This is a genomic window from Bacillus sp. CFBP9009, from assembly GCF_036541465.1.
Classification (GTDB): Bacteria; Bacillota; Bacilli; order Bacillales; family DSM-1321; genus Peribacillus.
Genome location: NZ_JAZHFU010000015.1, coordinates 1 through 57,671 on the forward strand (window position 1 = coordinate 1; position 57,671 = coordinate 57,671).

Here is a 57,671-nt window from a genome sequence, read left to right on the forward strand (position 1 = left end):
CCTCTGATTTACTGCTCCCCAAATCTAGTTCTGTTGGGTTATCACTTTTTGTCGCTAAATTTCCGACACGATAAATGGCATTATTGTCTTGCAAGGCTGGTGAATGGACTCTAATATGTAACCCTTCCAATGGGTTTTTTTCATCGAGTTCTTCGATTCCTATGACCGGACGATCTTCAATGTCTTTTGCAATGACATTTGGTATATATAGTTCAGACTCTAGCTTTCCAAAAATAGCTTTAATTGCATCATTTCCTACGTCTATTGCTGCGATTCTAGAACTCATCTAAAAACATCCCCTTTTTCATAAAAAAATTTAAGTGGAGCACTCTATTAAGCATAGAAAAGGTTTCTATATTAGTCAATGCTTCATAAGTTGTAGCTTTATTTGTCGAATTGTATTCATTTGTGTACACATTAGGAACAAATATGTACACACGTTATATATAGCCATGTGTACTCATTTGTAAACATGTTTATTTTTTTGTATACAAACCAACTATTTTTGTTTACATGTGTACAATATTGCAAACAAACAAAAAAACTAACTCTTAATAACCTTCTTCATATAAAAGAAAGCGTAAAAAAGGAGAATTTGGTCATGGTAATAAATTGGACAAACCACTAATGAAACGTATGAAGATATTAAAATCACCGAAAAAAATACAGAACTTCCTCAATATCCGTAGCCATATTGGCGCAGCACTTTATCCTTCCTTCGTTTTCTAAGCTAGAAACAGATATAACAACTGATGTCTTAATTGTTGGTGGCGGAATTACGGGTATCACTTCAGCTTATCTATTAGCCAAGCAAGGTGTGAAAGCCACATTCATTGAGGCAGATGAGACCCTTAATGGAACAACAGGCCACACAACCGCAAAAATCACGGTCCAGCACGGCTTGATTTACGACCAATTTATTACTGATCACAGTGAGGAATAGGCCAGACTATACTATATGAGGCCAACACTGAAGGAACGGAGCTATCAAAGGATTGATAGAAGAACATTCTATTGAATGTACAAGATGCTTATGTATACGCAAATACTAATGTTTGGTCCTCCTCTGATTTACTGCTCCCCAAATCTAGTTCTGTTGGGTTATCACTTTTTGTCGCTAAATTTCCGACACGATAAATGGCATTATTGTCTTGCAAGGCTGATGAATGGACTCTAATATGTATCCCTTCCAAGGTTTTTTTACATCGAGTTCTTCGATTCCTATGACTGGCCGATCTTTATGTCTTTTGCAATGACATTTGGTATATATAGTTTTAGGCTCTAGCTTTCCAAAAATAGTTTTAATTGCATCATTTCCTACGTCTACTGCTGCGATTCTAGAACTCATCTAAAAACATCCCCTTTTTCATAGAAAAAATTAGGTGGAGCACTCTCGATAGAAGAGATTTCTATAATTAGTCGATGCTTCATAAGCTGTAGCTTTATTTTCATTTGTCGAATTGTATTCATTTTTGTATACATTAGGAACAAACATGTATACACCTTATATATAGCCATGTGTACGCATTTGTAAACATATATACATATTTGTGTACAACCTATCTATTTTTGTTTACATGTATACATAATTGTAAACAAACCAAATAATGTATTTTTTTAATCTTTATTCTTACAAAAATAAGCGTATAAATAGCGGATTTGGGTATGGTAATAAATGGACAATTCAACAAATGAACTGTATGGAGGTATTCAAATGACTGAAAAAAATACAGACCTTCCCCGATTTCCGGAACCTTATTGGCGCAGTGAGTTAACTTTCCCTTCTTTTTCTAAACTAGATACAGACATAACCACTGATGTCTTAATAGTGGGCGGCGGAATTACCGGAATCACATCTGCGTATCTACTAGCTAAACAAGGTGTTAAAGTCACACTGATTGAAGCAGGCGAAATCCTTACTGGAACGACAGGACACACTACAGCAAAAATCACGGCCCAGCATGGCCTGATATACGACCAGTTGATCACTGACCATGGTGAAGAGAATGCCAAACTTTATTATGAAGCCAATACAGATGGAATGAAGCTTATCAAAGACTTGGTAGAAGAACATTCCATAGAATGTAATTTGACTGCACAGGATGCCTATGTGTACGCAAATACTGAGGAATATAAAAGCAAAATTCAAAATGAATTGAAAGCCTATCAAAAACTCGGCATTCGGGGGGATTATGCGGAGAATATCCCTTTCTCCATTCCTTGTAAAGCTGCTGTGATAATGAAAGACCAAGCACAGTTTCACCCGTTAAAATACTTAACTGCCCTCATTTCGACAATTCTCGAAAGCGGAGGCACCATTTATGAACGGACAACGGCAATGAAGATTGAAGACGGCGATCCACCGACCGTTCTGACGGATACGGGACATACAATCAAAAGCAATCAGGTCATTGTTGCTTCCCACTTCCCCTTTAATGATGAAATGGGCTTATACTTTGCCCGTGTTCATGTAAAAAGATCCTATGTACTTGGAATCAGGACTGAACAGGAATATCCCGGTGGGATGTATTACAGTGCCGACAGCCCTACCCGCTCCCTTCGCTATACGGAGTTGGACAATGGAGAAAAACTTATACTTGTTGGCGGAGATGGCCATAAAACAGGACAGGGAATCTCGACGATCGAGCATTATGAAGCACTGAAGGACTTCAGTTCCCAGTATTTCGATGTGAAAGACATTCCCTACCGCTGGTCGGCACAGGATATTGTGACACCGGATAATATCCCCTTCGTCGGTCCGGTGACACCCAATCATCAAAACGTTCTGATAGCTACCGGCTATGCGAAATGGGGAATGACGAATGGATCGATTGCCGCCAAGATCTTAACTGACCGGATTTTGCAAATAGATAACCGGTATGCGGAATTGTATGATCCTGCCCGTTTAAAAGGCGTGAAGAATATGGTACAAGATAATGCTGATGTGGCGAAGCATCTGATCAAGGGAAAATTGGCCGTCATTCAAAAAACGCCGGAAGACTTAGGAATTGATGAAGGAGCAATCGTGAAGGTGAATGGAGACAAAGCTGGGTGTTACCGTGATCATGATGGCCAGCTTCATATCGTTGATTCCACATGTACACACATGGGATGTGAAGTTGCCTGGAATAGCGGCGACCGTACTTGGGATTGCCCATGCCATGGCTCACGCTACTCTATCGCTGGTGAAGTGTTAAATGGCCCTGCTGTCGAACCATTGAAAAAAATTCGCTAAGTGCCAATTTGTGATTTAATCTAATAGTCGACTGGGCCCGCCGTTTTCCTTATACTGAAGTTACTGCATGATTGAATGGTTGCAAATAACTCTAAAAAGGATTGAATTGAACATGAACGGTAAAAACCGGAAAGATATTACCCCAGGTGCCTCTGTGGACATTATACTTAAAGCAGATCAACGCACCGGAAAACTGACAAGCGGCACTGTAAAAGATATTTTAACCAACTCCAGCACTCACCCTCATGGAATTAAAGTAAGGTTGACTGATGGGCAGGTTGGCAGGGTTCAAGTCATTCATAAGTAATGCGCACTCGGTCTTGGCCGAGTGTTTTTTTATGATCATTCGACCGAATTAATGACGATGGGGATATTTCAATCATGTTTCCCGTTCATAATTCGTACAATAGGGGTGAGATTATCTCTTTAAAAAGGCTGGTGTCAAAATGAATCAAAAATACAATGCCCCCGAAAGGGATTATTACCGCAATGATGAACATACATTGAAAGTTTCCGGCTCAGAGACGCTATCTGCTGCTCCGGATCAAGCCACGATCACCCTTGGAGTCATAACAGAGGATAAGGATCCGCAAAAGGCACAGCAAGCCAATTCCCAAGCAATCGCAAATGTCATCGCATCACTTAAATCCACAGGCATTCCCGAAGAGCAATTGAAAACGAGTGATTACAGAATCGATCCACAATATGATTATATTGACGGAAAGGAATTGTTCAAGAACTACAAAGTCCAGCACATCATACAAGCCCAAACGTCCGACATCGAGAAAATAGGCAGCATAATCGACACGGCCGTCAGAAGCGGCGCCAATTCAATCACCAGCATCCGCTTCTCTTTATCCAATCCAGATGCATACTATAACCAGGCACTTTCTCTCGCTTTAAAAAATGCATACGAAAAAGCACTCTCCATGGCTCGAACACTGGGAATCTCATTGAACCCAGTCCCTAATCAGGTTGAAGAGCTATCTGAAACGGCAACCCCAATGCTTTACCAAACAAGTACATTTTCAAAAATGGCGACTACCCCGATTCAGCCTGGTGAATTGAACATTACTGCCTCAGTAAGGGTGGAGTACACGTACTAGCACTCACTAAATTCCATCCTAAAAACCCCCCTTGGCAAACCAAAGGGGGGTTTTTCACTTTAAAAGACTACCGTTTTATTTTCATGAACAAGAACGCGGTCCTCCAAATGCCATTTAACGGCACGTGCCAGCACCCTGCGTTCAGCTGAACGACCGATTTTCTTCATATCCCCGGCAGAATCACGATGGTCCACACGTTCAATATCCTGCTCGATGATTGGACCTTCATCCAAATCATTCGTCACATAATGGGAAGTCGCCCCTATCAGCTTAACACCTCTGTCATAAGCTCGTTCATAAGGCCGGGCTCCAATGAAGGCAGGTAAAAATGAATGATGGATATTGATGATTCTGTTTGGATGGGCCGCTACGAAGTCCGGCGTCAATATCTGCATATACCTAGCCAATACAATAAGGTCCACCTTGAATTCTTCCAGAAGTCCAAGCTGTTTAGTCTCCACTTCCTTACGTATATCCTTATTGGCAGGAATGTAATAAAACGGGATGCCCATCGATTCGACAATTTCCCTCGTATCTTCATGATTGCTGATGACTAGCGCAATATCAGCCAATAAATCGCCGCTCTGCCACTCCCATAGCAATTCCAGAAGGCAATGAGGTTCCTTGGAAACGAAGATGGCCGTCCTCTTCAGATCACTGACATGGTTAAATGTCCATTGCATCGAGAATGCTGTCGAAACTTCCTGGAATGCCAGTTGCATATCCGCTGCCTTATCCTTCAATCCTGGACAATCGAACTCGATCCTGGTGAAAAAGGTACCGCCCTCAGGATTCATCGAATACTGACTCAATTCAACAATATTTGCATCATATTCTTTAAGAAAAGCCGTAACTGTCGAAACAATTCCCGGCTGGTCCGGACATTTTATAATCAAACGGCCTCTATCTTGATTTCTTTCGCGAAATTCCTGTAACTGCTCTTGCACAAAGTTGCTCACCATTTTCCCAACTGCCCTTCTTCTATTTTGCTATATTATACTTCAATTCATGGCCAAAATTAAAGTCAGTCAATCAATTCGGGATTTTGTTGGTAGCCACCAAGGTCCTTGTCTGAAATCCTTCACTACTCTCAACGATGCAAAATTACATATAGTTGAATATGAGAAACAAGATGAATTATTAAAGAAAGTAGTATTACGATAGAACAATAAACGGAAAAATTAGATTTACTGTTCTAAGTTGCATATGTAAATATAATAAAAAATACCTACTTACATCCAAATAGGCTGATTAAAAGAACCCCTACACAATAAGATAGTAACAGACAATCCATAAACAAATAGCTTTAATTAAACGCGAAACCATTCTCCCTTCCACTTTTCATCATCTTATAATTCTATTCACAAGGTCTTGCGCCGTAATTCCTTTACTTTCTCTAAATAACAAATATTTCGATAACTAATTTTCTACTTTATAAAGATTAAGAAAGTTCCAAAAATGAAATCAGTCATTTATATATTGAAACTCTAAAAGGCTTTACGCGTGTTACTTTTGGAATAAGTATAATTTTTATGTGAAAACTTCATTAATCATGAAAATTATACTATTAATATAAAAAGGAGAAAAAAAGATGAATAGTGTATTTAAAAAAACAATAGCAGGTCTTCTTACTGGTAGCATGCTACTTACCTTTATTACAACAACATCTTATTCTGAAACAACGCCAAATTCGGAAGCACAGTCGCAAAATCATTATGTACAAATTAGTCCTGATGACATATTGATACCCTTAGTTTCAAACCCTTCGCTGAGCTCACCTGGAATAATAGAACCAAGAGTAATAAATCCAAATTATTCGAGAATGAATCCACCTATTGTAGAGGCGTATTCAAATAATAATGGTACTAATACAGGGTATATGAATATTAGCTGGGAACCCATATTAGGAGCTACTGGTTATCAATTGATTTTTTTCAACGGTCATAAACACCAATATATAACAGTAGGAAAAGACGTAACATCTTGGTCTTCTCAAGATAAAGCTATATTTCCAAAAGAAGATCATATTGAAGTAGGTAATATAAATTTTAGAAATGACAAAACCGGACAAGATTTCCCAATTGATCCAAGTGTATTATACAAGAAAGCGTATGAATTGTACGGAGGGGTAAATTACTCTAGTATGTCTCATTACTATGTTCGTATAACTGCACTTCACGATGACGGAGCACATCCTATCTCTTATGCAACCCCTGCTATGATTCCTTTAGATACACCTAGTGGCATTAAGGGCATTAATGAAATAACAGATAACTCTCAAGGGTCAATTAGCTTAACATGGAATCCAGTTAAAAATGCTACAGGTTATAAAGTATGGATATTTAACGGAAAAGAATTTGAAAGTTTTGATGTAGGGTCAGAAACAACATGGTCTACAATGAACAAAAAGTTATGGCCTACAAACGAAGAAATTGTAGACGGGAGATATGAATTACATATAGATGAAACCGGTACAGAGTTACCTTTAGATCCTTCTTCACTATATAAAAATTCTGGAAACCTTTATAGTGATAACATAAACTATTGGTTTAGAGTAACTGCTTATAATGACAAAAATAATGTTTCTTACTTTTCAAGTCCATATGTCTCTACATTTATGGAAGAATTACCTGGAGATATGTTAGAGAATGTAGGAGAGGAAGATGATACTCTTTCTGAGTTTTTAGGAGAGGATTATCCTGAATATAGTGACATTACCCAAGTGCAACCTAGAATAGGACCAATTATCCGTTTTGTTATCGTTGGTGGTGCTAAGGTTGGAAAACATGTTTATAAGTCTATTAAATATGCACCTAAATATCCAGCTGGCTTTAAAGCAGTGCAAAATGGAACGAAGAATGTTACTGTTAAAGATAAAAAATTGCTAAGTGAGCTAAGACAAATTGAATCTGGGGATTGGAAAAAAGTATATAAAGACGGCTATATAAAAGGAAAGAAAGCATCCATTCATTATTTCCAAAGTAAATCAGGTTTAGTGTTTGACGTTAAAACAAAACAAGGATGGAGTGTGAAAAAATAAAATGGTTACCTTAAAATTAAAAACTAAAGAGAAAGAACATATGGAGAAAGCTATACTTTTGTTAATCTTGGGAATAACAACTGGGTTAAAGAAACAAATAATTACTATAGATGAAGGTGAAAAACTAATTTTCAGTCCTTATGTTATAGATTTATTAAGTGATTATAATTTAGATCCCAATATTGTTGATTTAATACATCTGGGAACAGAATTAGAAGATATACTTTCTATAATACCTGAAACACTTAATAATAAGTTTGAAGAAATACATGTCAATACTTTATCTGTACTTGAGCAGAAAAAGCGATTTCAATTAACAGAACATTTGTTGGATGTGTAAATATTATTTAATACCAAACTCGAGATTGTTATGTAAGTTAAAACAACTAGTGGGTCCTTCAACTTATATGCATTCTAAGGAGAAATAATATGAAAACCTTTAGTCCAATAGGAGCTTTAATAGCAATAGTTATAATAACTTTAATAGGCTTTCTTCATTTTAAAATTGCAAGAAAATTCAAAAGATAAGACAAGGTTTTAAATGTGACAAATTGGGATAAGCCGCTAAAATTAGCTGCTCATTCTTTTTTTTTGCAAATAATCTCCCATTACAAGTATCGCTATGCCTAGTAAAATAGTAATTACAATTATAGTAGCATTTATACTCTCTATTATATTCAAAGATTTAAATAGTATAGGAACTAATAAAACCATAAGTCCGAGTAATTTAAGCAAGAAATACTTTTTCATTTTTTACTTTCCCCTTTGTTTTTGTCATCGTTCCAAGCCATAAGTTCAAACCATAAATAACATTTGCTATTGTATTAGTCGCTGAACTTGAGACTCCGCCCCCTAGTTAATGGATTTACTTTATTGCAAATCAATTGATTTTTAATCTTCCTTCTCTTGAGTTTGATACATGGGCTTTAAATGAAGCATCAGCTTTTTAATTCAGCCCGAATTGTAATAATTTAATCGTATATAAAAGGAACTTGTTATACATTCCTACTTTGGAACAATGTGTTTCATTTTTGAGTAAATAAAGAGAAAGTGATGATATGAAATGAGGGTATTTTATTCCATGAGTCACTAGTTCTACTTTAGTAACACTTGCAAAATCAAATGGAGTTTCCTTTGAATAAAGCTATCCTCTATTCATATTTCATAGGTTTTAATCGCGGAAAAGTCGGCCTGATCACGGTCGACTTTTTTTTATTGAAATAGAAGTGACCTAGGTATGAGAATGAAAAGATACCATTAGTTCTCATCCTCTATTAATAGGCACTATCATTCTTCCAATAAATAACTGGTGAATTTAAAGGAAATGAAGGCAAAGGCCGAGAACCTTTATGAAATGCATAGTGAAGGGGGATTCTTGAATGAAATGTCGGCATGATCTGGACAACCTTTTTTATTTCAGTTTTATTTTCCTTAGTTAATAAGGTTATTCACTGCCTCATAAGGGTATAGACCATTCTATTAGTTTTTTTCAAAGGGGGAAATGAAATTATCATGAAATCATCAGTTACATTCATTGTATCCATTCTGGCTGTTCTTGGTCTTCTGTCCGGCTGTGCTGAAAAGGACCAGCTGGAGGACGGGAGTAAGCTGATCAATGAGGACCAGTTTGTTTTCGCTGCCTCAGGTGAATTCAAGCCATTCAGTTATGTCAATGATGACATGACCGTAACCGGGTTCGATATTGAAGTTGGCGATGCAATTGCAAAAGAACTCGACCTAGAACCAGTGCCTAAACGGATAAAGTTCAAAGGTATCGTGGAAGGTGTTAAAACCGGTCGGGCAGATGCCGCGGTTGCCAGTCATACAATCAATGAACAACGAAGTAAACATGTTGCCTTCTCGACCCCTTATTACTACTCAGGTCCTCAAATTTTCGTCCGTTCGGATAGTGATATTAAAACGGTTGAAGATTTAAAGGGTAAGGAAGTTGCGGCTTCTAAAGGCTCCACGTACGCAACCACAGCAGAAAAATATACAACCAATGTAAAAACCTATGACAGTGATATCACCGCCCTGAAAGCATTGAGCGGAGGACGTCATGATGCCGTCATCACCGACTTCGTAACCGGCAAGGAAGCGACCAAGGAAGGTTTCGACATCGAAGGAAGGCAATTGATCGAACGAAGCGAGCAGGCCATCGTATTGCCTAACGACAACCCTCAGCTGCTTGCACGCATCAACGAAGCACTTGAAAACCTCCGGGAAGATGGAACTCTTGCGGAAATCAGCAAAAAATACTTTGGTGAGGACATCACAACTAAGCCTGAATAAAGATTGATAGAAAGGGAGTCATTACATTGCCAAGTTTTTCACATTTTTTTGATACATTATTTAGCTCCTCGGACGTATTCATCCGAGCCATGCTCCTCACATTGGAACTGACGGTAGTCTCCATATTGGTAGGTATCGTCATCGGGTTGCTATTTGCACTTTTAAAAATATCCAATATAAAAATTCTTGCATGGATTTCAGATACATATGTATTCCTGGTACGTGGAACACCTTTAATCGTACAGATATTCATACTCTATTTCGGTATCAGCAATCTCTTCTTACTGCCGGACTTCTGGGCGGCGTCACTTGCCCTGGCTTTCCATAATGGAGCTTATATCTCAGAGATTTTACGTGGTACGATTCAATCCATCGACAAAGGTCAAATGGAGGCCGGACGCTCCCTTGGCATGAGCAATTCGCTCACCTTAAGGAGAATCATCTTGCCTCAAGCCTTCCGCCGCGCATTGCCGCCGCTTGGCAACCAATTCATCATCGGGCTGAAGGATTCATCACTGGCAGCCTTCATATCCATGAATGAGCTGTTTAATGTGGCGACTACGTTAGGCTCGAATAATTTTGATGAAATGACTTATTTATTGATTGTAGCAGTCTACTACTTGATTCTAGTGGCTTTCCTGACCATTATCGTCAATTTATTCGAAAAGAAACTGTCCATTAGTGATCGATAGGGGGAATTGAAATGGAACAAAAAGAAATGATTCGGATAAGGAATTTAAATAAATCGTATGGAAATCTGCATGTACTTAAAGATATTGATATGAAGGTACTCGATAGCGATGTTGTTTGTCTGATCGGACCGAGTGGTTCCGGAAAAAGCACCCTGCTCCGCTGTTTGAATTATTTAGAGAAGAAAGACAGCGGCCAAATCCTCATTGAAGGAACGGAAATCAATCCGGGTACCCATGATATTAATAAAATTCGAGAGAAAGTCGGAATGGTATTTCAGCATTTTTACCTTTTTCCTCATATGACCGTACTGGAAAATGTCATCGAAGCACCGATACATGTCAAAAAGGTCCCTAAGGCCCAAGCGATTGAAGAAGCAAAGTCATTGCTTGCCAAAGTCGGTTTATCAGATAAAGCGGATGTCTATCCAAGCAAGCTTTCAGGTGGGCAGAAACAGCGTGTTGCCATAGCCCGCGCCCTTGCCATGAAGCCTGATATCCTGCTCTTTGATGAGCCCACCTCGGCTCTGGATCCCGAACTTGTCGGGGAAGTTCTTGCCACGATGAAGGAACTTGCCTTGGAAGGGATGACAATGGTAGTCGTTACACATGAAATGAGCTTTGCACGTGAAGTCGGGGATTGGATTGTCTTCATGCATAATGGGAGGGTTGTCGAAAGCGGACCGCCAAAAGAATTCTTCACCAATCCAAAAGAAGAGCGTACAAAAGAATTTTTGCAAACGACAGTCTTTTGATTTTAATTCTAAAATCTGTCTGCTAGCGAGATTATAAGCAATACAGGCGTGAATTCCTGTATTGCTTTTTTTGAATGCAAAACGATTTATTGGTTTCTTTAATATCCAGTTAGGTAGTTCCCTAAATTACATGATTAAAGTTTCAGGGATATTTCCGCTCTGATTGTACAAACTAAATACTTGATGAATTGTTTCAGATAAACCCTGATTCCGGCTTGAACATGGAAAAATATCTGTATTTATGGTATATATACAGGTAAAATTAAAAGAAGTATATAAATGAAAGAGGTCGAATTCAGTTGGAAAATAACTCTTCGAATTTTATTAAAAATATTATAAAAGATGACCTAGAGTCCGGAAAACATGATCATGTCATCACCCGCTTCCCTCCTGAGCCGAACGGATATTTACATATCGGGCATGCCAAATCAATCATTTTGAATTTTGGGGTGGCTGATGATTTCAATGGGAAAACTAACCTTCGTTTCGATGATACGAATCCATTGAAAGAGGATATTGAGTTTGTAAACTCCATAAAGGAAGATGTAAAGTGGCTCGGTTACGACTGGGATAACCTTTTCTTCGCTTCCGACTATTTTGATGAAATGTATAAAAGAGCTGTGCTGCTCATCAATAAAGGACTGGCATATGTGGACGACCTTAATGCCGACCAAATCCGTGAATATCGCGGAACGCTGACAGAGCCGGGGAAAGACAGCCCCTACCGCAATAGAACCGTTGAGGAAAATCTTGAACTATTTGAAAAGATGCGCAGCGGCGAATTCGAAAACGGCGCAAAAGTCTTGCGTGCAAAAATCGATATGAGCTCACCTAACATTAATTTGCGTGATCCCGTTATATACCGTATCTCCCATACTGAACACCATAATACCGGCAACAAATGGTGCATCTACCCAATGTATGCCTTTGCCCACCCAATTGAAGATGCCATCGAAGGAGTCACACACTCCATTTGTACGCTTGAGTTCGAAGATCAACGACCTCTTTATGACTGGATCGTTGAAAATTGTGAAATGGAAAGCAAACCAAAACAATATGAATTTGGCCGTCTTAACCTGACCAATACAGTAATGAGCAAGCGAAAACTGAAGCAGCTTGTCGATGAGGGCTTCGTGGACGGCTGGGACGACCCGCGGATGCCTACTGTTTCAGGCTTGCGGAGACGCGGGTATACACCCGAAGCGATTCGTGCATTCTGCCAAGAGATAGGTGTCGCCAAAACAAGCGGTGTCGTGGACTCTCAGATGCTTGATCATTTCGTACGGGAAGACTTAAAGCTGAAGGCTCCACGGACTATGGCTATCCTGAACCCGCTTAAAGTGGTCATCACCAACTATCCGGAAGGCGAGATAGAGTGGCTGGATGCCGAGGTCAATCCGGAAGTTCCGGAAATGGGCACACGCCAAATCCCGTTTTCACGTGAAATATATATCGAACAGGACGATTTCATGGAAAACCCGCCGAAAAAGTATTTCCGACTTTTCCCGGGCAATGAAGTCCGTTTGAAACATGCTTATTTCATTAAATGTGAAGAAGTGATAAAAGACGATGCCGGTAACGTCATTGAACTTCGCTGCACATACGATATTGAAACAAAAAGCGGATCTGGCTTCACTGGCCGTAAAGTGAAAGGTACATTGCACTGGGTCGAAGCTTCACAAGCCGTTTCAGCGGAATTCCGCAACTATCAGCCTTTAATCTTGGATAAGGAAGATGATGAAGAGGAAGAAAAATCATTCCTGGACCGGGTAAACCCTGATTCTATAGAAATTTTACAAGGATTTGTCGAGCCTAACATGAAAGATGTTAAGCCTCAGGATAAATTCCAATTCTTCAGGCATGGCTATTATAATGTTGATTCAAAACTCACTGCGGCCGATCACTTGGTCTTCAACCAAATCGTCGGGTTGAAAAGTTCATTCAAGTTATAGAATCACGAAAAAGAACCAGATTCCTAATGGGATCTGGTTCTTTTTCATTTTCTGCACCCTTATATCATTTTTTCTCGTAAAGTTTGATCCCTTGCTTGGAAAGGGCCTGTTTAAGAGTACTATGTGTCGAAACCTGACTAAAATCAAGACCTAACTGAATCGATGTCTGGGCCACTTCAGGACGAATCCCGGAAATGGTCGATTGAATGCCTAACAGGTTCAGGGTACTTATCAATTGATAGATCTGTTGGGCAACCATCGTATCCAAAAGGGAGACCCCCGATAAATCGATGAATAAGTGTGTGATATTTTTGCTAATGCATTTGCTTGGAGTCCCATTCAAAATTTCCTTTGCCCGATAGGTATCGATTTCACCGATTAACGGCAATACCGCAATGGCATCAACAATGGGAATGACAGGTGCGCCCAGTTCATTAATCAGCTCCTGTTGTGCAAGGAGTCGTTCTTTTGTCAAAAGGTAATACTGCTCAGTGAACTCACGGTTCAATTGATCGAAGGCACGATTAATAAGCCGGCTCCAACGGATGATTGTATCCTTCGTTATCTTCGTATCCATAAGCATATAATCAGTGATGAAGGCCCAATATGTTTCGCGAACCTTATTAAGCGCTTCCAACACTTCGTAAATAGGGGTGTCCGATTCAACCCTGCTCTTCGCAACAAGTGTGGCCCACTGCTCCATCGTTTCAATAAAAGCAGTTTTATCTTCAAGTAAAGCACTGGTCACTGTCTTGATCGTCAATGTATTCTGTTCCTTAAGCAGCTTTTCGATTTCCTCATTAGAATCTATTGAATAGATGGATCCAGACTGCTTTTCCCTTAAAGCCAGCCAGTTTTCCGTAATCTTGGATGAGTTATCAAGGATATATCGATATAAATGTTCATCTATTTTATCCATTAGTGTTCCCCTATCTCCCTAGTTATTTCATTTTAAAAAGTAATAATAAGTCTCCATATCCCTCTTTCTCCATTTCATTTCTAGGAATGAATCGAAGGGCAGCAGAGTTTATGCAATATCTCATGCCTTTAGGACTTGGACCATCAGGAAAAACATGTCCAAGGTGGGAATCGGCTTCCCTGCTGCGCACCTCGGTCCGGGTCATTCGGTGGCTGAGATCGATTTTTTCATTGACACTTGCCGACATGATGGGCTTCGTGAAGCTAGGCCATCCACAGTCGCTATCATACTTATCCCGCGAACTGAATAGGGGCTCCCCAGAAACGACATCCACATAGATGCCTTCTTCAAAATGATCCCAATAGGCATTATCGAAAGGCGGCTCCGTGCCATTTTCCTGGGTGACATGAAACTGACTCTCCGTTAAGGTCTTTCTAAGGTGTGCATTATTCTTAGGCCAATTTTCTTTAATGAAAGCATCCCGTCCTGAACCTTTACGATACAATGCATAGCGAAATTGATTTTTCCGATAGAACTCTTGATGATATTCCTCAGCGGCGTAAAATTTCCCCGAAGGTAGAATACCCGTAACAATAGGTTTCTTAAACCTCCCGCTCACCATTAAATATTCCTTCGATTGTTCTGCCTCCTGTTTCTGACGTTCATTAAGATAGAAAATGGCTGCCTTGTATTGCTTTCCCCTATCCGAGAACTGCCCCTCGTCATCCGTAGGATCGATTTGGCGCCAGAATATCTCCAATAAGGTTTTATAGGAAATGATTGATGGATCGAATACCACTTGCACCGCTTCAACATGATCGGTCGAACCGGTAATCACTTGTTTATAACTAGGAGCGGCAAATTTACCGCCTGTATAACCTGATGTCACTGAAATAATACCATCCATTTCATCAAAGGGAGCAACCATGCACCAAAAGCAGCCTCCTGCAAAGATAGCTGTTTCTTTTCCATCCATCGTCATCCTAAAACTCCCCTTTCACGCCTGTCATTTTATGTATTATATACCAGCAAGCCAAACACCTTCAAATTCAAAAATTTCTATCTTTGCTGTACATATATAAAAGAGGCACTTAGGAGTAAACCCAAGTGCCCTTTTATGTTAGATCCGTTATTTAAAGTATCACACTTACAATGATCGCTGATAGGATGCTGACAAGAGTCGCACCGTAAAGCAGCTTCAAGCCGAAACGGGCTACAACATTACCCTGTTTTTCATGAAGTCCTTTGACTGCACCGGCAATGATTCCAATTGATGAGAAATTAGCGAATGAAACCAAGAAGACCGAAACGATCCCTATCGTCCTTTTGCTCAAGGCTGCTGATGCGTCCCCTAAGCTCAGCATGGCAACGAATTCATTGGTTACCAGTTTCGTCGCCATGATTCCGCCAGCAGTCACGGTTTCTGAAATCGGTATACCCATGATAAAGGCAAACGGTGCAAAGATATACCCCATGATGTCTTGGAAGCTGATGCCGAAGATCATGTCGAATACGCTGTTTATCCCTGCGATTAATGCAACGAAACCAATTAACATCGCTGCTACAGTGATAGCAACCTTAAATCCATCCATGATATATTCCCCAAGCATTTCGAAGAAAGACTGCTTCTCTGCCCCTTCTTCAACAGGGAGAATATCCTCTTCATCCGTTACGGTATAAGGATTGATAATGGATGCGATGATAAATCCACCAAACATGTTAATAACAATTGCCGTCACAACGTACTTTGGTTCAATCATCGTCATATAAGCGCCGACGATCGACATCGATACAGTTGACATGGCTGATGCACAAAGCGTATACATGCGAGATGGCGGAATGGCACCGAGTTGTTTTTTCAAGGTTATGAAAACCTCGGATTGGCCCACTATTGCTGATGCAACCGCATTGTAAGATTCCAATTTACCCATTCCATTCACCTTACTTAGAAGGAATCCAATCCACTTCATGATGAACGGAAGGATCTTGAAGTGCTGTAAAATCCCGATTAAAGCTGAGATGAATACGATAGGAAGAAGGACATTTAAAAAGAAGGGCGATGCTCCTTCATTTACAATCCCGCCAAATACAAAGGTGATCCCTTCATTTGCCCATTCTAAGAGTTTTCCGAAACCATCGGCAATCGAATTGATGATCACTAAACCAAACTTCGTGTTTAATAATAAGTAAGTTAAAATAAGCTGAATGACCACCATGAGGATGATCGGTTTAATTTTAACTTTCTTCCTGTCACTGCTGGCTAAGATAGCTAGTCCAAAAACAATAAGCAGTCCTAAAATTGCAATCAGAAATTTCATATATTCTGCCTCCACTAAGGGTGAATTTAATGTTCGTGCATTAATAGTAGGATACCCTCAAAAAATTTATGCAAACGTTTTCTCTTTCATCCAAAATACATGTACGTACCTCTCCAGAAGTCTATATTAAACTAATATTTTTTTTAGTGCAATTATTATTTCCCTTTTTTAAAATAACAATTAGTGACAATAATGGGTTTCGTGAATTAAAAAAGAAGGCTCCCCTTCGAAAGGAACCTTCTCTTTCCTCAAATAGTATCGACTATTTAGGCAGCTGTTTTTCTGGATATCACCGTTGTCGCTAATCCAGCGCCTCCAATTACAAAGATGATGATGGATGCGGCCAAGCCACCTGCCCCTTGATAAAAGTCGATGAATTTCCCTGCAAATGAGTCACTGCCTTGGAAACCGCCACCGCTTGGCATCTCCCCTGGAGTCCCGGAACCATTAGGCCCGCCTTGTGGAGTGCCCTGCGTATCATTAGATGCCGTTTCCGTAGATGAATCATCTGTCGCCGTACTGCTATTAGCCGATTCTGTTGTGTTGCGGTCGGCAGGCTGGCCCATCACCGCTTGTCGATTCATGGGTTCATTGCCGCTGCCATCCACATACATCATGATCCCGATGACTGCTTGGGCCATTAAGAGGACCGAAGCCAATATTCCAACCAAAAAGTGTAACCTACCAAGTCTTTTCATCAATGATTCTCCTCCGAAAATAAATGTATTTATAAGATGATTATCTAAAAAGACCCTTAATTTTTCCTTAAGCAGCAAGGAAGAAAGTAAGGGTCTTTTCGTATTGGATGGCATCTAAAGGTAGATTAGCTTCTCCTTTGATTTCTCGGAAAAGTGATTTCAAAACGGGTGCGTTCATTCAGTTCACTCGTAACCTTGATGTTCCCTTGATGTGTGTTTACAATCCATTTGGCAATGGATAAACCTAAACCAGAGCCTTCATTTGCTGAACGGGATTGCTCCACTTGGTAAAAACGGTTAAAAATCAAGGGGAGCTCTTCCTGCGGAATGCCTTTTCCATTATCCTCTACAGTAAGAATGATGGATGAGGCATTCTTGATGCAGGATAGGGAAATCTCCCCGCCTTCCTCGGTAAATTTCATGGCATTGTCCACCAATATCACCAATAGCTGATGGATTCTCTCTTTATCACCATGAAACACCACCTGTTCGGGAGCATGGCTAATGATTGACTTCTCTTGAAAAGAAGCGATATCCGCATACTGTTCCACGATATCCATAAGTAAGTCATCAAGAAAAAAGTTCGATTTCTTAACCTCCATTTGATTCGAATCCGTTCTGGTCAAGGTCAAAAGTCCGTTAACAAGCTTATTCAATCGCCGGACTTCTTTCGAAATGATGGATATATCAACGGCTTTTTCCTCGATTGTCGCGTTCGGTGATTGAAACAGCAAATCAGCCCGCGATTGAATGACAGCAAGCGGCGTTCGAATTTCATGCGAAGCATCCGAGACAAACTGCTGCTGCTGATCCCAGGATTTCTTGACCGGTATCAAAGCCCGTCCTGCCAGAAGATAGCCTGCGCCTACCGCCACTAGACTTCCAATTCCTCCACCAACAAACAATATGAGCAGCAAGCGATCGAGCATATCCTTTTCTGTATCCACATTCCTGATGAATTGTACGGCCATCTCTCCATACCCCGTATCGACTTGGGTGGAAAGGGCCCGATACGTGTATCCATTCACCGAGATTTCTTCAATCTCATCAAAAGTTTCAGGGAAAAATTGTTGTTCATTGACCTTAAAAAAATGGTCTACACTCAATCTTGGCTCAATGATCGTATCATCCGGTCCCCAAACGATGACACTCGGTCCCGGTCCTAAGAGAAACTCACCTTGCGGACGTCCGCCTGGCATGCCCCCATTATTGAAATCCCTGTAATCCTTTTTAAGTGAATCATTGACATCCTTATAGATTTGATTTTCCGTATAGAAATAAATCGTTCTGCTTAAAATGGCTATTAAGACAATAAAGACGATAGAATTCAATAATGTTAGTTGAAGCCGTGTTTTTTGGAACATAATGATCCCCTTATGGTTGTTTTAGCATATAACCAATACCGCGTACGGTTTGAATATCTTTATGATAATTGAAAGGTTCCAGCTTTTTTCTAAGATGATGGATGAACACTTCGACAATGGCAATCGTCGTATCTGAATCAAACCCCCAAATGCGGTCGAAAATTTGCTCACGGGTCAATATTTTCCCATTATTTTGAATTAGGTACTCCAGTAATTCAAACTGTTTCAAGGTCATTTTAATGACCTTTCCATCAACCAAAATATCCTTTTCCTTTTCCAGCAGTTCAATACCACGGTATTTCACATGCTGCGCAAGCGATATAATGCCGCTCCTTCGAAGCAGGGCACGAATCCTGGCCTTAAGTTCCGGTGCCTGGAACGGCTTGACTAAATAATCATCGCCACCCATTTCCAATCCTCTGACACGATCCTCAAGCCCATCTTTTGCCGTCAAAAACAAGACACTTGTATCGATTTTTGCTTCCCTGATTTTCCGTACGATTTCAAACCCATCGATTCCCGGAAGCATTACATCCAAAATGATGATATCGTATATACTTTGCTGAGCCATGAATAGCCCATCTTCCCCATTATCTGCTGTATCGACTTCATATTCATCCGTCAGAATCTGTCGGATCGATTCTAATAATGCAACATTATCTTCTACCACCAAAACCTTCATTCAGGGTACCTCCCAACCGCTTCAATTGTGATATATATGTTGATTTTATCCTTTTTCATATGCAAAAGAAAGCGGGCTTTTAATCGCCTGCTTTCTCTCAAATTGTATGTTCATTCGTGACGCAGTGCTTGAATTGGATTTAACCTGGATGCCTTATTGGCAGGAAATACGCCAAACATTATCCCGATTAAAATGGAGAATAAGAAGGCAAACAATGTCACCGACCATGAATAACTAATCGTTAAGCTTGAAAATACTGAAATCAATTTTGCGATTCCCAATCCAATTCCAACTCCCAACAATCCCCCTAAGCAGCTCAAGACCATTGCTTCAATTAAAAACTGAAGAAGAATCGATTTCCGATTTGCACCAATTGCTTTTCTAATTCCGATTTCCTTCGTCCTCTCCGAGACGGAAACCAACATGATATTCATGATTCCAATTCCGCCTACCAGTAACGAAATACTGGCAATGCCGCCAAGCATGAGAGTGAACGTATCCGACACAGAGCTCATTGTATCCATCAGATCTTCTTGATTGGACACCGAATAGTTATCATTCTGTTCCGGGAATGATGTGGTCATCGTACCTTGTACCTGGTACATCGCCCTATCTATGATATTCTCGTTCTCCGCTTTTAAATATACGGTTCCGATTGTTGTGCTGCCTGTAGCCCGTTCGGCAGTGGTGATCGGTGCAATGATTACATCATCCCCGCTTGATCCCATTGAGGTGCCTACTGATTTCAGGACACCGATCACGCGATAGGAAACACCGCCGATAAGCACGTTCTGGTCCACCGCTTTTTGATTTTCAAAAAGCGTGGTGGCTGTATCTGACCCCAGGACAACGACCTTGGAGCGTAATTCCGTTTCCATATCCGTCAAAAACCGGCCCTGACTGAGCTCTAAATCCCTAACTGATAAGTAGGATGAAGTTGCACCAGTCATTGAAACCTGTGCCGTAGCTTCTCCGTTTTTAGCATAAACGCGACCAGTGACCACAGGCGCCACTTCCGATATCCCGCTTAGCTCTTTAAACTGTCCAATTGTATCATCCGTCATCTCCACGGAGTCGGTATCCGTGACACTTACCGTTATCAAGTTCGTTCCCAGGCTATTGATCTCATCCTGAACGGACTGTGAGGAACCCTGTCCAATCGAAACCAGAACGATTACGGAGGCAACACCAATTATGATTCCAAGCATGGTTAAAAATGCTCTGACTTTATTGGTTTTGATACTGCGTATAGCCATCTTCATTGATTCGCTCAGGTTCAATCCAATCACCTCCATTTTCAAATAGCTGACCATCCTGTATCCGAACGACACGAGTCGCTTCTTTAGCAACTTCCAAGTCATGGGTTATAAGAATGATTGTTTGTCCCTTTTCATTCAATTCTTTCAGCATCTGCAGCACTTCTTTACTCGTTTTACTATCCAGCGCCCCCGTCGGCTCATCCGCCAATAAAACGGGAGGGTTACCGGCAAGTGCCCTTGCAATCGCAACTCTTTGCTGCTGTCCACCCGACAGTTGGGTCGGCAGATGATTCTTCCGGTCACTCAGGCCGACCATATCAAGGCATGCATTGGCCACTTCCCTTCTTTCCTTCACGCTTGCCCCTCTATAAACCAGGGGAAGTTCGACATTCTCCAACGCTGTCAGTTTTACCAACAGGTTAAAATTTTGAAAGATAAATCCAATTTTAATATTACGAATCGCAGCCAGCTCATTATCCTTCATCTTTTCCACTTCTTTTCCATCAAGAAGATATTCACCTATGTCAGGCTTGTCAAGACAGCCAATCATATTCATGAACGTCGATTTCCCTGATCCGGAAGGTCCGATGATGGAAATGAAATCGCCTTTATCAATTGTAAGACAGACATCTTGGAGGGCCTTAACCGTTTCACCGCCTAATTCATATGATTTAGACATGTTCTTAATTTTTATGATGGGTTTCGCCATTTTACTGACCTCCCTTGCCGCTCGGCATCCCGCCGCCGTTTGGCATCCCGCCGCTCGGCATTCCGCTGCCACTCTGCATTCTTATTTCGCCTCCTTGATCTCCCCTCATTCCTTCGCCGTCACTGCCAGTGGAGCTTTCATTGATGGTAATAGGCAATGAAACAAACTGGCCCTCTTCCAGACCTGAAGTTATTTCAATATACCTATCATTGCTGATTCCAGTCTCAACCACTGTCTTTGTACTGGCAGCTTCTTCAGTTGTACCGGATTGTTGTATATTTACATATTTCTCTTCACCGTCCATTTGGACTGCTTCAATCGGAACATATAAGGCATCTTTTACACTATTCGTCAAAATGCTCACTTCAGTCGACATCCCAATTTTTATATCGCCGGGTTTGTCAATTTTGATAGTGACATCGAACGAAGAAACTCCATTCTCATATGTACCTTCCTTTGCTACACTGGTCACTTCCCCCGTAAACGTTTCATCTTCAAAAGCACTGGCTTTAATTTCAACTGTTTGTCCTTTTTTAACACTTGGAACATCCAATTCATCAACACTGATCGTGGTTTTCAATTTTTTATAATCCGTAACATGTGCCAACACTTCACTGCTTGATACACGATCCCCTTCTTCAACATCCATTGTTGTCACGGTACCATCGAATGGGGCAGTTATCGGGTCACTTCCATCCGTGAAGGTAATAAGTTCATCACCTTTCTCAACCAATTCATTCTTCTCAACAAGGACTTCATCCACTTCACCCGTTACAGAAGAAGTGATGTCCTCACTATTGATTGCGGCGACCGAACCGGAACCGCTTATTTGAACTTCAAGATCTCCCTTTTCAACTGTAGCAGTCACCGACTTTGCAATTTCAGGCTCAGCATTGTCCTTCATGAAAATCCAAGCGCATCCCCCAATCGCCAGCACTAAAACCGTACCTATCATTATCAACTTTTTCATCACTTTTCTCCTTTCAGTTTTCCTTCGTTGAAACAAGTATCGTGAAAGAAGCTTAACTTTTCCTTAATGGCCATGTGTTTTATTTCAATCAGCAAGCAGCTTTTGCTTGTACGTAACAATAAAAAACTATGTCGAACGAAAAATGCTTTATTTTCAGCATTTAAATTTACAATATATTCTGAAAAATATATACTGATACTGTTATCGGAAATTGGTGATGAAAACCAAATCATTAATGATGAAGGGGGAACCAACTTGGCATCAAACGATTCAATCGCTAAGGAAACCGAGGTAAGCGCTTCCACGGACTACACCAAGATCGTCCAATCACAATCTTTTCAAGAACTCTTAAGGAAAAAACGCAATTTCATCGTCCCGCTATCCATCTTTTTCATGGTCTTTTATTTCACCCTACCCATACTAACTTCCTATTCTAAAGTTCTTAACTCAATTGCTTTCGGGGCAATCAGCTGGGCCTGGATCTTTGCCTTCGCTCAATTTATCATGACCTGGACATTATGCATCCTCTATTCCAAAAAAGCTGCGACATTTGACCAATTAGTAGAAAAAATCGTTAAAGAAGCGAAAGGATAAAAGGTGAATTTACAATGAATATACTTGCTTTTATATTATTTCTAATCATTGTCGGACTAACATTGGTCATTACCTATTTTGCTTCACGGCGCACCAAAACGACCGCGGACTTTTATACGGCGGACAGCAGCCTTACTGGCTGGCAGAATGGCTGGGCCATTGCGGGAGATTATATGTCCGCCGCCTCATTTTTGGGGATAGCCGGCATGGTCGCACTCTCTGGATTTGATGGGTTTTTCTATAGCATAGGTTTTCTGGTTGCGTATCTGGTCGTTCTTTATATCGTGGCCGAACCGCTCCGTAACCTTGGCAAGTATACATTGGCGGACATGATCGCTGCCCGTTTCAATGAAAAGAAAGTACGCGGGGTTGCTGCCCTTAACACCATTTCCATTTCAACCTTTTATATGATCGCTCAATTAGTCGGTGCAGGTGCCCTTATAAAACTCTTACTTGGAATTGATTATCTTTACTCCGTCATCATTGTAGGTATTTTAATGACCGTATATGTCGTATTTGGCGGTATGACGGCCACCAGTTGGGTCCAAATCGTTAAAGCCGTTTTATTGATGGCAGGTACATTCATCATCTCCATCATCGTGTTGGCGAAATTCGACTTTAGCGTGATCGAGATGTTCAAGCAAATGAAAACAGCCACTCCTTTGGGCGGGGATTTCCTCAACCCAGGTAACAAATTCAAGGATCCTTTGGATACTTTATCCCTTAATTTAGCGCTTGTACTCGGTACAGCTGGACTACCTCACATTCTCATCCGTTTCTTTACGGTGAAAGACGCCATCACAGCCCGTAAGTCCGTAGTATATGCCACGTGGATCATTGGCATCTTTTATATAATGACCATTTTCCTCGGCTTTGGAGCGGCAGCTTTTGTTGGATACGACAAAATCATAGCCGCGAATGCAGCCGGTAATATGGCCGCTCCGCTGCTTGCCGAAGCCATTGGGGGTGACTTCCTGTTCGCCTTCGTCTCTGCTGTTGCTTTCGCAACCATTTTAGCGGTTGTAGCAGGTCTCGTCCTATCGGCAGCATCTGCTTTTGCCCATGACTTCTATGGCCACATCATCCGGAAAGGCCAAGCCACTGACAAGGAACAAGTCGTTGCAGCTCGTTGGGCATCCATCGGAGTATCCGTCCTTTCCATCATCCTTGCCTTATTTGCCCAAAACATGAATGTCGCCTTCCTTGTTTCACTTGCCTTTGCCGTCGCTGCCAGTGCCAATCTGCCAATCATTGTCTTCACGGTATTCTGGAAACGTTTTAACACTGCCGGGGCTGTAACGGGCATGATAGTTGGACTGGTCAGTTCTTTATTGCTTGTGTTCCTAAGTCCCAATGTCTGGTCACCGGTAGAGGGAGCGGCAATATTCGTTGGGGAGCCATTATTCCCGCTTGCCAATCCAGGCATCATCTCCATCCCGATTGGGTTTATCGCAGCCATCGTCGGAACACTTCTGTCAAGCAAGAAAGCTGATGCCAAAAAATTCGACGAAATCTTGGTCACGGCTAACACTGGGATGAAAGATCCTATATAAGCTAGATTTATTATTATTTTAAAATATTAAAAAAGAAAGGAGATCAGGGTGTTCGACCTGCTCTCCTTTCTCTTTATTCAGAACATATTTATCAGGAAGATTCCCTTTAACTTCTCAATCTTAACTTCCTTCTATTGTACTTAGTTACTAACTGGTTCATGACTTCTGCAAAGATCAGCCCCATCGCAATGGCACCAGCCAGCATGAAGACCTTGGCTGCCAGCTGAACGGCGACATAAAAATCATTTCCGACAAAATGCTTCATCGCATCATATGACAAACCTCCAGGCACAAGGGGAATGATTCCCGATACATTGAAAATCGTAATCGGCGTTTTATACCTTTTAGCAAAATACTGGCTGATAACCGCAACGATAAATGCAGCCGCTAATGTTGCAATGATGCTGTTTATCTCATTTTCAACCAAAGCAAAGTATAGGATCCACCCCAACATCCCTACGAAACCACATTGAAACAATGAATTTTTTGGTACATTGAAGATGACTCCAAAGGCGGCTGAGGCAATGAAACTTGTAATAAGCTGTGCAATCATCATTCTTCCTCCCCTAAAATCATAAGAAAACAAACGCAGCCGATATTCCTGCCCCAATGGCTAAAGCAGTCAAACCTGCATCCGCACCCTTGGATAGACCCGAAACCAAATGCCCTGCAATTAAATCCCTGGCTGCATTCGTAATTAACAACCCTGGCACAAGCGGCATCACCGCTCCAATGATTATCGTGTCCAAATGACTTCCAACTCCAATCTGGACAAAGAACATAGCTACTAATCCTACGACTAAAGAGGCGATGAATTCAGCAAAAAAACGAACTTCCAGTAACCAGTGCAAATAAAGCAGGCATGAGAATCCCATTCCTCCAGCTATACAGGACCAGATGAAATCACTCCACTGTCCTTGAAACATGATTAAAAAGCAGCCGCTCGCTATAAATGCAGCAAAGATCTGTACCCACATGGGATACCCCATCCCGGCCTTTTCGATTTGCTTTAACCGTAAATATGCTTCCTCGGGTATCATTTCCTTGCTGGAAATGCTTCGGGATATACTATTAACCAGCGTCACTTTATGTAAATCTGTAGATCGTTGGGAAACTCGAATTAATTTTGAAGCCGGGTGCATACCATCCAGCGAAAAAATAATTCCTGTAGGGGTCGAAAAACTGTGTGATTCACCGCACCCAAACGCTGCAGCGATCCTAACCATCGTATCTTCCACCCGCGAAGTTTCCGCTCCGTTCTGAAGCATGATTTTTCCCGCAAGTAAACATACATCTATAATTTCATTGTATGGTAAACGATCATCCATTTTATCCTCTCCATCACTTCCTGCATGAGTTTCTCTCAATAACAGATAACGATCACACCAATTTAAATCCACCTCATAATAGCCCAATTCCTGTGAAAAGGATATAAAAATATTACCTATTTAATTTATCAATTCCATTAACCTTCACTACTATCTTCCTTAGTACCAGTATTCCCTTTATTTCCTGCCAAAACCGTTTAGTTAAAAGAAAATTCAATTATATCCATAATTAAAAGGAGTGCAGCCACGGTCACTGCATTCCCTTTTTCCTATCCTGTACGACTATACTTCCTTTTGAATGAAGCAATCCACTGTTTCATTAAACAAATCGCTTTCTTCCATAAATGGACAATGACAGCTATCTTCAAAGATTACTAGTTTGGAATTCGGAATGTTTTTATGCAAATGTTCCCCTGCAGCTACAGGAATGACTTTTTCATGCCTTCCAAAACAGAGAAGTGTCGGAATATTGATTTCTGGCAAGAATCCACGATAGTCCACTATCGATTGGTCAAATAGGATGCTACTGGCGATGGATTCCGGCATTTTGGTAACTTCCCCAAGCATCCAGCTTGCATCCTCTGCAGATAATTCATTGTTGAACATGGAAGCAAGGAAGCTTTGCAAAAACGAGGAACGATTCGTTTGGATTTCAGTCATGAAGGTAATCAACGTGTCCATATCAAATGCGCCGATATTAAAATCGGGCCACTTGAAATCAGATGCCAATTCATCCACAATCACGGTTGAATGAATATTTTCCTCACCGAATTGCTTAAGATACTCCCAGACGACAAATGCCCCCATCGACCAGCCTACAAGTATGACATCCCTTAATCCTAGTTCACCTATGAACGCATGAAGATCTTTTGCATAAACGGAGACCGTATTTCCGTAATGTACATGATTTGACTGGCCATGGCTTCTTAAATCAAGTAAGATCGTTCTATATTTTTCTGAAAAGTACGGAAGCTGCCTTTTAAAAAACCGGCTGCTCATCCACACACCATGGATAAAAATAATCGGTTTCCCCTGGCCCTTTTCTTCATAAAACAACTGAACGCCTTCTTCCACCTCAATAAATGCCATTCTATCCCTCCTTCTTGATATTTTCATCATCCATTCCCCTTTATTATTTATTGCATTTCTTCTTTTAACATTCCTTCCTATAAAAATATATTGTCAAACCTGATTTTAGAGTTGATAATGAAGTATATTTTTATTGATATCTTCATCCTGAAAGGACGGAATTTTAATGAAGAGTTTTATCAAAAACTATCGATCCTCTTTAATACTGCTCACCGCCATTATTATCGGCGGGATAGCGGGTGTGGTTTTCGGGGATAAAACCTCGATCATACAGCCTCTAGGGGACTTATTCTTAAATCTGATGTTCACGATCATCGTGCCATTGGTATTTTTCAGTATTGCTTCAGCGATTGCCAATATGAGCGGAATGAAGCGTCTCGGAAAAATCATGGGAAGTATCGTTCTCGTGTTCCTGACAACAGCCGCTTTGGCTGCCGTCATTGGATTTATTGGGACAACCATTGTCAATCCATTGGAAGGCACAGATACGACAGCCATTAAAGAACTGATGGAAAACAGTTCCCCTGAAGAGACCATCGAAGAAGTTTCTTTCTTCAGTCAACTGGTCAACACGGTAACCGTTTCCGATTTCCCAGAACTGTTCTCCAGAAGCAATATGCTTCAGCTTATCGTTTTCTCAGTATTAATCGGACTTTCCACTGCACTGGTCGGTGAGAAAGCAAGACCGATTACTGAGTTTTTGACAGCGGGTACAGCTGTCATGATGAAGGTCGTCAAAATCGTGATGTACTATGCTCCAATTGGACTTGGTGCTTATTTTGCGGCGATTATCGGGCAGCTTGGGCCGCAGATTTTAGAAGGCTATGCTCGCACTTTCATACTTTATCTAGTCTTGGCCTTGATTTATTATTTCGGCTTCTTCACTTTGTATGCCTTTATTGCAGGCGGGAAAGATGGAGTTAAACTATTTTGGAAAAATGCCCTGACACCATCCATTACAGCCATCGCCACTTGTTCAAGTGCCGCGTCCATTCCAGTCAATCTGGAATCAGTCAAGAAAATGGGCGTGCCTAAGGATATAGCAGAGACTGTCATCCCACTCGGAGCCAACACCCATAAAGATGGTTCGGTATTCGGCGGGGTATTGAAAATCGTTTTCCTATTCAGCTTATTTGGAAAGGATATGACAAGCATTTCAAGCATTTTAAGTATACTAGCTGTTGCCTTTTTGGTTGGAGCTGTTATGGGTGCCATTCCTGGGGGCGGCATGATTGGGGAAATGCTGATTCTTAGTGTATTCGGCTTCCCTGTGGAAGTCCTGCCTATCATTGCCGTTATATCCACGATCATCGATGCTCCCGCTACACTGCTTAACTCAACAGGAAACACGGTTTGTGCCATGCTTGTCACAAGGCTTGTTGAGGGGAAAAACTGGTTAAAACAAGCATTCGTTAAAGAAAATTCTGCCGTATGATTCTTATAACGAAACTGGCTCCTGGTTAAAACCGGAGCCAGTTTTTTGATTTTCACGACTTTCCTTCAAACAGTTCTTTAATTGACAAGGGGTTCCATATCCTTGCATAGAATTAAAGGTTGAAGGAGGGAAATGAATGTTAATGAAATGCTTACCTGCCGCAATCACTATCACGGGGCTATTATATATATTTTTTATACCGGAAGAGCCTTTGATGATTAAAATCATGTTCAAGGTCATCCCCATGTTATTGATTTTGCTCTACGCCTGCACAACTGTGGGAAGACGGGATCGTTACCAATCCTTAATACTTCTTGGTTTATTCTTTTGTACTCTTGGAGATGGCTTGTTGATTTGGTTCGTCATCGGGCTTTCCGCCTTCTTGATTGGCCACCTTTTCTATATTTCGGCATTCTTTAGACTATGGAGCTTTTCATGGCTTCGATTTGCGACGATTGTTCCGATTAGCATTTACTCCACTTGGATTAGCCGTGAAATTGTACGTTCTTTAATTGAAAAAGGTGAACATAACCTCATCATCCCTGTAATCTGTTATGTAACTGTCATCTCCCTCATGGGCTGGGCGGCATTTATGACCGGAAATGCTGCCGCAATCATCGGCGGGGTCCTGTTCGTGATTTCCGACTCCATTTTATCTTGGAACAAATTTATCGATGATGTTGCCTTTTCTGGCCCAATGATCATGCTTACCTACTATGCAGCCCAGTTTTGCATCGCTAACAGCATTCGCATGAAACCTTCTTTTCATTTATCGAAAGGTTTGAAAAGTGAACGGCCTATCCAGTGAATCTGAATGTCCAATCGTTCCACATGAAACATTTATATTACAAAAAAAGGCGTTCACAGCCCTGCTTGAACTGTGACGCCTTTATTTAACCTTTAATTTTCTTAATGAAGACTACTTTTAAATAATTCCCTTCCTTATATTCCCTTATTGTTTTAAAATCAGCCGGTAATGAGAATTCTTCCATGATCTCATATTTTCCATTCATTTCCTTGAAAGCAACATCAATGAAGCTCTTGAATTTTTTCATGTCAAACGTACTGCAATTAGTTGAGGCGATAATGACCCCATTGTCTTCCGTAATGGAAATGGTATCCTTCAATAGATTCGTATAGTCTTTTCCGGCACTGAAAGTAAACTTCTTCGATTTGGCAAAGCTGGGCGGATCGAGGATGACCATTTCAAATTTCAAAGCCTTCTTCACTGCATATTTAAAATACTTGAAAACATCCATCACCACGATATTGTGAGCTTCTGGATCTATTCCATTCACACTGAACTGCTCGATCGTCTTTGGTAAACTGCGATTCGCCAGGTCGACACTAGTTGTTTTAACAGCACCGCCTAAAGCAGCAAACACGGAGAATGCCCCAGTATAGGAGAACATATTCAACACGGTTTTCCCTTTGGCGTATTCATCCCGGATTTTCCTTCTGACATCGCGTTGATCAAGGAAGACACCGACCATTGCCCCATCATTCAGATAAACAGCGAAATGGACTCCATTCTCCTTTACAAGAAGCGGAAATGCCGGCTGTTCGCCCATGACAAAATCGTCTTCATCCACGTACTGCCCCTTTGTATCAAAGCGTTTCTTTTGATAAATCGATTTGACCTCGACCGTTTCCTGCAATGCCTTAATGATGTAGTCTTTAAAGGAATATATCCCTTTGCTATACCAGCTAATGACATAGTGACCATCATAATGATCAATGATTAAACCGCCAATTCCATCACCTTCCCCATTAAACAAGCGGAAAGCTGTAGTCTCCCCATCTTCAAAAAAAGACTTTCGGAATTCATATGCTGCCTGGATTTTGCCGTTAAAGAAGGATTGATCGATTTTTTCATTTTCTCTTCGGGTCAATACCCAGCCATAGCCCTTATTCTGTTTACCATAATAACCTTTTGCCAGAAAGCGGTTGTTTTCATCCACCAAACGCACCAAGGCCCCCTCTTCTTGAAGGTCATTAAGATTGGCTATCGACTCTTTAACAATCAAGGGAAAACCCTTGCCGATTTTACTCACGAACTTAGCTTTCATTTTTATATCTATTTCTTTTCCCATCTATATCATCCTATCTATGCAAATGCTTTCCTCCCCATTTTACCCTAATCCCTTTATAAATAAAAACCAGCCCGGTTCCTTAACCAGGCTGGTTTCCAAGAAAACTTTGATTATGAAACTTCCAAATGAAGATCGCCTGGCTTAACTTTACCCATCATTTTCAATACCCGATGTAAGGCAAGTGTGATCACAGCTGGCAATACCATACCCACTGCCACATAAATCAAAAACGTGTACAGCCCCTGACCAGTTATGATGGCAATCGGGGCAATCATTGAACTTAACCCCATGCCTCCAAGCTCATATGGCACTTGAAAATCGAATGCCAAGGTTGCGATAGGCGCACAGATGATTGCCGCCACAAAAGGAGGAATTACATATAATGGCTTTTTGATCAAGTTAGGAAATTGGACTTTTGGCGTAACGACCATCTGTGCCAGGAACCCGCCCATATCATTATCTTTATAAGACATGACAGTGAACCCGACAAACTGAACGGTACATCCGATTAGAGCTGCAGCACTGGAAACGGGATCTAATTGCAGGGCGATCGCCAGTGCAGCGGAAGACGCCGGTGTCATCAATAAAATGCTCCATACCAAGGCTATGACCATGGAACCGATTAAGGGAGAACCCTCGACCGCAGCGGTGGTTTGACTGCTTATCCATGTTAGGAGCGGAGTGGTGACAAGAGCCAGGCCATATCCAGAAACTCCACCGACAAGAACAGCGCCCATTGGGATGGCCATGATGTCCAACTTCGTTTTGCCGATTAGGCGCTTACCTATATATGTTGCAATCACTGCCGCCAAGACCGCACTTAGTGGTTGACCCGTAACAATCGTGAAGGCACCCTCAGCAGTTCTGTGAATGGCAGCCCCTCCAACAGCACTTGAAGCCATGGCGCTAAAGATAATTAATGAATTTCCTCCGAGCTGATATGCGATACCTGCTCCTAAAGCTGGCGCTAGCAAGACCTTTGCGGCCCCGCCTATTGCCATGAAGACCTCCCAGCCTAAATAGCCCCCTATGGATTCAAACAATAACCCGATCCCTAATGTAACCAAGACAGCGTTGGCTATCCCTGTTGATGCCTTGTACATTCGATCGCTGATGTATTCTTTCCTGCTCACTTTATCTCCACTCCTTATTAATTATCTGAATATTCAATTTAGAAAAATCGAAAAAAAAATAAAGGTCTTCATTAAAAAAGCCTATTAAGTATATCGTACCGCTGCCTAAATGTCTGCTAATGTCTGTTCGTATAATAACATGAATTTTCTGATAATGTAAGTGGTATTTTTATTCTAAAAAAATAAAAGCGCTTTCAAAAATAAAGATTTAACACATTACTATTCAATAAAAACTAATGATTTATTTTTTCGAAATAATTTATCCTCATGTTAAGATGTCTAAATGGAGATATCTCGATACATTTACGAACCAAAAAAAAAGAACCCGATTCAAGGATTCTCTCACTAGCTGGATTTATGACTTTTCTAATAGACACCCATCTCATTTCTATTGAAAACCTTCCAATTTTGCAAAAGTATTCCTCAAAAATTGGTAAAACAATTTCTCCGTTGGCATCAGTTCCCTATCAGTCGGAACGATGACCCCTACTGCCCTGGTTACAGATGGGTCCTCCAGCGGCAATTTAACCGTAAAACGAGGCAAGCTATCAATCAAGGAAATCTCAGGAATCAAGGTTATTCCCAGACCTGCTGCCACCAAGCCTTTTATAGCATCTGTATCCTTTCCTTCGAATGCCACTTCCGGTTCAAAGCCATGCAGTTTGCAAGCTTTCATAACGAGATCCCTTAAAACATATCCCTTTGGATATACGATGAACGGGTTTCCTTGAAGCTCATTTAAGGATAATGATTTCTTCAATGACAAAGGATGACTTTCTGGTAAAAGGGCAACTAAGTTTTCAATAAATAGCGTTTCACCTTTGATTTTCTTTTCATTCACCGGCAGTGGGCCAATCAAGGCCATGTTTATGTTACCTTTTATCACAGAATCTATCAGGTAGCGATATGAACCTTGTTTCAATGTGAATTTTGCCTGCGGATAACTTTCCCTGAAGTCGGAAATGACCCTTGGCAATATATAAGAAGCTAAACTGCTGGGAAAGCCAATGCGGATTGTCCCTTTTTCTGGATCCAGGCTTTCAGCCATCTCACGCTTGGCACGATCGATTATATCCATAGCTTGTTCCATATGAGATAAAAATGTATGTCCTATAGGTGTCAATATAATCTTTCGGCCTTCCCTGATAAATAAGGGCACGCCCAGCTCTTCTTCTAAATTGTAAATTTGGCGACTGACAGCAGACTGGGCAACATGCAAGTTCACTGCTGCTTCCGTCATATGTTCACGCTTTGCCACTTCAATGAAATATTCAATTTGCCTTAATTCCAATCTAAGCTCCCTCTTTCATATCAAAACAGCATGTTATTTATCTAATATTCAGATTGTTCGTTTCACTTTTAAATTATATCATGAAAGTATCATATAAAAATCGATAGACTTACCCTATTTAAATTTTATGACTTTATCTAAAGGAGAGAGAACAATGACAACTTCACAGGAAGTAGAGCATGAGGAATTACAAGATGCCAGAGAGTTCGTAAGTCAAGTATACGCACAGGTAAAGGAGCGTAATCCTCACGAAAATGAGTTCCATCAAGCTGTAAAGGAGATATTCCTTTCACTGATCCCCGTTTTTGCAAAACATCCTGAATATATGAAAAGCGGGATATTGGAGAGGCTGGTTGAACCCGAAAGAATGATCACCTTCCGTGTTTCTTGGGTTGATGACCTGGGCAATGTCCAAGTAAACCGTGGTTTTCGTGTGCAATTCAACAGTGCAATCGGACCATTCAAAGGCGGTCTCCGATTCCACCCCACTGTCAATTCCAGCATCATAAAGTTTCTTGGTTTCGAGCAAATCTTTAAAAACTCTCTTACTGGCCAGCCGATCGGTGGGGGAAAAGGCGGGTCGGACTTCGATCCAAAAGGAAAATCGGACGCAGAAATCATGCGTTTTTGCCAAAGCTTCATGTCGGAACTATCTCGCTATATCGGCCCTGATACAGACGTACCAGCTGGTGACATCGGAGTCGGTGCAAGGGAGATTGGTTACCTGTTCGGTCAATATAAAAAGATGCAAGGCAGCTACCATGCCGGTGTTCTAACTGGTAAAGGTATTAGTTACGGAGGAAGCTTGGCCCGTACAGAAGCGACTGGATATGGAACGGTTTACTTCGTCGAGGAGATGCTCAATGACAAAGGGTTACAATTCCATGGCAGCACTGCCGTTATTTCCGGATCTGGCAATGTATCCATTTATGCCATTGAAAAAGCTACACAGCTAGGCGCAAAAGTGGTTGCATGCAGCGATTCAAATGGCTACATATATGATGAAAATGGTCTGAACCTGGATACAGTTAAACGGTTAAAAGAAGTGGAACGAAAACGCTTGAGCGAATATGTCGATGCGCACCCGGAAGCTGTATATCATGAAGGGAGCTACGGTATTTGGTCTGTACCATGCGATATTGCACTGCCTTGTGCAACACAAAATGAAATCGATGAAGAAGCAGCAAAATTACTGGTCAAAAATAATGTGAAGGCAGTCGGTGAGGGTGCTAATATGCCTTCAACCCTTGAGGCCATTGAAGTATTCCTTAATAACGGCATCCTTTTTGGACCAGCAAAAGCGGCCAATGCAGGCGGCGTAGCCGTGTCTGCACTCGAAATGGCCCAAAACAGTGCCAGGATGCCTTGGACTTTCGAAGAAGTCGATGCCAAGCTGCATGAAATCATGAAGAACATCTATAAAAACAGTGTAGAGGCTGCAGAAGCATATGGTGAGCCTGGCAACTTAGTTGTTGGGGCCAATATTGCCGGATTCCTTAAAGTGGCGGATGCGATGCTGACTCAAGGTATACTCTAGCAATCAGTTGATTTAGGAGACGGTCCGACATGGGCCGCCTTACTTTTGTAAAAGAATGACCTCACTTTCTTATACTCTCTCATTCATATCAATTCAAGCTGAATATCCACAATAGATAACATCAATGGAATTAAAAAAAGGAGTGCCGGAAAAGTTCCGGCACCCTCATTGTTTGTATGACAATCATTCTTTGGTGACCAATTTCAATGGAACGGATATTGTGTCATCCACTTTGTCGCCTTTTAAGATTTTTTCAGCCGCATTAACCGCTTCTTCACCGATAAGTGCTGGTTGTTGGGCGATTGTAGCTTTTAGTTCACCGTTTTCAACTGCTTTCAATGCATCATCATTTCCGTCAAAACCAACCACGATAATGTCTTTTCCAGCTGCCTTGATTGCTTCAATGGCTCCTAGTGCCATTTCATCATTATGGGCGAATACCGCTTGGATGTCTTTATTGCCTTGCAGGATATTTTCCATGACGTTAAGCCCTTTTGTCCGGTCGAATTCCGCCGTTTGGCTTGTCAGGACATCTAACTGCTTGTCCGCAATATTGTGGAAACCTTTCCCGCGTTCACGAGTTGCAGATGCACCAGATACCCCTTCAAGTTCCACTACTTTCGCTTTTTCGCCAAGCTCTTTAACTAGATATTCTGCAGCCATTTCCCCGCCAGCCACATTGTCGGAAGCGATGAACGTTTCAATGTCTCCTTCGTCTGAAGAGCGGTCAATCGTGATAACGGGAATGCCCGCTTCATTAGCTGATTGAACAGCTGAAGATATTGCCGCAGAGTCAGTAGGATTTACAAGAAGGACATCAACCTTTTGAAGGATTAGATCTTCAATTCCGCTGATTTGTTTTGCCGTATCATCTTGGGCGTCAACAACTGTGACTTTCATGCCTTTTTCTTTTGCTTCTTTTTCAATACCATCTTTTAAGGAAACGAAGAATGGATTGTTTAAAGTAGAGATGCTGACTCCGACTTTCACGTCTTTCATGGAGTCTTTCTTTTCTTTTTTATCATCTGTTAGACCAGAATCCATTGAACAGGCAGCCAAGACCATTAAAGAAAGAACCATGATGATCGATACTATTTTTTTCATTGATTACACCTCTTCTTATGATTTTTTACGGTCAAGTAAAACCGCGATTAATATAACTGCACCTTTTACCACTTGCTGGTAAAAAGAGGAAACACCAAGTAAATTCATGCCGTTATTCAAGGTACCGATGATCAGGACACCGACCAGCGTACCGAACAAGCGCCCTTTACCGCCTGAAAGGCTCGTTCCACCCAGCACCACGGCTGCGATGGCATCCATTTCATAGGATTGGCCTGCCGTCGGCTGTGCCGAATTCAGACGGGATGTCAAAATGGCACCGGCAATGGCCGCCATCGTACCGGCCAGACCATAGATGGCCACCTTGACTCGGTCAACTTTAATCCCCGAAATACGGGAAGCCCTTTCATTTCCTCCAATGGCATAAGTTTTACGGCCAAAGGATGTTTTATGAAGCAGGAACCATAAGATTAAGAAAGCGATGACCATCACAACGGCCGGTACTGGCACTCCAAGGAAGTAACCTCTCCCAAGCATCTGGAACATAACGGAATCGCCAATTCCAGTAATCGGCTTTCCATCCGTATACACAAGCGTTAATCCCCGGAAAATCGTCATGGTGGCCAGTGTCACGATGAAAGGGGCCATTTTTCCCTTTGAAACGAGTATCCCATTGATTACACCCATTATTGCACCTAGTAGAATGCCTACTAATATTGCTAAAATCGGATCTAATCCCGAGACCATCATACCAGCCATAAGTGCGCTGGATAGAGCTAAAATGGAACCGACGGACAAGTCGATGCCACCTGTCAATATGATAAAGGTCATTCCAAATGCAATAAGTGCATTGATGGAGGTTTGACGCAATAAATTCAAAATATTATTCGGTTCCATGAATGATGGATTTAAAACGGTTATTACGATAAATAAAAGTACCAGGGCGAGTAACGGACCGAATTTCTGCCAAATCCCGCTTTTCCCTGTAGCCTCAAGTTTCATCCTAGTTCCCTCCTGTCGCCAATGCCATAATTTTTTCTTGCGTCGCTTCCTGCTTTAACAATTCCCCAGCAATCTCACCTTCGTGAACCACAAGGATTCTATCACTCATTCCAATGATTTCCGGAAGCTCTGACGAAACCATGATGATGGCGATGCCTCGCTCCGTCAATTCATTCATCAACTCGTAAATTTCACGTTTTGCGCCAACATCTATGCCTCTGGTCGGTTCATCCATAATTAAAACTTTAGGGGAAGTGCCGATCCATTTGGCTATTACCACCTTCTGTTGATTTCCTCCGGATAGATTGCCGATGACCGTTTCAGCAGAAGATGTCTTTACATGAAGTCGCTTAATCATCATTTCGGCAAAGTTCATCTCATCTTCCGTTTTTACGATTCCGTTAGGAGCAAAACTTTTGAGATTCGGCAAGCCGATATTTTCCCTTACAGAAAAGTCCAGGATCAACCCCTCTTCTTTACGATTTTCCGTAATGAAAGCCAGGCCGTGTCGAACTGCATCCGTTGGTTTTCGTATGGAAACCTTCTTGCCTTCAATGGTGATTTCACCCCTGTCTATTTGGTCGACACCAAAAAGGGCGCGCATTATTTCTGTTCTTCCTGCTCCCATCAATCCGGCGACACCGACAATCTCACCTTGGCGAACCGCGAAATGGATATCTTCAAAAAGCCCCTTTTTAGTTAAACCTTTTACATCAAGGACTATGTCTCCAGGGTTCGCTTCACGATGAGGAAAACGATCCTCCAGCTCCCGCCCTACCATTTTTTGAACGACTTCATCGAAATTTGTATCTGCAATTCTTTTCGTATCGACGGTTTTTCCGTCACGCATTACGGTAATCCTGTCACAAATCGCGAATATTTCTTCCATCCGATGAGAAATATAAACAAGCGATACACCCTTTTTGGTAAGTCCCTTCATCACTTCAAAGAGCTTTTCTATTTCCCTATCAGTTAAAGCTGCTGTGGGCTCGTCCATGATGATGACTTCGGCATCCGTCATGAGCGCCTTGGCAATTTCAATCATTTGCTGTTCCCCGACAGAACAAAATCCGGCTTCCTTATCAAAAGGAAGGGAAATATTAAGTGTTTTAAAAATCTCGTTTGCACGCGCTTTCATTTGTTTCGTCTTCAGGACACCGAAGGCATTCACCATTTCCCTGCCGATAAATAGATTCTCCAGCACGGTCATTTCTGGCCAAATATTCAATTCCTGACGGATAAAGGCCATTCCTGCCTCTTCCGCTTCCTTTGAATCCTTGAATGAGGTTTCTTTACCGTTAATCTCAATCGTTCCTTGATCTTGTTTATGCAGCCCGGTCAAAATGTTCATCAAGGTTGATTTCCCCGCACCATTTTCCCCCATTAGCGCATGTACTTCCCCAGCCTCTAAAGAAAAATGAACACCTTCCAATACCTTGTTTTGACCAAATGCTTTATAAATATTGTGCATTTCGATTTGCATGCTCATCATCTCATTTCTTTAAAAGAATACTCCAGACTGCAATATGCAATTTGAATATGGCGTCGTCTCCCCGGTCCGGATTATTGCTTTCGCGTTACTTGTCAGCCTTTTAAAATCCTCATGGGAAACATATTCAATCGCTGCTCCGAATTGCTGCTCCATATATTGATGCTGTTCCGGGTTTTTAACCTTCACTTCTGTGGCAGCGATAACTTTTTCAACAACCATATCTTCATGAATCGCCCGGACGACATCTTGAAATGATGGTGTTCCAGGCGTCAATGCTAAATCTATCTTGCAAACTCCAGGTGGCACCGGCAGTCCGGCATCACCTACGACAATATAATCGGTATGACCAAGGTCAACCAGGACCTTGGCTATTGAACTATTGATGATTCCTTGACGTTTCATGCTTCAAAGCCCCTCTCGACCTCTATCCTTTGCGGCATGCCGCCTTGGGCTCCTAACTTCGTCACGGAAATGGATGCTGCCCGGTTCGCGAATAACAAACATTCGTCAAAACTTTTTCCTTCTGCAACAGCCACGGCAAAGGCAGCATTGAATGTATCCCCTGCGCCTGTCGTATCCACCGCTTCCACTTCAAAGCTTGGAACAACTTTTTCTTCATGTCCGTCAAAATAACGGACGCCATTTTTTCCTTCGGTAATGAATAATTTATTGGGATACTCAGTCAAGACTTCCGTTCTATCTCTCCCATTGAATAGTATTTCGAATTCATGTTCATTCGGAGTAAGGAACGATGCCTGTTGAATGACAGCCTCGCTTAGCTTGCGGGCGGGAGCTGGGTTCAATAGTAATCTCTTTTGAAGCGTGTTGCACAATTCAGCCAAATATTCCACCGTTTCCTCAGGTATTTCCTGCTGAACCAACACGATATCCGATTCCTCTATTACCTTTTTCGCCTTTTGTACATATTCAGGAGTAATGAAATCATTCGCACCTTTTACGACAATAATGCTGTTATCACCTTCCGAAAGGGTAATGTGTGCTGTCCCGGAAGCGGAATCTGTAACCGGTTCCACATACTTCGTATTTACATGATTTTTTTTCAGGTTATCTAAGATGATCTCTCCATAGACATCATCTCCTACACATCCAACCATCGACACTTCTGCACCAAGACGTGCCGCTGCAACAGCCTGGTTGGCTCCCTTTCCTCCGGGAACCGTGATAAAGGACTCCCCTAAAACCGTTTCACCAGCCATTGGCCGCTTGGCTGATGTCACCACTAAGTCCATTGAGGAACTTCCTACTACTGCAATTCTAATCATGTCTTCTCCGCCTTCCTTCTCGTTGTTTGTCTCTCCACAAAAGAAACAGGGAGCTTTTCATGTGTTACTTCCAATTTTTCTTGATTGATCTTTTTAATTAGCATTTCCGCCGCTTGTGCCCCCATCTCATAGGCTGGCTGCCGAATTGTCGATAACGGCGGGTGCAATAACGCTGTGAAGGCGATATCATCATAGCCGATCAATTGTATGTCTTCCGGTATCCGTATTCCCCGTTTTAAAATCTCTTGAAGTGCGGCGGCTGCAACAATATCATTACAAGCGATGATTCCATCGGTTTCCGGATATTGCTCGAACAGCTGTTTCACGCAAGTTTGGCCGCCCTGAAGAGTTAGGGATGAATCCATGACTTGCACGTTCACTTTTGCTTGTTTCAATTCTTCCAATGCTGCCATGTACCGTTCATATACAGGCTTTATTTCGACTGGCCCCCTAATGAGGACGATATTCGTACTGCCTCTATCCAGCAATACGCGTGCTGCCATCTTACCGCCTGTCTTTTGATCGGAATAAACAGCTGGTAATTTCTCTGCTGTACGGTCAAGAAGGACAACCGGAATATCCAGATTATCGAAATTTTCATTGGCTTCTTCACTAGTTGAAGCAATCATGCCCACTACATTATTTTGCAGGAATGTGTCGATATATTCTATTTCTTTCTCTCTCTTTTCATCACTATTTCCAAAAATTAACCGATAACCAAATTGCTGTAGATAATCCTCCACACCTCTAGCCATTTCTGGGAAGAAAGGATTCGTAATGTCCGGCAAAATCAAACCAACCAATTTGGATTTACGTTTGTAGAGGGATCTTGCCACTTCATTCGGTTTATAATTTAATTTCTCAACAGCTGCCATGACCACCTTTTTTGTGTCCTCATGTGCATAACCACTGCCATTCATAACTCTGGAAACCGTTGCCACAGAAACCCCAGCTTCCTTTGCCACATCCCGAATAGTTGCCAATATATCACCCTCAATAATTTTGTGTAACCGTTTACACATAGCTTATCACCAATTTAAATGAACGGCAAGCCCTATCTCAAAGATAATTTTTAGGTAATTTGACCCGAAGAGGATAACACAATCCGTTTTTTATGCGTACATTTCGTCTCTTTGAGTTTCCCATATATAGGTTTAATATCCTCATTACCTCAAGATTTAATCTATTTAAATCATAAAAGACTGAGACAACAGGAGTTCTACCTAACCGTTAAAACTAAGTTGATTGGAGCGGAAGGGACGAGACTCCTGCGGGAAAAGCGAGTCCAAGGGAGACCCCGCAGGCGCAAAGGCGCCGAGGAGGCTCACGGACCGCCCGCGGAAAGCGAGTTCCTGGAGCGGAAATCAATGGTCAAATTTTAATAATCTAAAAAGACTGTAGACGTACTCAATCTTATCGAGTTTGTCTACAGTCTGAAACTGGCTCAAAAGTCTGAGCCAGTTTAACTTTATAGCGATTTTGCAGGTAACTTTTCATAAAGGGCATTATTCACATGCCCAAACTCAGATGCATGCGGACGGTCTTCACCATCGCTATACCCATATTGAAGCATCCGATTTCTATTCAGGCAGAGTTTTGTTAATTTTGGCGCAAAGAAATTGAATGTATCGAAACGATCCTGTAACATAGGGAATTTTTTCTGATGTGTCAGGATTGTTCGGGCGACGCCTTCCCAGAAAGCATGCTCATCCAAAAGGGACCTCTTCATCAGAAGTGTTGACAAGTATCGGAAATGACAGATGAACAGTCCCGTGAAAATGAATTGAACCAGCCCCTCGGGAGTCTCACTTCTTAGTACTTTCCTTAAATCATCAGGGAGGCTGCTTAATTCAGGAAGCGGCTGATCACTGACGTTTACATCATCTACAAAATCCTTGATGGCCAAGCGGTGAGGCTTGTAATCCTTCAAAACTAAAATGGTATTTTGACCATGTGGCGAGAAGACCAATCCATATTGATAGATAAAATGTAGTAATGGTGATAGGATGACGTCGAATAATTGAGCTGTCCAGGCTTCTGCAGTCAATCCCGATTTTTCAATAAGGCTTTCCACATATGGTTTCCCTTTGCTGTCCACATGTAAAAGGGACGCAAGCGTAATGGGCTTTTCGCCTTCTTCCATATAACTGTAAATACTTTCTCTCCAAATACCCCCCAGCATCTCTAAATATTGATACGGTACATTCTCTAGCTTGGAATAATACGGGTGATCAACATTTAAACTGGCCACTTCACCAGGAAGCACTACTTTGCATTGTTCTTTCAAGAATGAATCATTTTCATAAATGTCCTTTATATACGTTGTGATTTTTGGGGCAATGACTGTGCGTTCAGCTGGCAATCCACGGTATACTAGCGTATTTAAAATGCTCATCGGCAGCTTGACATGGTGTTTATCCTTATTCGATACATTAACAAATGTCCGGATGGATTGTTGCGGCAGATACTTATCGGGACCATTTCCCAAAGCTACGATCAGCCCTTTAGCCAGGTCATCGGTAAAGTTCTGGATGATTACATTCTTCCACTGCCATTCATGAACTGGGAGGTAGTAATAGTTTTCTGCGTTCAGCCCTTTTTCCGTCAATATCTTTGCAAATGATTTTTGGGTTTCCCCATCCAGTTCATTCTCCATCAATTGCTTATAAGATAACGTTTCTACTGAATTGAACTCCCCCCTCGTTTTATGGACGGCAATCCAAGATAACTGAACTTCCTTCTGGTTTTCTGGAGCGAACTGCAAATAATCATCATAACCGAAACCGATTCTTCCCTTGTTATAAGCAATCCAAGGGTGACCGCTCATTTCTCCTTCAAGTAATGCATAATCCAGTTCGACTAAATCATCCGCATCTTGTTCAGGTTTGGATAGCAGTTGGAGATCCGCAAGCAGCGTATGATGGAATTCTTTGATTAAATGTCCTGTTGTTTCTGCAGTCATCCCAATTAACGGCTGGATGTCCAAAATGAATTGAATGGCATCCTTGGCCTGTGTAAAACCTTCCGTTTCACTTACCTGGATCGACTCGGCCTGTACTTCATAGCTGTCAAAAAGACGGGGCGACGCCAAAAATCGATAAGATTTCCCCTCATTTATCTTTAACTCATATAGGTTTCCTGCTGTATTTTCGTTCAGAACAGCTGGATGGATCATATCTTCATACATATACTCAGAAATCATCTTGGCCAGCAGGTTTTGGTTTACTATCGACCAATTTTTTTCTGAAACTGCCTGTTCCACTTCATTTATGAACTGCATATAATTCTCCCCTTCCCTTCTCTTAGTAAGCCATGACGGGTGTTTTTACACGGAATGACTGAAATGCACCCTTTGGCTCGGATGGATAAACTTCTTTACCTGCCAATTGATTGATGATAATAGAATTTCGGAATGCTCCTAAGCCTAGATCCGGAGCACCCACACCATGTGTATGTATCTCGCCATTTTGAATAAAAAGGTGATTCGGTGTAGAGATGGCCGTTCCTACCCGATAGTCTTTCGTTATTGCAAGACGACCCAAGTCATCGCGGACTAAATGGTCCTCCATGGTTTCAAGGAATGCCGGAAGGGTTGATTTATAGCCCGTCCCAAAAACGACCGCCTCTGTATCCACATCAAATTCGCTATCTTCTACCCACTGTCGGCATTTCAATTCCCAGCCATTTTCAGCAGGGGTAACCGCTGCAACTTCCGTCATGGCCCTAAGTTCAATGGACAGTTCGGCATTTCCAATCGATTTTTCATACATCTTGTCAAAAATTGCTGCGATTGTTGTGGCGCTGATGCCTTTATACAATAAATCCTGTTTCGGCAGGATTTCATCCTTCTTTTCCTGCGGCAGTCGATAAAAGAAATCAAGGTAATCCGGCGTGAAGTATTCCAACCCGAGTTTTGAATATTCCATAGGGAAAAATCCCTTGGATCTTGTATACCAGTTTAGCTGGTAGCCATTTTCCTCCTGCTCATTAAGCAGATCCAGAAAGACCTCGGCCGCACTCTGTCCAGATCCGACAACCGTTACGGACTTTTTCTTTAAGATATTTTCTTTATTCCGTAAATAATCGGCCGAATGCAGGATGCTCTCTCCCATATATGGATGAAAAGCCGATGGAACAGTCGGGGCGCTGCCAATTCCCATGACTACATGACGGCTATAATAGACTTCGATCTTTTGTGATTGTGCATCCCTTACACTGATTTGATAGCAGGGTTCATCTTGATCCCCTATATATTCAACCGCCTCCACCGCTTTTCCAAAACGGCAGCTATCAAGTTGATGGGCAGCCCAGCGGCAATAATCGTTATATTCTTTTCGTGGAATCAAGAATTTTTCAAGGAAGTAGAAATGATAAAGCCGATCATGCTGCTGTAAATAATTCAGGTAACTATATGGGCTTGTCACATCTGCCATGCTAACCAGATCGGCAAAGAACGGTACCTGCAGAGTTGTCCCTTCCAACAGCATCCCTTCATGCCAATTAAATTCCCGCTTTTTCTCAAAAAAGACGGCATTCAACTCCGGGGTTTTCTCCAAAAGGGCCGCAAGTCCAAGATTAAAGGGACCTATCCCTATCCCTACCAGGTCATAGATAGATTGTTGCTTCTCCATAGTTCCACTTCCTCTCGAAATTCTCCCGTGTACATGACATAAGCAATGCATTTTTATCTGGGAGCTCAATTTCTTTAATTGGGGTAAACCCGCACTTTTCAAATAAATGAATCATCTTTGCATTTCGAATATCCGGTTCTGCCATCACTTTGTTTGTGGTTGAAGTCAGTAGTTGGAATTTCACCATTGCACGTAAAAACGGCAAAGCCAGTCCTTTTCCCAGGTAATCCGGATCACCTATGAGTAAATGAATGCCTTGATCTCCCTCTTCGGATTCATAATAATCTTCGATGATATCGCCTTTAACCCAATACGATTCCCAATAGCTCATGGGAATGGAGTCCAGACAGCCTAAATAGAGTGTTTGGTGTGTATCAGCCAATGCCTTTTTTAAATGAACAGCGAATTTTTCTTTTGTGAAATTCAAATTCCAGTAGGGTATCACATGATCTTCATGCATCCATTTATGCAATGTATCCAAATCCCTCTCATATTCAACTTTGACAAATGAAAGCTGCTGATTACAGTCCTTAAGCATTTCTTCATAACTATTTTTCATGGACGGCCATAACCCCCTGCGCGAACGGATTATCAATCGTTGTATAAACGGATTGTGTCTCAAGTGAACCGACAAGCTCATCCATATCATGAAAACGTGTCAGTAAATTAGCCTTACAAGATAATTCCCGGGCATGAAGCAATTTTGAAACAACTCGATTCAACCCTTCATCTTCGCTTTGCGTGCTGCATGTTTCCAGTTGTTCCTGAACGAGCTGTAACAGTGTTTTTTCTGATACTAATCCTTCTGTACCAAAATTATTAATTAAGCCTAATAAGTGATTAAAAAAGAAATAGTATTGCAGTCTTTCTTCAGCGACTTCATCAGAACAAATCGTGAAGCTTTTTTCACTTAGTTCTGGCAAGATCTTCAGCAGCCTGTCCACTTTGGACTCACAATAGTAATACCCTTGATTATCACGATAATAAAAAGTGGCTGGGTACCCATCTTGAAGTTGAATGATGGAATTTTGTTGATGGGCTTCCAAAACAATTCCATACTCTTCAAATAGCCAAAGCATCGGTTTCAATGTCATTGACAGATAGGTTTTGAACCAATCCTTACTCACTTCTTCGGTACTGCGATTTTCATCAGCTGATAATTTGCGGATGATCGCTCCAAGTCTTGATGGGGCACCATAGGCATTATCCTGACATAAGCCGGCAATCAGGCTTACTTGTTTATCGTTTTCATAAAAAGGGTTTTCCCGAATATCTACATCGAATCCTGATTCTTGCTCGGCTGTTTTGATAGTTAGGTAAGCAGGGTCCTTGATGATACGGAAGGAGGGGTGCCGTTCTTTTAGATCGTCGCCCACTTTAGAATCTATTAATTTTGCAATTTCGACACCACGATCCAATTCTTTTTGCAGATTTGCACGTAAAGAATTCGTGATTTTAACCGGAACGGAAAATTTGTACATATTTCTCGATGTGGCACTATATACCGTTCTAAATGAAGAGGTGGCCGTGAATTTTTTCCCAAGCGGTCCTGCATAAACTAATGTCCCTTGCTCGAGTAGCCTCTTGACCTCTTCTTTTTCGATAAGCACTTTTGCCTGGAGAGGGTGTGCCGGGATGATGATATATTGGCTTTCCTTTTGGCAATACGTTCTTCGGAATTCACTGGAAATCTCCAAGTCACCGGCTAGTTCCTGTTTAATGATCTCACTTGCCGATGTGACTTCACTAGAATCCTGGATGACAATCGAAGGTTCTGCCAGGAAGTAGTGCAGCTGAAACTCCCCTTTTAATTCGGGTGAATAAATCCATTCATCTTTTTCTGAAATGCCCTGCTTGCTTTTCGGTGTCGGGTGGAACAGGTGTCCGAATAAAAGCGACTGCTCTGCTTCGATGTAGGTGAAATCAGGACTTTGAAGTGCATCAACGTCTTCCGTCCTGGCTTCAACATACCGTTGAATATTTTGGCTGCTTAGGATGACGCGCAGCATCAATTCATCTTCACTATCCGTCCGGCCCTGCTCATTCAATAATTCTTTAGAAACAATCGAGACCATTGTCACGTAATCTAATTCATGTACTTGTTTGGATGCCGTTTGATAGTAAATCGGGAAGTTGAAAATATGACGCCCCGTTTCCGACCAATATTTAAGCGGAACAAGCAATGCAATATCTTGGGATATGAGCTTACTGACCATTAATGAATCCGAAATGGCCCCCTCCAAATTCGGCCAGTTTTTCGTTTCTTCTAAACTGCAATTTCCGGTTTCCCGGAAATAACAATTCAGAAAGCTTTGCATTGTCGCCCTTTCAGCTATTTGCTTACCATTCATATTCATTCCTCCATCATCTTGAACATTTCACCTAATACTCGAATTTCGTTTAAAATTTCCTCTATGTGTTCAAGCCTTGTCATTGGATTCAATAGTGTCATTTTTAAATATACCTGGCCTTCAAAACGTGTTTTTGCTAAAAATGCACGTCCGCTTTTCAGTAATTCTTGCTGAATCTGTTTATTTAATAGGTTTACTAACTGATCACTTTCTCCTTCGGGATTATAACGGAATACAACCGCATTCAATTCAGGGTCTTTATTCAATACTGTGAATCCTTCCTCTTTATCGATCTTCACAGCCGCTTCACGTGCAAGGTGACAAGTATAGTCGATCATTTCGGCAAAGGCATCCAGTCCAACGACCTTCAATGACATCCAGAGTTTCAGTGCGTCGAACCTTCTCGTCGTTTGAACCGATTTATTGACTAAGTGAACCATGCCCTCCGCTTCATCTTCCTGTGGATTCAGGTAATCTGCGTGATGCTGGATATATTGAAATGAGTTGCTGTCAGAAACAAGAAAAGCACCACAGCTGATGGGTTGATAGAATAATTTGTGAAAATCGACCGTAATCGAGTTGGCCCGTTCAATTCCGCTGATTAACTCTTTGTAATCCTTACTTAAAATCATCGCGCCTCCATATGCGGCATCCACATGCAGCCATATCCCACTCTTCCTTGCAGCTTCGGACAATTCGTGTAATGGATCGATTGAACCAAAATCCGTTGTTCCACAAGTTGCAACGATGGCAAATGGCAGTAAACCCTGTTCCTCTAAATGCAGCAGCTGTTGATTTAATTCAGCTACGGACAGACGGTGATTTGAATCCGTTTTAATCGTGATTACGGCCTGTTCACCAAGCCCCAGCTGTGCCGCTGATTTACGAACCGTAAAGTGGGCAGCCTCGGAGCATAAGATCCGCAATTTTTTCGCCTCGACCGGCAAGCCATGCTGTTGAACGTCAACACCCCAGACACGCTTACAATAAGCGTCCCTAGCCAATAGCAGGCCCATATAATTAGATTGGGTTCCACCGCTTGTGAAAATCCCATCCGCTTGTTCCGGCAACCCTACCTTTCTGCACAGCCAATCTATTAAACGCTCTTCAACGAAGGTTGCCGCCGAGCTTTGGTCCCATGAATCCATGGATTGATTCAACGTACCGATAATCATTTCGGCAGCCACGGCAGGTATTAATGTCGGGCAATGCAAATGTCCGATACAAGCAGGGCTTTGTACATTGATGCTGTCATTAATAACAAACTCTGCCAGCTCATCCGCTACCGCTTCCATTGTCTTCCCTTTTGGAGAAGCGAGGGTCAGCTCGTTTAATCTTGCTTCGATTTCATACGGTTTTTTCCCAGAGTATGGTGAATTATTCCCTTTTAAAAAGCTGGTCAGCTTTTTTTCAATGATGTTTAATGACTGGCTGTAGTTATTGAAGCCTTCTTCGTTATTCAGGAAAAATCGAGAATAAGCAAAATCCGTTTTATTTATCATTTCGATCATTGATCATTCACCCTCTTGCAACAGCTGCACGAACAGCTTGTTCAAAAATTGCAGTGGCCTCGCGAAGCTGGGATTCCGTAACGATCAATGGAGGCAAGAACCTCACTACACTTCCATGTCTGCCGCCAACTTCTAGAATCAACCCTCTTTGAAAACATTCCTGTTGAATGGCACTGGCAAGTTGCGAATCAGCAGGATGGCTCCCATTCGCATTTTGCGGTTCTTCATGATTGATCATTTCCACACCGATCATTAATCCCCGGCCCCTGACATCCCCGATCTGCGGAATATCTTTTTGCAAATCTTTAAGAATATCCTTTAAGATTTCTCCCATTTTAGCGGCATGCTCCACAAGATTCGTCTCTTTCATGTATTTTAAAGTTGCTGTTCCCGCTGCCATCGCCATTTGATTTCCGCGGAACGTACCGATATGTGCACCTGGAGACCATAGATCCAGCTCTTTGTTATAAATCACCACCGATAATGGAAAACTTCCGCCTATTGCTTTGGATAGTACAAGAACATCCGGAACGATACCTGCATGTTCAAACGCAAACATTTTCCCTGTACGGCCGATACCTGATTGAACTTCATCGATGATTAGCGGAATGCCCTTCTCTTTCGTTATTCTCCTGATTTCCTTAAGCCATGGAATTGGAGCTGGAATGGAACCTCCCTCGCCTTGTACTGCCTCCAAAATCATTCCTGCAGGCGCCAATAATCCTGATTCGGGATCGTTCAATAGATTTTCGATATACTGGCTGCTGATTTTATGGCTTTCTTCACCGCCTATTCCAAAGGGACAGCGATATTGATAGGGATACGGCAGGAATTGTACATCCGGCATCAACCCTTGTATTTTTTCCTTTGGTTTTGTATTGCCGCTGATTGACATCGTTGCATGCGTTGCCCCGTGGTAAGCTCCTTGGAAGGATAATATACTTCTATTGCCTGTCGCTGTTTTAACCAGTTTAAGTGCTGCCTCAATGGCATCTCCGCCAGTAGGACCACAGAATTGAATTTTTGCATTTTTCCTGAATTCCTCAGGCAGGGATTCAAAAATTTCATCGACGAACTGCTCTTTGATCGGCGTCGTAAAGTCCAATGTATGTAAAGGACGTTTATCCTTAAGAACTTTTTCCATTGCTTCAAGCACAGCCGGATGATTGTGCCCAAGCGCTAATGTTCCAGCCCCGGCAAGAAAATCAATATATCGTTTTCCATCCATGTCTGTTAGGTAAATTCCCTCCGCTTGATCGATCGCCATGGGTAATCTCCTAGGATAAGATCGGGCATTTGATTCCCTTGTATTTTGTTGTTCCAGTAGTTGATCATTTTTTGTAAGCGTATTCGTTACCATAGTGAACCTCCATGTATTGAATTAATTGAGAATAATTATCATTATCATGGACCTTATTCTACTGATAATGATAATTATTCTCAATAAGTAAATACACTCATTTTTCTTCTAGTAAATTCCAATAAAATTAAGAAAAGGTTAAAACTGGGGCCTATTCTCTATTTATCTATTGAATATAAAAATGTTGTTAAGGTTTTATTAAGATTCTGTTTATAAGCTGAATGCAGTCAAAAAATCAAAGAAAAGGAGGAACCAACAATGAATGGTTTAAAGGGAAGGCGGGAGCTCAAACATGCAATCACCAAAGCGGATTGTCACTTATTAAGAAAAAATCTGCAAAACTTCATGAGCCTTGATCCGCATGGGCTGGATGGGAAATATTTAATTCGAAGTGTCTATTTCGATAACTTTGACAATAAAATCCTGCGGCAAAAAACAGAGGGATTCTATCACAGGGATAAGTTCAGGGCTAGACTTTATGATCATAATACCGATTTCATCAATCTAGAAAAAAAGAGTAAGCGGAATAACCTTACCTATAAACAGAAGTGCAGGCTTTCTGCCGAGGAATACGAACGGATTCGTTCAGGGGATATAGATTGGATGACCGAGGATTCAAGGGATATACTCAGTGACTTATACGTTCAAATGACCCTTTTTCAAATCAAGCCGACAACCGTCGTTGACTATGAAAGGGAGGTATTCATCTATGAGTACGGAAATGTGCGGGTCACCTTTGACAGTAATGTGAAAACGAGCTATCGGGATACGGACTTCCTAAATCCCGAATTAATCGTGGTTGATGCTTTAGCCCCAAATTGTGTCATCCTGGAAATAAAGTTTGACGAATTTCTTCCGGATATCATCAAACAATTGTTATCCATCATCGATACTAGAAAAACAGCTTTTTCAAAATACCAACTAAGCAGAAGATACGGCTGATTGCAGCAAACACTTAATATTTGGAGGAATAGCAAATGGATACGACGACAACTAGCACCACTTTTAATGATATTTTCAAATCAAGCTTTTTGGACAAGACCGAGAGCTTTTCAATCATTGACTCCCTAATTGGATTACTGTTGGCATTTGCCATCGGATTGTTCATTTACGTCATTTATAAGAAGACCTTTTCCGGTGTGATGTACTCACACAATTTCAATATATCCCTCATCATCATGACAATGGCCACGGCTTTGATCATCATGGGAATATCCACGAATATCGTTATCTCCCTTGGTATGGTCGGTGCACTCTCCATCGTACGATTCAGAACGCCTATCAAAGATCCCATGGACTTGGTCTTTCTATTCTGGGCAGCGGCCTCCGGGATTTTATGCGGGGCAGGACTAATTCCGCTAGTTATCATCGGTGCAATCTTAATAGGTATCGTCATGCTCATATTTGCCAATCGGATCACTGTTGAAAATCCATTTTTATTAATCGTTAAATATTCAGATGCGTCAATTGAAAAAACGTTGGAAGAAATGATATCCAACAAGGTGAAAAAGCATTCCGTCAAATCGAAATCCGTCATGGCGGATAATAACCTCGAAGTGACATATGAAATTCGATTAAAAGATAATAATGCCGAATTCATTAATCAAGTCAAGGACATGAACAGCGTTCACTCTGCCATCATGTTAAGTTATGATGGCAACTTCACAGCTTAAGATAGATGGCGGACATAAAAATCCATGCCCACCCCTCTATATAAGACTACAGGAGGAAGGAGCCAAGGCATGTTAAAAACAAGATATGTAGTAGCGACCATTGGATTATTGATAATGATTTTTATAGCAGTGCTATTTTTCCTTCCCAATCTTCAAGTTGAAAAAGCCACTAAAGGAAATACTTATACAGAATCTGTATTTGATCAAAGTAAGGTGACAACCGTTGATATAACATTGGCTGATGAGGATTTGGATTCCATCCTGGAAAACCCCACTGAAAAGGAGATCGTAAATGCCGATGTAACGATAGATGGGGAGACGGTTAAAAACGTGGGATTTCGCACCAAGGGAAACCTTTCCTTGAATTCCGTTGTTCAAATGGGAGATTCCGATCGTTACAGCTGGAAGATAGACTTTGATTATTATCAGGAAGATCAAGATTTACACGGCCTGAAAAAGTTGGCGCTAAACAATAATTACAGTGACCCAACCTATATGAGAGAATACCTTTCCTATGAATTAATGGACAAGATGGGCATAGCGACTCCTGGACATTCCTATATGTACGTGACCATCAACGGAAAGGAATGGGGCCTTTATCTAGGGGTGGAAGCTATAGAAGAAACCTTTCTAAACACCAACTTCACTGATGGCACAGGCGATCTCTATTATCCGGATGGTACGGGAAGCGATTTAAAGTGGATCAGCGAAGACATTGATGACTACACAGGAATAAACTTGAAAACAAACGATAATTCGGACCAATCCGCCATGATCAAAATGCTTGATGCCATCAATAATGGTGGAAATCTGGAGGAAGTCCTGGATGTCGATGAGATGCTGCGCTATTTCGCAGCCAATACTGCCCTTGTCAACCTCGATCACTATCAAGGAGATAAAAAGCACAATTACTACCTGTATGAAGAGAACGGGGTCTTTTCGATATTGCCTTGGGACTATAATATGTCATTTGGCGGTTATTCCGGAGGCGGCGGGCGACTGGCGGGCAACTCTGATCAAGAAACCGCTGACCAAAAAGATGGAACGGCTGCTGAGGGTAACGCCGATGACACTAAGCAGGATGACAAGGAACTCCTTGGAGGGGCACCGAATATGAACGGTGGCGGAATGATGGATATGAGTTCAAATTTCATGAATGAAAGTAATATCAACTTCAGCATTACCGAGCCTGTTTCAGGTACGACCCTTGAAGAGCGCCCTTTATTGAATGCCCTGCTTTCCAACGACGAGTACCGTGAAAAATATTATGATTATCTAAATGACATTGCCACAGATTTTTTCTCTGAAGAAAATATGACAGCAATGACCACTGAAATTTCTACATTGATCACACCATATGTGAAAAAGGACCCGACCAAGTTTTATACAATGGACGAGTATACAGAAGCAACGTCAGGCGAGGAAACCCTGGTTGACTTCGCTGTCAAACGTGCTGAATCAATCTTGGCACAGCTTTCAGGAGACCTGGTCGTGGAAGCCGAGACAGAAAGCAGTATGGGCGGCGGAGCTCCTAATATCGGCGATGACGCAAATGCAGGTCAGCAACCACCAAACATGGACGGCGAGAATTGGGCTGCGATGCAGCCTCCTGACATGGACCGGGGCGGGAATGGGGCACCTCCTGTTATAAACGGGAACATGGGCCAAAAGGGGGCAGGTAACAGCAGCTCCTCAAAAGATACGATCATTCTATCTTCCGTGCTTCTAATCTTATTATTAGGTGCAATTGCTTTCGCCCACTTCTTTAAACGAAGAGGTAAAAAGGGATAATAGATTTATGAAAAACTGAGGTATCCCTAAAATTAGGGATACCTTTTTTGAATGGCGTATAGGCATTCTCCGGGTTATTCCTCCACATTTGAATTATTTTTAGCTGCTAATCAATATAAAATACCCTTATTTGGTATAAAATAGTAAAATAGAGAGGTAAATGAACCTCTAACCTGAGGATTGTTCACTTGTTTATCATTTGATTTTAGTGGGTAAAGATTTCCATTATTACTTTATCCGATCGCATTAGTTTCACTTTTGTTAAAAACAGGTCGGTGTCAGGGGGGGAACGGATGAAAAGAAATCATACGATGATGCAATTTTTTGAGTGGCATCTTGAGGCAGATGGTTCTCATTGGGAAAGATTGAAATATGCAGCCTCCAAGTTGAAGGATATAGGAATTGACTGCGTTTGGCTTCCGCCAGTCACCAAAGGGCAATCCGTTGGGGATAATGGATATGGAATATATGACGGTTACGATTTGGGGGAATTTGACCAAAAAGGAACCGTTCGTACCAAATACGGGACGAAAGATGAATTGCTGCAAGCAATAGCCACCTGTCATAACTACGGACTTTGCGTTTATATCGATTTAGTCATGAACCATAAGGCAGGAGCTGACGGAACCGAAAAATTTGAGGTGATTGAAGTCAATCCAGACAACCGTATGGAAGATATCTCAGAACCATTCGAAATGGAAGGCTGGACAAAATTCGATTTTCCGGGACGTAAAAATAAATACTCTGACTTTAAGTGGAACCATACTCATTTCAATGGTACAGACTATGATGCCGAAAACGACAAAATGGGCGTATATCGCATCACAGGCGAAAATAAGCACTGGAATAAGCATGTCATCGATGAATTCGGAAACTACGATTATTTAATGTTTGCCAACATCGATTACAGCCTGCCGGAAGTTCGTCAGGAAATGATTAGCTGGGGAAAATGGATGGTTGATACGTTAAAGTGTGATGGTTTTCGTTTGGACGCCGTTAAACATATCGATTATGAATTCATCAATGAATTTCTCCAAGAACTCATTCCTTATACAAAGGAACATTTTTTCATGGTCGGCGAATTTTGGAAGGCGGATGTTAAAGCCTGTCAAACTTACTTAGAGCAAACCAATCATGACCTCAACTTGTTCGATGTTTCCCTGCATTATAAATTTCATGAGGCCTCAAACGCAGGAACAGACTTCGACCTCTCAACCATCTTTGATGATACCCTCGTCCAAACCAATCCAGCAGAGGCTGTCACTTTTGTCGATAACCATGACTCCCAGCCTCATGAATCACTGGAGTCTTGGGTAAAGGACTGGTTCAAGCCATCGGCATATGCACTTACCTTGCTTAGACTTTGCGGTTATCCGTGTGTCTTTTACGGGGACTATTATGGAATCGGCGGACCTTCTCCGGTGCCTGGGAAAAAGGATATCCTGGATCGACTATTATATGCTAGGTATGAAAAAGCTTACGGAGAACAGACCGATTACTTTGATGATCCAAATACGATAGGCTGGGTCCGGCACGGAGTTGAAGAGCTAGAAGGCTCGGGGTGTGCGGTCATTATCTCTAATGGAGATCACAACAGTGAAAAAAGGATGTTCGTCGGTGAACATCGGGCTGGTGAAATTTGGAGTGATTTAACTTGTCATAGAGATGACCACATTACCATTGAAGAAGATGGGTTCGCGACATTCCCCGTTCATGGGAAAAGCGTATCCGTATGGGCCTTGAATAATCCACTCTAAAAAGAGATAGCAAGGAACGGCATGTCTTTTGCAGATATGCTGTTCTTTGCTGATGACACCACCCTAGAAGATTTGGAAAAAGATAATTTTTCCATTACAGTCAATCATGGTAAGATAAGGGAAAAAGGAGTTGAAGGAAAAGTGAAAAATGAAATCATTGAAAGATTCACTTCTTATGTGAAAGTGGATACCCAATCGAATGAGGAAAATCCCTCATGCCCCTCTACACCCGGACAGCTGACCTTGGCAAATGCATTGGTCAAGGAACTTCAATCCATTGGGATGAAGGATGTGACAATTGATGGGAACGGCTATGTCATGGCAACCTTGCCAGCCAATTCAAATAAGGATGTCCCGACAATCGGTTTCTTGGCTCATGTCGATACAGCAACGGATTTCACTGGAAAAGATGTAAAACCGCGAATCGTTGACAACTATGATGGCAAAGATCTTACTTTACATGAAAAATTGGATGTCATTCTTTCACCTGATGATTTTCCTTCGCTTAAGAACTATAAAGGGCATACCTTGATTACAACGGATGGGACAACCCTGTTGGGAGCAGATAATAAGGCTGGGATTGCCGAAATCATGACTGCCATGGATTATTTGATCCAGCATCCGGAAATCAAGCATGGAAAAATCCGTGTTGCTTTTACTCCCGATGAGGAAATCGGAAGGGGACCCCATAAGTTTGATGTAGATGCTTTTGGTGCCCAATTTGCCTACACCGTGGACGGTGGCCCACTTGGAGAACTTGAATATGAGAGCTTCAATGCAGCATCGGCCAAAATCCTGATCAAAGGGACGAATATTCACCCTGGTACGGCTAAAGGAAAAATGGTCAACTCAGCCAAAATCGCAATGGAATTCCATAATAAGCTTCCAGTGGCAGAAGCACCGGAATTTACGGAGGATTACGAAGGATTTTATCATCTGCTTTCATTTCACGGTGACGTGGAAGAGACCAAGCTTTCTTACATCATCAGGGATTTCGACCGCAAAAAATTCAATGACCGCAAGGAATATATAACAAAAGTAATCGTGGATTTAAAAGAAAAATATGGGCAAAACCGGATCCAGCTTGAATTACACGACCAATACTTCAACATGAAGGAAAAAATTGAGCCCGTGAAGGAAATCGTGGATATTGCCCATGAAGCAATGGAGAAACTCGATATAAGACCGAAAATCTCACCAATACGCGGTGGTACGGACGGTTCTCAATTATCGTATATGGGCCTGCCAACACCCAATATCTTTACGGGCGGGGAGAACTTTCATGGTAAATATGAATTTATTTCCGTCGATAATATGATACTGGCCACTAAGGTGATTGTTGGCATTGCATCGCTTTTTGAAGAAAAAGCAAAGTAGCATGATACCTGTTTATTGAAAAACCCCCAGACTTCAAGTCTGGGGGTTTTTATTCAATATTAAGCGCGTGTCCAGTGACGGTGCTTAGCAATTGCGTCAATAAAGGCAGAACCACTATTTTTATCCGTAACAGCTACAATGCCTGCGGCTGGATCATTGGAAACGATGCCTGCCTTCGATAATATCTCGGCTCCTTCTTTTCCTGCACCAATCGCTTTAAAATGATTGTAGGCTTCATCAACAAAGTAAATGGGTTCCTTGGACGCCTTTAAGGCATCGACACTCTCCTGGCCTCCTGCCACATATACAGCATCGAAAAGTACCGAATCGGCTGTCAGGAATGTCTGATTCACCTCGACCTGCTGTCCTTCAGAACTTGTAATCACTCCACGATTAATGCTGATGATTTCCGCCGTTATACCTGCAGATTTAAATGATTCCAAGACTTGATTAACCTCCGGCCCGTTGAAACCATCTGCGGCCAAGATTGCCACTTTTCTTGTTGCCGCCGTGTTCACTTTCATTTGCTCCTGGCTTAAAGCCGGAGATGCCAATTCCATTTTAACCTCACTTTTGTTGGCTGGAGGATTCACGCCCACTCCAATAGCGATTGTTTTGGCCAGTTCAACATCTACATTGCTGAACATCTCGACAATTTGCTGCTGAACGTCCTTACTTTTCACTTTCCCCACTTCAAAGTGGAAAGCCTGAATAATATGCTCCTTCTCCACTTCCGTCATGCTATTCCAAAATAGTTTAGCTTGGCTGTAATGATCCTTGAAGCTTTCACTGCGCTGCCGGACCTTCCTGCCATCGACTTTTTCCTGGTAATGTGCATAGCCGCCTTCCTCTTCCGAAGCAGGTTCAGGAGAGTTGCCTGCAAGGGAATTTTTGTGGTAGCTGACCGGGCCTGGATTTATTGACATTCTGTGCATGCCATCGCGCTGATTATTATGGACGGGGGCAACCGACCTATTAATCGGAAGCTCATGGAAGTTCGGTCCTCCCAATCGGGATAGCTGGGTATCGGTGTATGAGAATAAACGTCCCTGAAGCAGCGGATCATTTGAAAAATCAATACCAGGTACAACATGCCCCGGATGGAAAGCTATCTGTTCCGTCTCTGCAAAAAAGTTATCCGTATTTTGGTTCAAAACCATTTTTCCGATTATTTTAACCGGGATTTGTTCTTCCGGCCATAGTTTAGTAGGATCAAGGATATCAAAGTCGAAATTGAATTCATCTTCTTCCTTAATCATTTGGACGCCAAATTCAAATTCAGGATAATTTCCGGTATCTATCGCTTCCCACAGATCTTGGCGATGAAAATCAGGATTCTTCCCTGCAATTTTCTGTGCCTCATCCCAGACAAGGGATTTAACTCCCAGTACAGGCTTCCAATGGAATTTAACGAAATGGGCCACGCCCTGCTCATTTACAAAACGGAATGTGTGGACACCAAACCCTTCCATCATCCGGAAACTTCTCGGTATGGCCCTATCAGATAGATGCCACATGACCATATGTGCCGTTTCTTCATTGTTGGCGACGAAATCCCAAAAAGTATCATGGGCAGACGCGGCCTGAGGTATTTCATTATGAGGCTCCGGTTTAACCGCATGAATTAAATCCGGGAACTTAATGGCATCCTGGATAAAAAATACCGGAATATTATTTCCGACCAAATCATAGTTTCCTTCCTCCGTATAAAACTTTGTAGAGAATCCCCTTACATCACGGACCGAGTCTGCCGAACCTCGGGAACCTGCCACAGTGGAGTAACGAACGAATACTGGTGTCTTGACTGAAGGGTCTTGAAGAAACTTAGCTTTTGTATATTCGGTCATCGGTTCATATACCTGAAAATATCCATGTGCTCCAGATCCACGCGCATGGACAATCCGCTCAGGAATACGCTCATGGTCAAAATGAGTCATTTTTTCACGAAAATGAAAATCCTCCATCAAAGTTGGACCACGGGTTCCCGCTTTCAAAGAATGCTCATCCTCAGAAACACGCAAACCTTGGTTAGTCGTCATCTTTTTCCCATTATCGTCCACTCGATATTGATCCAACTGCCGCTGCTTACTTTGCTCATCGATTCTTCCGCTTTCATTTGCTTTCGTCATCCCACTCATTCCCCTCCATGTCTAAGAATTCAGATTAAATCGTGTTGTATGTATTTATTCGAAATAATTGCGTTATCCTTCCTCATATACCACTCTGTTTTGACGGATAAACAGAATTCAGAAAAAGAATCCCACATCCTCATAAAACAAAAAAATGATTATTCCTGGACGGATCATTTTGGCGTGGGTCGGATTATTCTGGAGGTAGGTC

Annotated in this window: 50 protein-coding genes and 2 pseudogenes; 20 read left to right on the forward strand and 32 right to left on the reverse strand. The window is 41.8% G+C overall.

All coding sequences use genetic code 11. The features are described 5' to 3' along the window. Nucleotides 1–286 (reverse strand): annotated as a pseudogene (locus tag V3595_RS23225) (ParM/StbA family protein); the annotation flags it as partial. A 408-nt stretch (nt 287–694) separates the two neighbouring features. Here V3595_RS23225 and V3595_RS23230 point away from each other — a divergent pair. After that, nucleotides 695–943, forward strand: a complete 249-nt coding sequence (locus tag V3595_RS23230) for an FAD-dependent oxidoreductase (RefSeq protein WP_485909958.1) — start codon at nt 695–697, stop codon at nt 941–943. Between the two features lie 91 nt (nt 944–1,034). Here V3595_RS23230 and V3595_RS23235 read toward each other — a convergent pair. After that, a pseudogene (locus tag V3595_RS23235) lies at nt 1,035–1,348 on the reverse strand (ParM/StbA family protein); the annotation flags it as partial. 366 nt (nt 1,349–1,714) lie between these two features. On the opposite strand from V3595_RS23235, the gene V3595_RS23240 reads away from it, so the two are divergent. The 3 genes from V3595_RS23240 to V3595_RS23250 all read left to right on the forward strand — a co-directional run bounded on the left by V3595_RS23240 (nt 1,715) and on the right by V3595_RS23250 (nt 4,341). Further along, nucleotides 1,715–3,235, forward strand: a complete 1,521-nt coding sequence (locus tag V3595_RS23240) for an FAD-dependent oxidoreductase (RefSeq protein ID WP_485909960.1) — start codon at nt 1,715–1,717, stop codon at nt 3,233–3,235. A 112-nt stretch (nt 3,236–3,347) separates the two neighbouring features. Continuing rightward, complete coding sequence (locus tag V3595_RS23245; RefSeq protein ID WP_485910058.1) at nt 3,348–3,542, forward strand: YwbE family protein; 195 nt, start codon at nt 3,348–3,350, stop codon at nt 3,540–3,542. Between the two features lie 139 nt (nt 3,543–3,681). Further along, nucleotides 3,682–4,341, forward strand: a complete 660-nt coding sequence (locus V3595_RS23250) for an SIMPL domain-containing protein (protein ID WP_485909962.1) — start codon at nt 3,682–3,684, stop codon at nt 4,339–4,341. A gap of 59 nt (nt 4,342–4,400) precedes the next feature. Here the strand turns inward: V3595_RS23250 and purU are convergent, their stop codons facing one another. After that, the gene (gene purU, locus V3595_RS23255; protein ID WP_063596083.1) at nt 4,401–5,300 is read right to left on the reverse strand and encodes a formyltetrahydrofolate deformylase; all 900 of its coding nucleotides are present in this window, start codon (nt 5,298–5,300) and stop codon (nt 4,401–4,403) included. Nucleotides 5,301–5,932: 632 nt separating this feature from the next. On the opposite strand from purU, the gene V3595_RS23260 reads away from it, so the two are divergent. Further along, on the forward strand, nt 5,933–7,381 hold the full coding sequence (locus V3595_RS23260) for a hypothetical protein (RefSeq protein WP_485909964.1): 1,449 nt from the start codon (nt 5,933–5,935) through the stop codon (nt 7,379–7,381). 40 nt (nt 7,382–7,421) lie between these two features. Continuing rightward, nucleotides 7,422–7,721, forward strand: a complete 300-nt coding sequence (locus V3595_RS23265) for a DUF3969 family protein (protein WP_323596424.1) — start codon at nt 7,422–7,424, stop codon at nt 7,719–7,721. 230 nt (nt 7,722–7,951) lie between these two features. On the opposite strand, the gene V3595_RS23270 is transcribed toward V3595_RS23265, so the two are convergent. After that, nucleotides 7,952–8,131, reverse strand: coding sequence for a hypothetical protein (locus V3595_RS23270; RefSeq protein WP_485909966.1), 180 nt, complete (start codon nt 8,129–8,131; stop codon nt 7,952–7,954). Nucleotides 8,132–8,893: 762 nt separating this feature from the next. On the opposite strand from V3595_RS23270, the gene V3595_RS23275 reads away from it, so the two are divergent. The 4 genes from V3595_RS23275 (at nt 8,894) to V3595_RS23290 (ending at nt 13,069) form a co-directional block, all read left to right on the forward strand. Then, nucleotides 8,894–9,673 (forward strand): transporter substrate-binding domain-containing protein, encoded by a 780-nt coding sequence (locus V3595_RS23275; protein ID WP_127777595.1) that lies wholly within the window; start codon nt 8,894–8,896, stop codon nt 9,671–9,673. A 26-nt stretch (nt 9,674–9,699) separates the two neighbouring features. After that, on the forward strand, nt 9,700–10,365 hold the full coding sequence (locus tag V3595_RS23280) for an amino acid ABC transporter permease (protein ID WP_048685680.1): 666 nt from the start codon (nt 9,700–9,702) through the stop codon (nt 10,363–10,365). 11 nt (nt 10,366–10,376) lie between these two features. Further along, nucleotides 10,377–11,117: an amino acid ABC transporter ATP-binding protein gene (locus V3595_RS23285; protein WP_137017749.1), complete on the forward strand. Its 741-nt coding sequence runs from the start codon at nt 10,377–10,379 to the stop codon at nt 11,115–11,117. Between the two features lie 299 nt (nt 11,118–11,416). Then, nucleotides 11,417–13,069, forward strand: a complete 1,653-nt coding sequence (locus V3595_RS23290) for a glutamine--tRNA ligase/YqeY domain fusion protein (protein WP_137017750.1) — start codon at nt 11,417–11,419, stop codon at nt 13,067–13,069. Nucleotides 13,070–13,133: 64 nt separating this feature from the next. Here V3595_RS23290 and V3595_RS23295 read toward each other — a convergent pair whose 3' ends face one another. The 9 genes from V3595_RS23295 to V3595_RS23335 form a co-directional block, all read right to left on the reverse strand. Continuing rightward, nucleotides 13,134–13,988 carry an STAS domain-containing protein gene (locus tag V3595_RS23295; protein WP_137017751.1) on the reverse strand — a complete coding sequence of 285 codons (855 nt, stop codon included), beginning with the start codon at nt 13,986–13,988 and terminating at the stop codon, nt 13,134–13,136. 22 nt (nt 13,989–14,010) lie between these two features. Continuing rightward, nucleotides 14,011–14,970, reverse strand: coding sequence for a peptide-methionine (R)-S-oxide reductase MsrB (msrB, locus tag V3595_RS23300; protein WP_137017752.1), 960 nt, complete (start codon nt 14,968–14,970; stop codon nt 14,011–14,013). A gap of 151 nt (nt 14,971–15,121) precedes the next feature. Further along, nucleotides 15,122–16,306, reverse strand: coding sequence for a NupC/NupG family nucleoside CNT transporter (locus V3595_RS23305; protein ID WP_485909969.1), 1,185 nt, complete (start codon nt 16,304–16,306; stop codon nt 15,122–15,124). A gap of 266 nt (nt 16,307–16,572) precedes the next feature. After that, nucleotides 16,573–17,004: a hypothetical protein gene (locus tag V3595_RS23310; RefSeq protein WP_485909971.1), complete on the reverse strand. Its 432-nt coding sequence runs from the start codon at nt 17,002–17,004 to the stop codon at nt 16,573–16,575. A 125-nt stretch (nt 17,005–17,129) separates the two neighbouring features. Beyond that, nucleotides 17,130–18,368, reverse strand: a complete 1,239-nt coding sequence (locus V3595_RS23315; RefSeq protein ID WP_485909973.1) for a sensor histidine kinase — start codon at nt 18,366–18,368, stop codon at nt 17,130–17,132. A gap of 10 nt (nt 18,369–18,378) precedes the next feature. Then, nucleotides 18,379–19,050 carry a response regulator transcription factor gene (locus tag V3595_RS23320; RefSeq protein WP_485909975.1) on the reverse strand — a complete coding sequence of 224 codons (672 nt, stop codon included), beginning with the start codon at nt 19,048–19,050 and terminating at the stop codon, nt 18,379–18,381. A gap of 110 nt (nt 19,051–19,160) precedes the next feature. Beyond that, a complete protein-coding gene (locus V3595_RS23325; protein ID WP_485910060.1) occupies nt 19,161–20,363 on the reverse strand; it encodes an ABC transporter permease in 1,203 nt (400 codons plus the stop codon). Further along, nucleotides 20,278–21,018, reverse strand: coding sequence for an ABC transporter ATP-binding protein (locus tag V3595_RS23330; RefSeq protein WP_485909977.1), 741 nt, complete (start codon nt 21,016–21,018; stop codon nt 20,278–20,280). Before V3595_RS23330 ends, V3595_RS23325 begins: the two co-directional genes overlap by 86 nt. 1 nt (nt 21,019) lies before the next feature. Beyond that, entirely contained in the window at nt 21,020–21,988 is a 969-nt protein-coding gene (locus V3595_RS23335) for an efflux RND transporter periplasmic adaptor subunit (protein ID WP_485909979.1), read from the reverse strand. A 273-nt stretch (nt 21,989–22,261) separates the two neighbouring features. Here V3595_RS23335 and V3595_RS23340 point away from each other — a divergent pair, with 273 nt between their 5' ends. Continuing rightward, on the forward strand, nt 22,262–22,582 hold the full coding sequence (locus V3595_RS23340; protein ID WP_485910062.1) for a DUF485 domain-containing protein: 321 nt from the start codon (nt 22,262–22,264) through the stop codon (nt 22,580–22,582). A 14-nt stretch (nt 22,583–22,596) separates the two neighbouring features. Then, nucleotides 22,597–24,135 (forward strand): solute symporter family protein, encoded by a 1,539-nt coding sequence (locus V3595_RS23345; protein WP_063234262.1) that lies wholly within the window; start codon nt 22,597–22,599, stop codon nt 24,133–24,135. Between the two features lie 106 nt (nt 24,136–24,241). On the opposite strand, the gene V3595_RS23350 is transcribed toward V3595_RS23345, so the two are convergent. From V3595_RS23350 to V3595_RS23360, 3 genes are all read right to left on the reverse strand, one after another. After that, a complete protein-coding gene (locus tag V3595_RS23350) occupies nt 24,242–24,691 on the reverse strand; it encodes a threonine/serine exporter family protein (protein ID WP_170973997.1) in 450 nt (149 codons plus the stop codon). Between the two features lie 16 nt (nt 24,692–24,707). Continuing rightward, a complete protein-coding gene (locus V3595_RS23355) occupies nt 24,708–25,463 on the reverse strand; it encodes a threonine/serine exporter family protein (protein WP_485909982.1) in 756 nt (251 codons plus the stop codon). A 282-nt stretch (nt 25,464–25,745) separates the two neighbouring features. Next, nucleotides 25,746–26,552, reverse strand: a complete 807-nt coding sequence (locus V3595_RS23360; RefSeq protein ID WP_485909984.1) for an alpha/beta fold hydrolase — start codon at nt 26,550–26,552, stop codon at nt 25,746–25,748. 166 nt (nt 26,553–26,718) lie between these two features. On the opposite strand from V3595_RS23360, the gene V3595_RS23365 reads away from it, so the two are divergent. Further along, nucleotides 26,719–27,987, forward strand: coding sequence for a dicarboxylate/amino acid:cation symporter (locus tag V3595_RS23365; protein WP_101223939.1), 1,269 nt, complete (start codon nt 26,719–26,721; stop codon nt 27,985–27,987). Between the two features lie 136 nt (nt 27,988–28,123). Next, the gene (locus tag V3595_RS23370; RefSeq protein ID WP_485909987.1) at nt 28,124–28,795 is read left to right on the forward strand and encodes a lysoplasmalogenase; all 672 of its coding nucleotides are present in this window, start codon (nt 28,124–28,126) and stop codon (nt 28,793–28,795) included. 85 nt (nt 28,796–28,880) lie between these two features. Here the strand turns inward: V3595_RS23370 and V3595_RS23375 are convergent, their stop codons facing one another. The 3 genes from V3595_RS23375 to gltC form a co-directional block, all read right to left on the reverse strand. Then, nucleotides 28,881–30,080 (reverse strand): class I SAM-dependent rRNA methyltransferase, encoded by a 1,200-nt coding sequence (locus tag V3595_RS23375; RefSeq protein WP_485909989.1) that lies wholly within the window; start codon nt 30,078–30,080, stop codon nt 28,881–28,883. A gap of 110 nt (nt 30,081–30,190) precedes the next feature. Then, complete coding sequence (locus V3595_RS23380; RefSeq protein ID WP_485910064.1) at nt 30,191–31,183, reverse strand: PTS sugar transporter subunit IIC; 993 nt, start codon at nt 31,181–31,183, stop codon at nt 30,191–30,193. 418 nt (nt 31,184–31,601) lie between these two features. Beyond that, the gene (gltC, locus tag V3595_RS23385; RefSeq protein WP_485909991.1) at nt 31,602–32,504 is read right to left on the reverse strand and encodes a glutamate biosynthesis transcriptional regulator GltC; all 903 of its coding nucleotides are present in this window, start codon (nt 32,502–32,504) and stop codon (nt 31,602–31,604) included. 154 nt (nt 32,505–32,658) lie between these two features. Between gltC and gdhA the strand changes: the two genes are divergently transcribed. Next, the gene (gene gdhA, locus V3595_RS23390; protein WP_485909993.1) at nt 32,659–34,041 is read left to right on the forward strand and encodes an NADP-specific glutamate dehydrogenase; all 1,383 of its coding nucleotides are present in this window, start codon (nt 32,659–32,661) and stop codon (nt 34,039–34,041) included. 183 nt (nt 34,042–34,224) lie between these two features. On the opposite strand, the gene rbsB is transcribed toward gdhA, so the two are convergent. The 12 genes from rbsB to V3595_RS23450 form a co-directional block, all read right to left on the reverse strand. Continuing rightward, entirely contained in the window at nt 34,225–35,145 is a 921-nt protein-coding gene (gene rbsB, locus V3595_RS23395; RefSeq protein ID WP_137017767.1) for a ribose ABC transporter substrate-binding protein RbsB, read from the reverse strand. A 15-nt stretch (nt 35,146–35,160) separates the two neighbouring features. Next, the gene (locus tag V3595_RS23400; RefSeq protein WP_101223945.1) at nt 35,161–36,105 is read right to left on the reverse strand and encodes an ABC transporter permease; all 945 of its coding nucleotides are present in this window, start codon (nt 36,103–36,105) and stop codon (nt 35,161–35,163) included. 1 nt (nt 36,106) lies between these two features. Further along, nucleotides 36,107–37,588 carry a sugar ABC transporter ATP-binding protein gene (locus tag V3595_RS23405; protein ID WP_485909996.1) on the reverse strand — a complete coding sequence of 494 codons (1,482 nt, stop codon included), beginning with the start codon at nt 37,586–37,588 and terminating at the stop codon, nt 36,107–36,109. A gap of 18 nt (nt 37,589–37,606) precedes the next feature. Then, nucleotides 37,607–37,999, reverse strand: a complete 393-nt coding sequence (rbsD, locus tag V3595_RS23410; RefSeq protein WP_063234273.1) for a D-ribose pyranase — start codon at nt 37,997–37,999, stop codon at nt 37,607–37,609. Beyond that, nucleotides 37,996–38,880: a ribokinase gene (gene rbsK, locus V3595_RS23415; RefSeq protein ID WP_485909999.1), complete on the reverse strand. Its 885-nt coding sequence runs from the start codon at nt 38,878–38,880 to the stop codon at nt 37,996–37,998. The genes rbsD and rbsK overlap by 4 nt, the downstream gene beginning before the upstream one ends. Then, nucleotides 38,877–39,902, reverse strand: coding sequence for a LacI family DNA-binding transcriptional regulator (locus V3595_RS23420; RefSeq protein WP_485910001.1), 1,026 nt, complete (start codon nt 39,900–39,902; stop codon nt 38,877–38,879). The genes rbsK and V3595_RS23420 overlap by 4 nt, the downstream gene beginning before the upstream one ends. A gap of 446 nt (nt 39,903–40,348) precedes the next feature. Further along, nucleotides 40,349–42,160 carry an IucA/IucC family protein gene (locus V3595_RS23425; RefSeq protein ID WP_485910003.1) on the reverse strand — a complete coding sequence of 604 codons (1,812 nt, stop codon included), beginning with the start codon at nt 42,158–42,160 and terminating at the stop codon, nt 40,349–40,351. Nucleotides 42,161–42,182: 22 nt separating this feature from the next. Continuing rightward, nucleotides 42,183–43,511, reverse strand: coding sequence for a lysine N(6)-hydroxylase/L-ornithine N(5)-oxygenase family protein (locus V3595_RS23430; RefSeq protein WP_485910005.1), 1,329 nt, complete (start codon nt 43,509–43,511; stop codon nt 42,183–42,185). Continuing rightward, on the reverse strand, nt 43,486–44,070 hold the full coding sequence (locus tag V3595_RS23435) for a GNAT family N-acetyltransferase (protein WP_485910007.1): 585 nt from the start codon (nt 44,068–44,070) through the stop codon (nt 43,486–43,488). Before V3595_RS23435 ends, V3595_RS23430 begins: the two co-directional genes overlap by 26 nt. Then, nucleotides 44,060–45,862 (reverse strand): IucA/IucC family protein, encoded by a 1,803-nt coding sequence (locus V3595_RS23440; RefSeq protein ID WP_485910009.1) that lies wholly within the window; start codon nt 45,860–45,862, stop codon nt 44,060–44,062. The genes V3595_RS23435 and V3595_RS23440 overlap by 11 nt, the downstream gene beginning before the upstream one ends. A 2-nt stretch (nt 45,863–45,864) precedes the next feature. After that, nucleotides 45,865–47,373, reverse strand: coding sequence for a pyridoxal phosphate-dependent decarboxylase family protein (locus V3595_RS23445; protein WP_485910011.1), 1,509 nt, complete (start codon nt 47,371–47,373; stop codon nt 45,865–45,867). Nucleotides 47,374–47,380: 7 nt separating this feature from the next. Then, complete coding sequence (locus tag V3595_RS23450; protein WP_485910013.1) at nt 47,381–48,733, reverse strand: diaminobutyrate--2-oxoglutarate transaminase; 1,353 nt, start codon at nt 48,731–48,733, stop codon at nt 47,381–47,383. Between the two features lie 258 nt (nt 48,734–48,991). Between V3595_RS23450 and V3595_RS23455 the strand changes: the two genes are divergently transcribed. The 5 genes from V3595_RS23455 to pepT all read left to right on the forward strand — a co-directional run bounded on the left by V3595_RS23455 (nt 48,992) and on the right by pepT (nt 55,331). Beyond that, complete coding sequence (locus V3595_RS23455) at nt 48,992–49,675, forward strand: polyphosphate polymerase domain-containing protein (RefSeq protein ID WP_485910015.1); 684 nt, start codon at nt 48,992–48,994, stop codon at nt 49,673–49,675. A gap of 35 nt (nt 49,676–49,710) precedes the next feature. Continuing rightward, on the forward strand, nt 49,711–50,406 hold the full coding sequence (locus tag V3595_RS23460) for a DUF4956 domain-containing protein (protein ID WP_133350739.1): 696 nt from the start codon (nt 49,711–49,713) through the stop codon (nt 50,404–50,406). 69 nt (nt 50,407–50,475) lie between these two features. Then, nucleotides 50,476–52,197 carry a CotH kinase family protein gene (locus V3595_RS23465; protein ID WP_485910017.1) on the forward strand — a complete coding sequence of 574 codons (1,722 nt, stop codon included), beginning with the start codon at nt 50,476–50,478 and terminating at the stop codon, nt 52,195–52,197. A gap of 293 nt (nt 52,198–52,490) precedes the next feature. Beyond that, entirely contained in the window at nt 52,491–53,954 is a 1,464-nt protein-coding gene (locus tag V3595_RS23470) for an alpha-amylase (RefSeq protein ID WP_402904768.1), read from the forward strand. 141 nt (nt 53,955–54,095) lie between these two features. Next, entirely contained in the window at nt 54,096–55,331 is a 1,236-nt protein-coding gene (gene pepT, locus V3595_RS23475) for a peptidase T (protein ID WP_485910066.1), read from the forward strand. A gap of 59 nt (nt 55,332–55,390) precedes the next feature. On the opposite strand, the gene V3595_RS23480 is transcribed toward pepT, so the two are convergent. Next, complete coding sequence (locus V3595_RS23480; RefSeq protein ID WP_485910019.1) at nt 55,391–57,460, reverse strand: catalase; 2,070 nt, start codon at nt 57,458–57,460, stop codon at nt 55,391–55,393. Nucleotides 57,461–57,671: the final 211 nt, after the last annotated feature.

Excerpts from the sequence above, each read along its gene's own strand:
- V3595_RS23240 (WP_485909960.1), top strand. The coding sequence starts at position 1,715 with ATGACTGAAAAAAATACAGACCTTCCCCGATTTCCGGAACCTTATTGG.
- V3595_RS23245 (WP_485910058.1), top strand. The coding sequence starts at position 3,348 with ATGAACGGTAAAAACCGGAAAGATATTACCCCAGGTGCCTCTGTGGAC.
- V3595_RS23250 (WP_485909962.1), top strand. The coding sequence starts at position 3,682 with ATGAATCAAAAATACAATGCCCCCGAAAGGGATTATTACCGCAATGAT.
- V3595_RS23260 (WP_485909964.1), top strand. The coding sequence starts at position 5,933 with ATGAATAGTGTATTTAAAAAAACAATAGCAGGTCTTCTTACTGGTAGC.
- V3595_RS23265 (WP_323596424.1), top strand. The coding sequence starts at position 7,422 with ATGGAGAAAGCTATACTTTTGTTAATCTTGGGAATAACAACTGGGTTA.
- V3595_RS23270 (WP_485909966.1), bottom strand. The coding sequence starts at position 8,131 with ATGAAAAAGTATTTCTTGCTTAAATTACTCGGACTTATGGTTTTATTA.
- V3595_RS23275 (WP_127777595.1), top strand. The coding sequence starts at position 8,894 with ATGAAATCATCAGTTACATTCATTGTATCCATTCTGGCTGTTCTTGGT.
- V3595_RS23285 (WP_137017749.1), top strand. The coding sequence starts at position 10,377 with ATGGAACAAAAAGAAATGATTCGGATAAGGAATTTAAATAAATCGTAT.
- V3595_RS23295 (WP_137017751.1), bottom strand. The coding sequence starts at position 13,988 with ATGGATAAAATAGATGAACATTTATATCGATATATCCTTGATAACTCA.
- msrB (WP_137017752.1), bottom strand. The coding sequence starts at position 14,970 with ATGACGATGGATGGAAAAGAAACAGCTATCTTTGCAGGAGGCTGCTTT.
- V3595_RS23305 (WP_485909969.1), bottom strand. The coding sequence starts at position 16,306 with ATGAAATTTCTGATTGCAATTTTAGGACTGCTTATTGTTTTTGGACTA.
- V3595_RS23310 (WP_485909971.1), bottom strand. The coding sequence starts at position 17,004 with ATGAAAAGACTTGGTAGGTTACACTTTTTGGTTGGAATATTGGCTTCG.
- V3595_RS23315 (WP_485909973.1), bottom strand. The coding sequence starts at position 18,368 with ATGTTCCAAAAAACACGGCTTCAACTAACATTATTGAATTCTATCGTC.
- V3595_RS23320 (WP_485909975.1), bottom strand. The coding sequence starts at position 19,050 with ATGAAGGTTTTGGTGGTAGAAGATAATGTTGCATTATTAGAATCGATC.
- V3595_RS23325 (WP_485910060.1), bottom strand. The coding sequence starts at position 20,363 with ATGGTCAGCTATTTGAAAATGGAGGTGATTGGATTGAACCTGAGCGAA.
- V3595_RS23330 (WP_485909977.1), bottom strand. The coding sequence starts at position 21,018 with ATGGCGAAACCCATCATAAAAATTAAGAACATGTCTAAATCATATGAA.
- V3595_RS23335 (WP_485909979.1), bottom strand. The coding sequence starts at position 21,988 with ATGAAAAAGTTGATAATGATAGGTACGGTTTTAGTGCTGGCGATTGGG.
- V3595_RS23345 (WP_063234262.1), top strand. The coding sequence starts at position 22,597 with ATGAATATACTTGCTTTTATATTATTTCTAATCATTGTCGGACTAACA.
- V3595_RS23350 (WP_170973997.1), bottom strand. The coding sequence starts at position 24,691 with ATGATGATTGCACAGCTTATTACAAGTTTCATTGCCTCAGCCGCCTTT.
- V3595_RS23355 (WP_485909982.1), bottom strand. The coding sequence starts at position 25,463 with ATGGATGATCGTTTACCATACAATGAAATTATAGATGTATGTTTACTT.
- V3595_RS23360 (WP_485909984.1), bottom strand. The coding sequence starts at position 26,552 with ATGGCATTTATTGAGGTGGAAGAAGGCGTTCAGTTGTTTTATGAAGAA.
- V3595_RS23365 (WP_101223939.1), top strand. The coding sequence starts at position 26,719 with ATGAAGAGTTTTATCAAAAACTATCGATCCTCTTTAATACTGCTCACC.
- V3595_RS23370 (WP_485909987.1), top strand. The coding sequence starts at position 28,124 with ATGTTAATGAAATGCTTACCTGCCGCAATCACTATCACGGGGCTATTA.
- V3595_RS23375 (WP_485909989.1), bottom strand. The coding sequence starts at position 30,080 with ATGGGAAAAGAAATAGATATAAAAATGAAAGCTAAGTTCGTGAGTAAA.
- V3595_RS23380 (WP_485910064.1), bottom strand. The coding sequence starts at position 31,183 with ATGTACAAGGCATCAACAGGGATAGCCAACGCTGTCTTGGTTACATTA.
- gdhA (WP_485909993.1), top strand. The coding sequence starts at position 32,659 with ATGACAACTTCACAGGAAGTAGAGCATGAGGAATTACAAGATGCCAGA.
- rbsB (WP_137017767.1), bottom strand. The coding sequence starts at position 35,145 with ATGAAAAAAATAGTATCGATCATCATGGTTCTTTCTTTAATGGTCTTG.
- V3595_RS23400 (WP_101223945.1), bottom strand. The coding sequence starts at position 36,105 with ATGAAACTTGAGGCTACAGGGAAAAGCGGGATTTGGCAGAAATTCGGT.
- V3595_RS23405 (WP_485909996.1), bottom strand. The coding sequence starts at position 37,588 with ATGCAAATCGAAATGCACAATATTTATAAAGCATTTGGTCAAAACAAG.
- rbsD (WP_063234273.1), bottom strand. The coding sequence starts at position 37,999 with ATGAAACGTCAAGGAATCATCAATAGTTCAATAGCCAAGGTCCTGGTT.
- rbsK (WP_485909999.1), bottom strand. The coding sequence starts at position 38,880 with ATGATTAGAATTGCAGTAGTAGGAAGTTCCTCAATGGACTTAGTGGTG.
- V3595_RS23420 (WP_485910001.1), bottom strand. The coding sequence starts at position 39,902 with ATGTGTAAACGGTTACACAAAATTATTGAGGGTGATATATTGGCAACT.
- V3595_RS23425 (WP_485910003.1), bottom strand. The coding sequence starts at position 42,160 with ATGCAGTTCATAAATGAAGTGGAACAGGCAGTTTCAGAAAAAAATTGG.
- V3595_RS23430 (WP_485910005.1), bottom strand. The coding sequence starts at position 43,511 with ATGGAGAAGCAACAATCTATCTATGACCTGGTAGGGATAGGGATAGGT.
- V3595_RS23435 (WP_485910007.1), bottom strand. The coding sequence starts at position 44,070 with ATGAAAAATAGTTATGAAGAAATGCTTAAGGACTGTAATCAGCAGCTT.
- V3595_RS23440 (WP_485910009.1), bottom strand. The coding sequence starts at position 45,862 with ATGAATGGTAAGCAAATAGCTGAAAGGGCGACAATGCAAAGCTTTCTG.
- V3595_RS23445 (WP_485910011.1), bottom strand. The coding sequence starts at position 47,373 with ATGATCGAAATGATAAATAAAACGGATTTTGCTTATTCTCGATTTTTC.
- V3595_RS23450 (WP_485910013.1), bottom strand. The coding sequence starts at position 48,733 with ATGGTAACGAATACGCTTACAAAAAATGATCAACTACTGGAACAACAA.
- V3595_RS23455 (WP_485910015.1), top strand. The coding sequence starts at position 48,992 with ATGAATGGTTTAAAGGGAAGGCGGGAGCTCAAACATGCAATCACCAAA.
- V3595_RS23460 (WP_133350739.1), top strand. The coding sequence starts at position 49,711 with ATGGATACGACGACAACTAGCACCACTTTTAATGATATTTTCAAATCA.
- V3595_RS23465 (WP_485910017.1), top strand. The coding sequence starts at position 50,476 with ATGTTAAAAACAAGATATGTAGTAGCGACCATTGGATTATTGATAATG.
- V3595_RS23470 (WP_402904768.1), top strand. The coding sequence starts at position 52,491 with ATGAAAAGAAATCATACGATGATGCAATTTTTTGAGTGGCATCTTGAG.
- V3595_RS23480 (WP_485910019.1), bottom strand. The coding sequence starts at position 57,460 with ATGACGAAAGCAAATGAAAGCGGAAGAATCGATGAGCAAAGTAAGCAG.